50 protein-coding genes, 1 tRNA gene, 2 pseudogenes and 1 riboswitch (1 of these 54 only partly in view) are annotated in these 57,183 nt (G+C 59.3%); of the genes and pseudogenes, 24 read left to right on the top strand and 29 right to left on the bottom strand.

Features of this window, described 5'->3' with window-relative positions; translation table 11 throughout:
• The 3 genes in view from NOM67_RS21225 to NOM67_RS21215 are tightly spaced (at most 7 nt apart) and all read left to right on the top strand, a layout consistent with a single transcriptional unit that may run on beyond the window.
• Positions 1-585: the 3' portion of a response regulator gene (locus tag NOM67_RS21225; protein ID WP_033112852.1), read on the top strand. It extends 138 nt beyond the left edge of the window; only the last 585 of its 723 coding nucleotides appear in the window; the start codon falls outside the window, past its left edge; the stop codon is at positions 583-585.
• Positions 582-2,024, top strand: a complete 1,443-nt coding sequence (locus NOM67_RS21220; RefSeq protein ID WP_041210601.1) for an ATP-binding protein — start codon at positions 582-584, stop codon at positions 2,022-2,024. Before NOM67_RS21225 ends, NOM67_RS21220 begins: the two co-directional genes overlap by 4 nt.
• Before the next feature lie 7 nt (positions 2,025-2,031).
• Complete coding sequence (locus NOM67_RS21215; protein ID WP_156854754.1) at positions 2,032-3,270, top strand: ABC transporter substrate-binding protein; 1,239 nt, start codon at positions 2,032-2,034, stop codon at positions 3,268-3,270.
• 73 nt (positions 3,271-3,343) lie between these two features.
• Here NOM67_RS21215 and NOM67_RS21210 read toward each other — a convergent pair whose 3' ends face one another.
• On the bottom strand, positions 3,344-3,535 hold the full coding sequence (locus tag NOM67_RS21210) for a hypothetical protein (protein ID WP_005339471.1): 192 nt from the start codon (positions 3,533-3,535) through the stop codon (positions 3,344-3,346).
• A 169-nt stretch (positions 3,536-3,704) separates the two neighbouring features.
• Here NOM67_RS21210 and tusA point away from each other — a divergent pair, with 169 nt between their 5' ends.
• Positions 3,705-3,950 (top strand): sulfurtransferase TusA, encoded by a 246-nt coding sequence (tusA, locus tag NOM67_RS21205; protein WP_005342448.1) that lies wholly within the window; start codon positions 3,705-3,707, stop codon positions 3,948-3,950.
• A gap of 22 nt (positions 3,951-3,972) precedes the next feature.
• Positions 3,973-4,320 (top strand): RidA family protein, encoded by a 348-nt coding sequence (locus NOM67_RS21200; RefSeq protein WP_156854756.1) that lies wholly within the window; start codon positions 3,973-3,975, stop codon positions 4,318-4,320.
• Positions 4,321-4,453: 133 nt separating this feature from the next.
• On the opposite strand, the gene NOM67_RS21195 is transcribed toward NOM67_RS21200, so the two are convergent.
• The gene (locus NOM67_RS21195; protein ID WP_043850520.1) at positions 4,454-5,110 is read right to left on the bottom strand and encodes an OmpA family lipoprotein; all 657 of its coding nucleotides are present in this window, start codon (positions 5,108-5,110) and stop codon (positions 4,454-4,456) included.
• A 252-nt stretch (positions 5,111-5,362) separates the two neighbouring features.
• Here NOM67_RS21195 and NOM67_RS21190 point away from each other — a divergent pair, with 252 nt between their 5' ends.
• Positions 5,363-7,399, top strand: coding sequence for a bacteriohemerythrin (locus NOM67_RS21190; protein ID WP_255940019.1), 2,037 nt, complete (start codon positions 5,363-5,365; stop codon positions 7,397-7,399).
• An 81-nt stretch (positions 7,400-7,480) separates the two neighbouring features.
• On the opposite strand, the gene NOM67_RS21185 is transcribed toward NOM67_RS21190, so the two are convergent.
• Positions 7,481-8,068 carry a DNA-3-methyladenine glycosylase I gene (locus NOM67_RS21185; RefSeq protein ID WP_255940017.1) on the bottom strand — a complete coding sequence of 196 codons (588 nt, stop codon included), beginning with the start codon at positions 8,066-8,068 and terminating at the stop codon, positions 7,481-7,483.
• Positions 8,069-8,290: 222 nt separating this feature from the next.
• On the opposite strand from NOM67_RS21185, the gene glyQ reads away from it, so the two are divergent.
• Positions 8,291-9,214 (top strand): glycine--tRNA ligase subunit alpha, encoded by a 924-nt coding sequence (gene glyQ / locus NOM67_RS21180; protein ID WP_005339464.1) that lies wholly within the window; start codon positions 8,291-8,293, stop codon positions 9,212-9,214.
• Positions 9,215-9,223: 9 nt separating this feature from the next.
• Positions 9,224-11,293, top strand: a complete 2,070-nt coding sequence (gene glyS, locus NOM67_RS21175) for a glycine--tRNA ligase subunit beta (RefSeq protein WP_255940015.1) — start codon at positions 9,224-9,226, stop codon at positions 11,291-11,293.
• A gap of 60 nt (positions 11,294-11,353) precedes the next feature.
• Here glyS and NOM67_RS21170 read toward each other — a convergent pair whose 3' ends face one another.
• Positions 11,354-12,592: a hypothetical protein gene (locus NOM67_RS21170; protein WP_255940013.1), complete on the bottom strand. Its 1,239-nt coding sequence runs from the start codon at positions 12,590-12,592 to the stop codon at positions 11,354-11,356.
• 543 nt (positions 12,593-13,135) lie between these two features.
• Positions 13,136-13,555 (bottom strand): DUF5991 domain-containing protein, encoded by a 420-nt coding sequence (locus tag NOM67_RS21165; protein ID WP_255940011.1) that lies wholly within the window; start codon positions 13,553-13,555, stop codon positions 13,136-13,138.
• A 654-nt stretch (positions 13,556-14,209) separates the two neighbouring features.
• Between NOM67_RS21165 and NOM67_RS21160 the strand changes: the two genes are divergently transcribed.
• A complete protein-coding gene (locus NOM67_RS21160) occupies positions 14,210-14,974 on the top strand; it encodes an EAL domain-containing protein (RefSeq protein WP_255940009.1) in 765 nt (254 codons plus the stop codon).
• Between the two features lie 101 nt (positions 14,975-15,075).
• On the opposite strand, the gene NOM67_RS21155 is transcribed toward NOM67_RS21160, so the two are convergent.
• Positions 15,076-17,115: a bacteriohemerythrin gene (locus tag NOM67_RS21155; RefSeq protein ID WP_255940007.1), complete on the bottom strand. Its 2,040-nt coding sequence runs from the start codon at positions 17,113-17,115 to the stop codon at positions 15,076-15,078.
• A 320-nt stretch (positions 17,116-17,435) separates the two neighbouring features.
• Between NOM67_RS21155 and NOM67_RS21150 the strand changes: the two genes are divergently transcribed.
• A complete protein-coding gene (locus NOM67_RS21150) occupies positions 17,436-17,840 on the top strand; it encodes a g-type lysozyme inhibitor (RefSeq protein WP_255940005.1) in 405 nt (134 codons plus the stop codon).
• A gap of 85 nt (positions 17,841-17,925) precedes the next feature.
• On the opposite strand, the gene NOM67_RS21770 is transcribed toward NOM67_RS21150, so the two are convergent.
• Entirely contained in the window at positions 17,926-18,996 is a 1,071-nt protein-coding gene (locus NOM67_RS21770; protein WP_370689190.1) for a methyl-accepting chemotaxis protein, read from the bottom strand.
• On the opposite strand from NOM67_RS21770, the pseudogene NOM67_RS21765 reads away from it, so the two are divergent.
• Positions 18,979-19,125: pseudogene (locus NOM67_RS21765) on the top strand (hypothetical protein); the annotation flags it as partial. The gene NOM67_RS21770 and the pseudogene NOM67_RS21765 overlap by 18 nt on opposite strands.
• A 21-nt stretch (positions 19,126-19,146) precedes the next feature.
• Here NOM67_RS21765 and NOM67_RS21760 read toward each other — a convergent pair.
• Positions 19,147-20,190, bottom strand: a pseudogene (locus tag NOM67_RS21760) (cache domain-containing protein); the annotation flags it as partial.
• A gap of 239 nt (positions 20,191-20,429) precedes the next feature.
• Positions 20,430-21,434 carry a substrate-binding domain-containing protein gene (locus NOM67_RS21140; RefSeq protein WP_033112863.1) on the bottom strand — a complete coding sequence of 335 codons (1,005 nt, stop codon included), beginning with the start codon at positions 21,432-21,434 and terminating at the stop codon, positions 20,430-20,432.
• A 434-nt stretch (positions 21,435-21,868) separates the two neighbouring features.
• On the opposite strand from NOM67_RS21140, the gene NOM67_RS21135 reads away from it, so the two are divergent.
• The 8 genes from NOM67_RS21135 (at position 21,869) to NOM67_RS21100 (ending at position 28,459) form a co-directional block, all read left to right on the top strand.
• Positions 21,869-22,990 (top strand): branched-chain amino acid ABC transporter substrate-binding protein, encoded by a 1,122-nt coding sequence (locus NOM67_RS21135; RefSeq protein ID WP_033112864.1) that lies wholly within the window; start codon positions 21,869-21,871, stop codon positions 22,988-22,990.
• Positions 22,991-23,056: 66 nt separating this feature from the next.
• Positions 23,057-23,983 (top strand): high-affinity branched-chain amino acid ABC transporter permease LivH, encoded by a 927-nt coding sequence (gene livH / locus NOM67_RS21130; RefSeq protein WP_033112865.1) that lies wholly within the window; start codon positions 23,057-23,059, stop codon positions 23,981-23,983.
• Complete coding sequence (locus NOM67_RS21125) at positions 23,983-25,251, top strand: high-affinity branched-chain amino acid ABC transporter permease LivM (RefSeq protein ID WP_033112866.1); 1,269 nt, start codon at positions 23,983-23,985, stop codon at positions 25,249-25,251. Before livH ends, NOM67_RS21125 begins: the two co-directional genes overlap by 1 nt.
• Positions 25,248-26,021: a high-affinity branched-chain amino acid ABC transporter ATP-binding protein LivG gene (gene livG / locus NOM67_RS21120; protein WP_041210591.1), complete on the top strand. Its 774-nt coding sequence runs from the start codon at positions 25,248-25,250 to the stop codon at positions 26,019-26,021. Before NOM67_RS21125 ends, livG begins: the two co-directional genes overlap by 4 nt.
• Before the next feature lie 10 nt (positions 26,022-26,031).
• Positions 26,032-26,733, top strand: coding sequence for an ABC transporter ATP-binding protein (locus NOM67_RS21115; protein WP_041210590.1), 702 nt, complete (start codon positions 26,032-26,034; stop codon positions 26,731-26,733).
• Between the two features lie 122 nt (positions 26,734-26,855).
• Entirely contained in the window at positions 26,856-27,179 is a 324-nt protein-coding gene (gene glpE, locus NOM67_RS21110) for a thiosulfate sulfurtransferase GlpE (RefSeq protein ID WP_043850512.1), read from the top strand.
• Entirely contained in the window at positions 27,176-28,009 is an 834-nt protein-coding gene (gene glpG / locus NOM67_RS21105) for a rhomboid family intramembrane serine protease GlpG (protein ID WP_156854774.1), read from the top strand. Before glpE ends, glpG begins: the two co-directional genes overlap by 4 nt.
• Positions 28,010-28,201: 192 nt before the next feature.
• Entirely contained in the window at positions 28,202-28,459 is a 258-nt protein-coding gene (locus tag NOM67_RS21100) for an accessory factor UbiK family protein (protein ID WP_033112871.1), read from the top strand.
• 51 nt (positions 28,460-28,510) lie between these two features.
• Here the strand turns inward: NOM67_RS21100 and NOM67_RS21095 are convergent, their stop codons facing one another.
• The 6 genes from NOM67_RS21095 to trxA form a co-directional block, all read right to left on the bottom strand.
• Positions 28,511-29,524, bottom strand: coding sequence for a GGDEF domain-containing protein (locus NOM67_RS21095; RefSeq protein ID WP_255939996.1), 1,014 nt, complete (start codon positions 29,522-29,524; stop codon positions 28,511-28,513).
• A 214-nt stretch (positions 29,525-29,738) separates the two neighbouring features.
• A complete protein-coding gene (gene fre, locus NOM67_RS21090) occupies positions 29,739-30,437 on the bottom strand; it encodes an NAD(P)H-flavin reductase (RefSeq protein WP_041210586.1) in 699 nt (232 codons plus the stop codon).
• Between the two features lie 146 nt (positions 30,438-30,583).
• Complete coding sequence (gene ubiD, locus NOM67_RS21085) at positions 30,584-32,053, bottom strand: 4-hydroxy-3-polyprenylbenzoate decarboxylase (protein ID WP_255939993.1); 1,470 nt, start codon at positions 32,051-32,053, stop codon at positions 30,584-30,586.
• 33 nt (positions 32,054-32,086) lie between these two features.
• The gene (locus tag NOM67_RS21080; protein ID WP_255939991.1) at positions 32,087-33,085 is read right to left on the bottom strand and encodes a hypothetical protein; all 999 of its coding nucleotides are present in this window, start codon (positions 33,083-33,085) and stop codon (positions 32,087-32,089) included.
• A 108-nt stretch (positions 33,086-33,193) separates the two neighbouring features.
• Positions 33,194-34,459, bottom strand: a complete 1,266-nt coding sequence (gene rho / locus NOM67_RS21075) for a transcription termination factor Rho (protein WP_005339417.1) — start codon at positions 34,457-34,459, stop codon at positions 33,194-33,196.
• Between the two features lie 200 nt (positions 34,460-34,659).
• Entirely contained in the window at positions 34,660-34,986 is a 327-nt protein-coding gene (trxA, locus tag NOM67_RS21070; protein ID WP_005339416.1) for a thioredoxin TrxA, read from the bottom strand.
• 113 nt (positions 34,987-35,099) lie between these two features.
• On the opposite strand from trxA, the gene rhlB reads away from it, so the two are divergent.
• From rhlB to NOM67_RS21055, 3 genes are read left to right on the top strand one after another with little or no spacing between them, the layout of a single operon-like run.
• Positions 35,100-36,389: an ATP-dependent RNA helicase RhlB gene (rhlB, locus tag NOM67_RS21065; protein ID WP_041210583.1), complete on the top strand. Its 1,290-nt coding sequence runs from the start codon at positions 35,100-35,102 to the stop codon at positions 36,387-36,389.
• A gap of 12 nt (positions 36,390-36,401) precedes the next feature.
• Positions 36,402-37,892 carry a guanosine-5'-triphosphate,3'-diphosphate diphosphatase gene (gene gppA / locus NOM67_RS21060; protein WP_042032744.1) on the top strand — a complete coding sequence of 497 codons (1,491 nt, stop codon included), beginning with the start codon at positions 36,402-36,404 and terminating at the stop codon, positions 37,890-37,892.
• Positions 37,893-37,919: 27 nt separating this feature from the next.
• The gene (locus tag NOM67_RS21055; protein WP_193861390.1) at positions 37,920-38,189 is read left to right on the top strand and encodes a Rho-binding antiterminator; all 270 of its coding nucleotides are present in this window, start codon (positions 37,920-37,922) and stop codon (positions 38,187-38,189) included.
• Between the two features lie 70 nt (positions 38,190-38,259).
• Here the strand turns inward: NOM67_RS21055 and NOM67_RS21050 are convergent, their stop codons facing one another.
• Positions 38,260-39,006, bottom strand: a complete 747-nt coding sequence (locus NOM67_RS21050) for a class I SAM-dependent methyltransferase (protein ID WP_255939986.1) — start codon at positions 39,004-39,006, stop codon at positions 38,260-38,262.
• A 76-nt stretch (positions 39,007-39,082) separates the two neighbouring features.
• Between NOM67_RS21050 and NOM67_RS21045 the strand changes: the two genes are divergently transcribed.
• Positions 39,083-39,823 (top strand): ABC transporter substrate-binding protein, encoded by a 741-nt coding sequence (locus NOM67_RS21045; protein ID WP_203974055.1) that lies wholly within the window; start codon positions 39,083-39,085, stop codon positions 39,821-39,823.
• A 3-nt stretch (positions 39,824-39,826) separates the two neighbouring features.
• On the opposite strand, the gene NOM67_RS21040 is transcribed toward NOM67_RS21045, so the two are convergent.
• Together NOM67_RS21040 and prlC are read right to left on the bottom strand one after the other, a co-directional pair.
• The gene (locus tag NOM67_RS21040; RefSeq protein ID WP_041210578.1) at positions 39,827-42,376 is read right to left on the bottom strand and encodes a bifunctional diguanylate cyclase/phosphodiesterase; all 2,550 of its coding nucleotides are present in this window, start codon (positions 42,374-42,376) and stop codon (positions 39,827-39,829) included.
• Positions 42,377-42,581: 205 nt separating this feature from the next.
• Complete coding sequence (prlC, locus tag NOM67_RS21035) at positions 42,582-44,624, bottom strand: oligopeptidase A (protein ID WP_255939983.1); 2,043 nt, start codon at positions 44,622-44,624, stop codon at positions 42,582-42,584.
• A 424-nt stretch (positions 44,625-45,048) separates the two neighbouring features.
• Positions 45,049-45,134, top strand: a riboswitch (cyclic di-GMP riboswitch).
• A gap of 54 nt (positions 45,135-45,188) precedes the next feature.
• Here prlC and NOM67_RS21715 point away from each other — a divergent pair.
• Positions 45,189-47,381, top strand: a complete 2,193-nt coding sequence (locus NOM67_RS21715; protein ID WP_305121715.1) for an immunoglobulin-like domain-containing protein — start codon at positions 45,189-45,191, stop codon at positions 47,379-47,381.
• A 75-nt stretch (positions 47,382-47,456) separates the two neighbouring features.
• On the opposite strand, the gene hemB is transcribed toward NOM67_RS21715, so the two are convergent.
• From hemB to NOM67_RS20970, 11 genes are all read right to left on the bottom strand, one after another.
• Positions 47,457-48,473, bottom strand: a complete 1,017-nt coding sequence (gene hemB / locus NOM67_RS21020; protein WP_198505576.1) for a porphobilinogen synthase — start codon at positions 48,471-48,473, stop codon at positions 47,457-47,459.
• 3 nt (positions 48,474-48,476) lie between these two features.
• Entirely contained in the window at positions 48,477-49,262 is a 786-nt protein-coding gene (locus NOM67_RS21015; RefSeq protein WP_255939980.1) for a TatD family hydrolase, read from the bottom strand.
• Between the two features lie 111 nt (positions 49,263-49,373).
• A complete protein-coding gene (gene tatC, locus NOM67_RS21010) occupies positions 49,374-50,129 on the bottom strand; it encodes a twin-arginine translocase subunit TatC (RefSeq protein WP_033112884.1) in 756 nt (251 codons plus the stop codon).
• Positions 50,126-50,575 carry a Sec-independent protein translocase protein TatB gene (gene tatB / locus NOM67_RS21005; RefSeq protein ID WP_255939978.1) on the bottom strand — a complete coding sequence of 150 codons (450 nt, stop codon included), beginning with the start codon at positions 50,573-50,575 and terminating at the stop codon, positions 50,126-50,128. Before tatB ends, tatC begins: the two co-directional genes overlap by 4 nt.
• 3 nt (positions 50,576-50,578) lie before the next feature.
• Positions 50,579-50,827, bottom strand: coding sequence for a Sec-independent protein translocase subunit TatA (gene tatA / locus NOM67_RS21000; protein ID WP_041210572.1), 249 nt, complete (start codon positions 50,825-50,827; stop codon positions 50,579-50,581).
• A 42-nt stretch (positions 50,828-50,869) separates the two neighbouring features.
• A complete protein-coding gene (gene ubiB / locus NOM67_RS20995; protein ID WP_255939976.1) occupies positions 50,870-52,510 on the bottom strand; it encodes a ubiquinone biosynthesis regulatory protein kinase UbiB in 1,641 nt (546 codons plus the stop codon).
• Positions 52,510-53,118: an SCP2 domain-containing protein gene (locus NOM67_RS20990; RefSeq protein ID WP_255939974.1), complete on the bottom strand. Its 609-nt coding sequence runs from the start codon at positions 53,116-53,118 to the stop codon at positions 52,510-52,512. The genes ubiB and NOM67_RS20990 overlap by 1 nt, the downstream gene beginning before the upstream one ends.
• Before the next feature lie 8 nt (positions 53,119-53,126).
• Positions 53,127-53,879, bottom strand: a complete 753-nt coding sequence (gene ubiE, locus NOM67_RS20985) for a bifunctional demethylmenaquinone methyltransferase/2-methoxy-6-polyprenyl-1,4-benzoquinol methylase UbiE (RefSeq protein WP_043850499.1) — start codon at positions 53,877-53,879, stop codon at positions 53,127-53,129.
• Between the two features lie 355 nt (positions 53,880-54,234).
• Positions 54,235-55,500, bottom strand: coding sequence for a cytosine deaminase (locus tag NOM67_RS20980; protein ID WP_255939972.1), 1,266 nt, complete (start codon positions 55,498-55,500; stop codon positions 54,235-54,237).
• Positions 55,494-56,738 (bottom strand): cytosine permease, encoded by a 1,245-nt coding sequence (gene codB / locus NOM67_RS20975; RefSeq protein ID WP_201910647.1) that lies wholly within the window; start codon positions 56,736-56,738, stop codon positions 55,494-55,496. The genes NOM67_RS20980 and codB overlap by 7 nt, the downstream gene beginning before the upstream one ends.
• Positions 56,739-56,992: 254 nt before the next feature.
• A tRNA-Thr gene (locus tag NOM67_RS20970) sits at positions 56,993-57,068 on the bottom strand.
• Between the last annotated feature and the right edge of the window lie 115 nt (positions 57,069-57,183).

Below are 57,183 nucleotides of genomic sequence, written 5' to 3'. Positions count from 1 at the left end.
CACAGCCCGGACCTGATCATTCTGGACATCATGATGCCCGGCGAGGATGGCTTTACCCTCTGCCAGCAGATCCGTCGCACATCCCAGGTGCCCATCATCATGCTGACTGCGGCTTCCGACGAGGCGGATCGGGTGATCGGCCTCGAACTCGGCGCCGATGACTACATCGCCAAGCCCTTCAGCCCGCGCGAACTGCAGGCCCGCATCAAGGCCTTGCTGCGCCGCGCCGAATTTCGCCAGCCGGAAAAAGAGAAAGAGCCGAGCCGTCGCCTGCGCTTCGCCGAGTGGACCCTCGACACCCTGAGCCACCAGCTGACCCACGAAGATGGCAGCCTGCTGGATCTCTCTGGCAGCGATGCCATGCTGCTCGGCATGTTCCTGCAACAGCCCGGTGTGGTGCTGGATCGCGACACCATCTCAGATGCCACCCGCGGCCGCGAAAGCCTGCCGATGGAGCGCGGCATCGACGTGCAGATCAGCCGCCTGCGCCAGAAGCTGGGCGACAATGGCAAGAGCCCGCGCATCATCAAAACCATCCGCGGTAGCGGCTACATGCTGATCGCCGAGGTGCACGAACTGCCATGAGCAACAAATGGTCCTGGGGGGCACTGGTGCCCCGCTCTCTGCTGTCGCGGATGATCCTGCTGCTGCTGCTGGCCATCCTGCTCTCCCAGACCATTCTGACCGGCATCTGGATGCAGCAGATCCAGAAGCGGGAGCTGGAGGGGATGCTCAGCACCACCCGCAACCTCGCCATGTCTGCCGCCTCCACCGTCAACTTCTTCAAATCCCTGCCGCTGCAATATCGCCACATCGCCCTCGACCAGCTGCGCAACATGGGCGGCAGCCGCTTCTTCGTCTCGCTGAACGAAGAGGAGATCCACATCAACGCCATTCCCGACAGCGAACGCAAGACGCAGGTGCTGGAGGAGGTGCAGGGAGTGTTGACCCGCAAGCTCTCCGATGCCATGGCGATCAAGGTGGATTTCTCGCGGCCCGAAGACCTCCACGTATTCAACAACGACACCCTGCTGGCGGATCTCCCCTCCTCCTGGGCGCGCTACACCCTGTCGCTCGAGCCCATCAACCCGCCGGTGCTGGTGACCCAGATCGAGATCGAAAAGGGGGAGTGGCTCTATCTGGCGGCCCTGCTGCCCGCCCCCTACATGACGCTGGATGACACCGTCATGCCGAGCAACCAGGTGCGCTTCATCGCCCTGATGACGGTGTTCCTCTGCTTCTTCACCTTTATGCTGGTGCGCTGGCAGACCCGGCCGCTGCGCCGGCTGGCCAAGGCGGCGGTCAACCTCGGCAAGGATATCGACCAGCCTTCGCTCAAGGAGGAGGGCGCCTCCGAGATCGTGGCGGCGACCCGCGCCTTCAACATCATGCAGCACCGCATCCGCCGCTATATCGATGATAGAGAGCGGCTGTTCAGCTCGATTTCCCACGACCTCAAGACCCCCATCACCCGGCTGCGGCTGCGGGTCGAACTGCTCGATGACGAGGTACAGATCGCCAAGTTCAACAAGGATCTCGACGAGCTGGAGCTGATGGTGAAAGGAGCACTGCAGACGGTCAAAGAGACCGACATCCACGAGAACATCGAGGAGATCGACATCAACGCCCTGCTGGAACAGATGGCCGAGTCGCTCAACCTCCACGACGAACGTCTCACCATCGAGGGGCACTGCAAGTGGCCCTACCGTGGCAAGCTGCTGGCGCTCAAGCGCTGTATCGGCAATCTGGTGGACAACGGCATCAAATATGGCCAGCGGGTGCGCATCATCATCATGGATGACGAGGAGATGCTGATCCTGTTCATCATGGATGAGGGCCCCGGCCTGCCGGATGACCAGTTCGAGCGCATCTTCGAGCCCTATTACCGGCTCAGCACGGATCAGGCTGGCACCGGTCTCGGGCTCGGCATCGCCCGCAACATCGCCCACGCCCACGGCGGCGATCTGGTGCTGGAAAATCGTCCGCAAGGTGGTCTGCAGGCCACCCTCTCACTGCCAAGGTAGTCTTCTCATGAAGTGGTTCCCTCTCCCCCTGCTCGCCCTGCTCTCCGGTTCTGTCTGTGCCTCCCAGGTGGAGGTGCTGCACTGGTGGACCTCCGGCGGCGAAGCGCAGGCGGTCGAAGTGCTCAAATCGGAGTGGATCGCCAAGGGCAATCAGTGGAATGACTTCGCGGTACAGGGCGGCGGTGGCAAGAGCGCCATGACGGTGCTGAAAAGCCGGGCACTGGCCGCCAACCCGCCGGAGGCCGCCCACCTCAAGGGGTATGAGCTCAAGGAGTGGGCCGGACTGGGCTTTCTGCGCGATCTCACCCCCATGGCGGAGCACCTCGGTTGGTACAGCCAGATGCCGCCCATGGTGCGGGCCACCCTCAGCCAGAACGGCGCACTGATGGCGGTGCCTACCGGTATCCACCGGGTCAACTGGCTCTGGCTCAACCGCAAGGTGTTCGAACAACAGAAACTCACCCCTCCCACCGACTGGGCCCGGTTCGTGACGGTCGCCGACCAGCTTAAAAAACGGGGCATCACTCCGCTCGCCATCGGCAACGAGCCCTGGCAGCTGGCCGTCCTGTTTGAAACGGTGGCACTCGGTGAAGGGGGCAAGCAGTTCTATCGCAAAGCCTTTGTGGAACAGGACAGCGCCACCCTGACCGGCCCCGATATGGTACGGGTCCTGACCCGCTTCCAGCAGCTGCGCGCCTACGTCCCGCAAAAGTACGCCGGACTGAAATGGCATCAGGCCACCAATCTGCTGGAGAGTGGCGGGGCAGCCATGCAGGTGATGGGCGACTGGGTGAAGGGGGAGCTGCTCGCCGGCAACTACCGGCCGGGCGAGGATATCGAATGCCTGCCGAGCCCCGGCAGCACCGGGCTATTCAGCTACAACCTCGATTCCATCGCCATGTTCAAACAGCGGGATCCGGCCCAGCTGCAGGCGCAGGGGGAGCTGGCCCAGCTGCTGATGACGCCGAAGTTTCAGGAGGAGTTCAACCGGGTGAAGGGGTCGATCCCGGCGCTGACCAAACCCAACATGAGCAAGTTTGATCGCTGCGCCATCCGCTCCTATCAGGATTTCCTCCATGCCGAGCAGCAGGACAATCTGCTGCCCAGCATGGCAGAGGGGATGGCCACTCCCACCAATATGCGTCAGGCGATTCTGGATGTGCTGAGCAACTTCTTCAACGACCCCAAAGCCAATCCGCAGCAGACGGCACTGCATCTGGAGCGGGCGATGCGCTCGACCCGCTGATCCGGGCTACTGGCCAATCGGCAGAAATGACAAAGGCGGATTGCTCCGCCTTTGTTGTTGAATCGTCATCAAGTCAGGATTGATCGTTTTCGTCCTCATCCTCGTCATAGTAATCGCTGAGCTCGATCCAAAGCCCCAGCCCGACCATCACCATGGAACCGAACCAGGTACCGGTATTCCCGATCGGGCTGCCCATCACTATCATTGCGAAGGACAAGAACCCCATGCCTGCATAGGCCTGCAATCTGCCGTAGGAGACCTGCATATTCACCTCCTTGTTGAATATGGTTCAATTTTTATATTACTCGTCCGGCAGGCGCTGGATAGTCCGCAATAACATTTTGGTTACATATGCTGTTAGACAGGCCAATGGTTTGCTTATTTTTTAGCCCTGAGTATCATTGGCAGCCGAATAGGTTGAAGGTTGATGATAGATGAGTGATTTATTCTGCGATGCAACTCACGAGTTGGACGCAATCGGGCTTCGTTGCCCGGAGCCTGTGATGATGGTGCGTAAAAAAGTGCGGCTGATGGCTGATGGGGAGACCCTGCTGGTCAGTGCCGACGATCCCTCAACCACCCGCGACATCCCCAGTTTCTGCCGCTTTATGGATCACACTCTGGTCGCCAGCGAGACAGAGCAGGCCCCCTACCGTTATCTGATCCGCAAGGGTCAATAATTCCCCGTTTCCGGAGCACGCCATGACAACCATTACCCGAATCGGCACCACACAGCGTTGGTCTGACGTCGTCATTCACAACGGCACCCTTTATGTGGTGGAAGTCCCCGTCAGCGAAGAGGCCGACATCCACCAGCAGACCCGCGAAGTGCTGACCAGTCTGCAACGCCTGCTGGAAGCCAACGGCTCCGGCGTCGACAAGATCCTGATGGCCAACATCTATCTGAAAGACATTGGCGACATCGCCGCTTTCAACGAGCAGTGGGATGCCTGGATCCCGGCAGGTTCCGCACCGGTACGCGCCTGCGTACAAGCCCGTCTGGCCCACGAAGGCTACAAGGTGGAAGTGCAGCTGACTGCGGCTGTCTAAGAGGCGGTTCTTCCCCTCATCCCCGGCCCTTCTCCCACAAGGGGAACAGGGAGGAGCCATTGCTCGCAACGGCTCCAATAGAAAGGCCCCGCCATCACTGGCGGGGCCTTTTCGTTACCGAAACCTGAACGACTTAGGCAGTCGGGGTCAGGGTAATGGTGACGCGGCGGTTCTGGGCTTTGCCGGCAGCGGTGCTGTTGGTGGCAATCGGCTGATCCGGGCCAACGCCGGTAGTGGAGATACGGCTGCCAGCAACACCCTGACCGATCAGTTGAGCGGCAACGGCATCGGCGCGCTCGCGGGAGAGCTTCATGTTCAGATCGCGGGAACCAGTGCTGTCGGTGTGACCGACTACGTTCAGGCGAGTCTTGTCGAACTCGGCAACCACCATGGCCACACCGGACAGGGTGTTGGCACCGGCCGCTTTCAGCTGGGAGCTGGAGCTGTCGAAGGTGACGTTGTTCGGCATGTTGAGGATCAGATCGTTGCCATTACGGGTAACGCTGACGCCAGTGCCCTGCAGCTTCTCGCGCAGCTTGGCCTCCTGCACATCCATGTAGTAACCGATACCGCCGCCCAGCGCGGCACCGGCGGCCACGCCAGTCAGGATACCCTTCTTGCGGTCACCTTTGCTGGAGGAGAGCGCGCCTACTGCGGCACCGGCAGCGGCACCGGCCAGCGCGCCCCAGGCGCCCTTGGAGGTCTGGGATTCGCCAGTGTAGGGGTTGGTGGTACAGCCACTCAGGGCAACGGCGAGTGCAACAGCGGGAACCAGAGTCTTGAAATGCATGAAAAAACCTCAAAGAAACAACTCGATAAACTGAAGGGCGGCATTCTACCCCAGAGGTGTGCCAAGGTGTGACGTCAGCAGAAAGAGAGTCACACCGGGCAGAAAAGGGCAGTATCGGTCATTGAACTTGATCTTCCCTGAACCAGAGGGGAAAACCTGACGAAGAGAATGGATATGTGATTAAAGGCAGGCCGTTGGGTGGCTCTATTGACTACTATTGAAGGTACTGTCAATAGGGCATCCGAGGGTTCCATGTCTTCACTGCTTCGCAATATATCGATCCGGCGCCTGCTGCTGGGGGCAAGCCTCATCATCTTGCTGACCATGGTACTGAGCAACATCTGGCGCAGCACATTGACCAGCCAGCTCGGACTGCTACCGGGCGAAGTGATCAAGATCACCAACGCCCAGATAGCGCTGCAGGAGCTGCGTTACCACACTACCCAGGTACAACAATTCCTCACCGATGCCGCCGTATCGGGGGAGCAGGACTCCATCGGCGAGGCGGAGCAGCATGCTCAGGCGGCTCGTCAGCTACTCGACACCCTGCCCCGGTTGCAGAGTGCCCTCACCCCCCTGCTGACCCGTCAGCTGGATGTGGGCAAGCGGATGGTCGATGCCTATCTCAAAGAGGGACGTGAGGCGGGCAACCGCCTGATGAAGGAGCCGGATCAGGGCTTCGATGCGCTGACCGACAGCATCTCCAGCGCCGTCGAACAGGCGCTCGAACAGCAGCGGCAGCAACTGCAGCAGCAGGAGCGAGCCATTGAAAATCAGAACCAGACCCTGCAGAGCCAGGATATGATCCTGCTGGTCGTCAGCCTGGCCGTTATCATGCTGATGCTGCTGCTGATCCACTTCAAAACCGTCAAACCGTTGCAGCAGCTGATGGCCCAGCTGGTCGAGCTGGCCAATCACAGCCACAATCTCACCTTCCGGCTGCGCATTGAGGGGCAGGACGAATTCGCCTATCTGGCCAAGGTGTTCAACCGCTTCCTCGACAATATCGACAGCCTGATCGGCTCGGTGCAGCAGGTTTCCCACAAGACTCATGACAAGATGGCACTGCTGATGAACCACTCCGGCAGCACCTTCAACAGCATGCAGCAGGCCCAGCAAAACACCGACATGCTGGCGGCCGCCATCAACGAAATGACCGCCACCGTCCACAACATCGAGCACAATACCGAGCAGGCCAGTCAGGATACCCTGCTCACCCAGCAGCAGGCCCACGATGGCCAGCAGCAGGTGAGCCAGACCATCGCCCTGATACGTCAGGTCGCTGACCACATCGAGCAATCCGCCGGTGAAGTAACCCAGCTGGATCAGGAGAGCACCCAGATCGGCAACATCTTGCAGGTGATCCGCACCATCTCGGAACAGACCAACCTGCTGGCCCTCAATGCCGCCATCGAGGCGGCCCGGGCCGGCGAACAGGGGCGTGGCTTTGCGGTGGTGGCCGACGAGGTGCGCCAGCTGGCCATCCGTACCCAGGCGGCCACCGTCGATATCCAGCAGCGGATCGAGGCGCTGCAGAACAACACCCGCCATGCGGTCAACACCATGCACACTACCCGCAATGTCAGCGAGCAGGCGGTCAATCAGGCAGCCGGTACCGGCGAGACCCTGAACGCCATCGTCGAGGCGATCACCCGGGTTGCCGACATGAACGGTCAGATCGCCACCGCGGCGGAGCAGCAGGCCAAGGTGACCGAAGAGACCAACCGCAACGTCATGCTGGTCGCCAACATCGCCCGCGAATGTCTGGACCTTTCGCGCGAGAGCCGCACCCACACCCGGGATCTCAATCAGGCCAATGAGGAGATCCGTCTGGTCAGCGATCAGTTCGAGGTCAACTCAAACCCCCACTATGGTAACGAGCAAGATCTGCTGCACTGGAACGAATCCTTTATGGTCAACGTACCGAGCGTGGACCGTCAGCATCAGGGGTTGTTCGAGGCAATGAACCGCTTCTACCATGCCGTCCGTGACAACAGCTCGCCCCAGCAGCGCAAACAGCGGCTGGACGAGCTGCTCAAGCTGGCGACCCAGCACTTTGCCGATGAAGAGAAGAGCATGGAGCAGGCCTGCTACCCCGACCTGCAACGCCACAAGCAGGAGCATGCCAAGCTGCTGGCCGAGCTGGGCGCCCTGATCCGCCGCGAAGGGGGCGACGAGCAGGAGCGCAATATGGAGATGATCATCTTCCTCAAGAACTGGCTGCTCAACCACATCTTCCGGGTGGACAAGCAGTACAGCGACTGCATGATCAAGGCGGGGGTGAAGTAACCCTCCTTCACCTTGCCAGCAACCGGACAATGCCAGTCAGCCATGACTGGCATTGTTGTTTTCGGGGCCGGTTTGACAGAACTATGTGCGGGGCTGACGGGTGGCCTGCTGGCATTCGGCGTGGCAGGGGCAGCTGACCAGATGATCGTTCACCATCCCCACCGCCTGCATAAAGGCGTAGCAAATAGTGCTGCCGACGAAGGTAAAGCCCCGCTTCTTGAGCGCTTTCGACATGGCATCCGACTCCGGCGAGGTCGCCGGAATGTCGCCATTGCCCTGGCGCTGGTGGACGATGGGGACGCCGCCGACAAAGCTCCACAGATAATCCACGAAGTCGATGCCCTCGGCCTCCAGCGCCAGATAGGCGCGGGCGTTTTTGATGATCGACTGCACCTTGAGCCGGTTGCGGATAATGCCGCTGTCCTGCATCAGCCGCTCCACATCCTGCTCGTCGAACTGCACGATACGCTGCGGATCAAAGTCGGCATAGGCGCGGTAATAGCTCTCGGTGCGCCTGAGGATGGTGATCCACGACAGTCCCGCCTGCTGGCCGTCGAGGCAGAGCTTGGCAAACAGCTCGCGGGCGTCATAGACCGGCCTGCCCCACTGTTTGTCATGGTATTCAATGTATTCCGGGTCCTTGGTCACCCAGGCGCAGCGCAGTTCCATTTCCTCTCCCTCGTTATTTCAGCGGTTTCCCCGACCCTGCCCACTCTACAGGCGGCACTGCTCACATCATATACCGGACAGCCCGCCCGACCAGCCAGAGCGCAGCACCATCCCGCGAATCCGCTGCAATTTCGCCTATTATCCGACCATGCCAGACGGTATACTCCCTCGGTTCACATTCAGCAAATCTTGCTCTGATTTTCACTTCGCGCGAAAAAAATTATGCAAAAATTCGATGTCAAAACCTTTCAGGGCCTGATCCTGCAGCTGCAGGACTATTGGTCCCGCCAGGGCTGTACCATCATTCAGCCGCTGGATATGGAAGTGGGTGCCGGTACATCCCACCCCATGACCTGTCTGCGTGCCCTGGGCCCGGAGCCCATCGCCTGCGCTTACGTGCAACCGTCCCGCCGTCCGACTGACGGCCGCTACGGTGAAAACCCCAACCGCCTGCAGCACTACTACCAGTTCCAGGTGATCATCAAGCCTTCCCCCGACAACATTCAGGAACTCTATCTGGGCTCCCTGAAAGAGCTGGGCATGGATCCCGAGATCCACGACATCCGCTTCGTGGAAGACAACTGGGAAAACCCGACTCTGGGTGCCTGGGGTCTGGGTTGGGAAGTGTGGCTGAACGGCATGGAAGTGACCCAGTTCACCTACTTCCAGCAGGTTGGCGGCCTCGAGTGCAAGCCGGTCACCGGCGAGATCACCTACGGTCTCGAGCGTCTGGCCATGTACATTCAGGGCGTGGACAGCGTCTACGATCTGGTCTGGTCTGACGGCCCGCTGGGCAAGACCACCTACGGCGACGTGTTCCACCAGAACGAAGTGGAGCAATCCACCTACAACTTCGAACACGCCGATGTGGAGTTCCTGTTCCACTGCTTCGAGCAGTACGAGAAGGAAGCCCAGAATCTGCTGGCACTGGAAAAACCGCTGCCGCTGCCTGCCTACGAGCGCATCCTCAAAGCCGCTCACTCCTTCAACCTGCTGGATGCCCGCAAGGCCATCTCGGTCACCGAGCGTCAGCGCTACATCCTGCGCATTCGCACCCTGACCAAGGCCGTGGCAGAGGCATACTACGCCTCCCGCGAAGCGCTGGGCTTCCCTATGTGTCAGCGCAGTGAGAACAAGCAAGGTTAAGGAACGGACATGGCACAACATACATTTCTGGTAGAGATCGGTACTGCTGAGCTGCCGCCCAAAGCCCTGCGCTCCCTGGCCGAAGCCTTTGCCGACAACTTCAAAGCCGAACTGACCAAGGCCGATCTGGCCTTCGGCGACGTCGAGTGGTTTGCCTCACCGCGCCGTCTGGCGCTGAAGGTAAGCGAGCTGGCTGGCGAACAGCCGAGCAAGAGCGTCGAGAAGCGCGGCCCGGCCGTAGCGCAGGCGTTCGATGCCGAAGGCAAGCCGACCAAGGCTGCTGAAGGCTGGGCCCGTGGCAACGGCATCACCGTTGAGCAGGCCGAGCGTCTGGTCACCGACAAGGGCGAGTGGCTGGTTCACACCGCCAAGGTTGAAGGCCGTCCGGCCAAAGAATTGCTGGGCGAACTGGTCGCCTCCGCACTGGCCAAGCTGCCGATCCCGAAAATGATGCGCTGGGGCGACAAGACCATCCAGTTCGTGCGTCCGGTCTTCACCGTGACCCTGCTGCTGGATGGCGAGCTGGTTCCTGCCCACATTCTGGGTATCGACTCTGCCCGCACCCTTCGCGGTCACCGCTTTATGGGCGAGAGCGAGTTCACCATCGACAACGCCAGCCAGTACCCGCAGATCCTGCAGGAGCGCGGCATGGTGATTGCCGACTTTATGGCGCGCAAGGCCAAGATCAAGGCTGACGTCGAAGCGGCCGCTGCCGCCTTCGGTGGCGTTGCCGATCTGGACGACGCCCTGCTGGAAGAAGTGACCGCACTGGTCGAGTGGCCGGTGGTGCTGACCGCCAACTTCGAAGAGAAGTTCCTGGCCGTTCCGGCTGAAGCGCTGGTGCACACCATGAAGGGTGACCAGAAGTACTTCCCGGTCTACGACAAGAACGGCAAGCTGCTGCCGAAGTTCATCTTCGTCACCAACATCGAGTCCAAAGACCCGAGCCAGATCATCAGCGGCAACGAGAAGGTGGTTCGCCCCCGTCTCTCTGACGCCGAGTTCTTCTTCAAGACCGACCTCAAGCAGACTCTGGCCTCTCGCCTGCCGCGCCTTGAAACCGTGCTGTTCCAGCAGCAGCTGGGCACCGTCAAGGCCAAGGTCGAGCGCATCGAGACCGTCGCCGGCTTTATCGCCGAGCGCATCGGCGCCGACGTGGCTCAGGCCAAGCGTGCCGGTCTGCTCTCCAAGTGTGACCTGATGACCAACATGGTCGGCGAGTTCACCGACACCCAGGGTGTCATGGGGATGCACTACGCCCGTCACGATGGCGAAGACGAAGCGGTCGCCGTGGCCCTCAACGAGCAGTACATGCCGCGCTTTGCCGGCGATGCCCTGCCGTCCGGTCTGGTTGCCTGCGCCGTCGCGCTGGCCGACAAGTTCGACACCCTGGCCGGTATCTTCGGCATCGGCATGCTGCCGAAGGGTGACAAGGACCCGTTCGCCCTGCGTCGCGCCGCCATCGGTGCCCTGCGCATCATGACCGAGAAGCAGCTGGATCTGGATCTGGTTGAACTGGTTGAAGAAGCGGTACGCGTCTACGGCGACAAGCTGACCAACAAAACCGTCGTTACCGACGTGGTCGACTTTATGCTGGGCCGCTTCCGCGCCGCCTATCAGGACGAAGGCATCAGTGCCGACGTGGTGCTGGCCGTACTGGCCCGCCGCCCGACCCGTCCGCTCGACTTCGATCGTCGCGTCAAGGCCGTCAGCCACTTCCGCACGCTGGATGCCGCACTGGCACTGGCTGCCGCCAACAAGCGCGTGAGCAACATTCTGGCCAAGGTCGAAGGCGAACTGCCGACTGCCGTCAAACCGGAACTGCTGGTCGATGCCGCCGAGAAGGCGCTGGCCACTCAGGTTGCCGAACTGCAAGCCGAACTGGCCCCGCTGTTCGCCGCCGGTGACTATCAGGCTGCCCTCACCCGTCTGGCCGCCCTGCGCGAGCCGGTCGACACCTTCTTCAACGAAGTGATGGTGATGGCCGATGACGAGGCCCTCAAGGCCAACCGTCTGGCACTGCTGAACAACCTGCGCAACCTGTTCCTGCAAGTCGCGGATATCTCGCTGCTGCAGTGATCTTGGTTGAGTTGAGTGATATTAAAAACGGCGCCTTTATGGCGCCGTTTTTATTGCCAACTAAGAATGCAATGAATCTCCAACTGAGCTTGTTAAATATAAAGTCTTGGAGAGATATTGAAGCGCGGAAATAAACCTTCCCTGTTCTTTTAAATCAGGCCCTATATTATATTTTCCATCTTCACAAACTACGTTGATATCGTATTTTTCATTTCTCCACTCAGCTGAAATGACCCCAATAACAGATTCATCATCGAGCTTAGTAAAAAACACCTTTATAGAATCTGAAGGGTCATTGTGATAGATCTTCAATGCAAGATATTCTTCATCACTCTGAACAATATTTAAATGGCTAGAAGCCTCTCTAACAAAATCTATAACCTTATCCATAACTGAGGATATGAATCGACGCAAGTCAGAACCTGCAAAATGCTTTATTAATACTTTCAGATGTGTAGACTCAACAACCTTACTAATAGTCAACTCTGCTGGCGTACCACCATGATATTCAGCAGTCACAACCATTATTGCATTAAATAACTCATAGTCATCCTCAGTGAGAAATGAATCTTCAATGTCATCTGTTATAAAATTCTTTATTTCAGAAACCAGATGTTCAATCTCAACAAATGCAGAACATAACGTTTCGAGACTCGTGTCATTTTCCCTGATCATTCTGCAACCAACATGACCTGCGAGCACCATTAAGTTATTCGCTAACATTTCTATATAGCTACAAGTCAAATTCTGCATTTTAATAGAGTCATTTCCTCCATTCTTTTCTTCCATAAAAGCTTCATAGAAAAAAAGACTATTCCCTCTATTTATCTCTGTAACCTCTCTGATTTTATCACTTAGGTCTGACTTTATTTTTAAAAAACCATTTTTATGAAGATTTTTATAGTCAAAAATTGTTGCATGAATAACAGGCAAATCCTCAGCCGTTATGTACCTGAAGTTCAAATGCTTAATTTTCCTAATTAAAATACGCTCAAATAACTTCTCTTGCTCAAAATAAATATCTGATAATTGCTTTCGGTCTTGATTGGCTAACGTTTCTGTTACTCTTGCTGAACTATGATTTGCGATAACCCACGTTGCTAATGGAATAGATAAAGAAGCTATAGCTATTGGCAATTTCATTGTTGCCCACATGTCCGATAAAAACACACCGAATGCGGCAAATTGTGATATACCAAACCCAAATAAAGCTGACAATACAATCGGGACTAAAATGGCAAGCCATAGTGCTGTCGTTTGAAATACATCTTTTCTTGCGCCTACTATTTTTTTATACACAAGACACCATATCTAATTAGATCACCAAATGAGATTAAACATTTTAACGCTGCACATTTCAATCGCCCATCAACATATCACAGGGATCAAATGGCTCGTAGGTTCCATTAGCCGTCAGGCGTAATCGGACGTTCGCGTAAATTGACTCTCCCGCCATAACCGACAGCCGAGCTTCCCCTCCCGGCTGGCACGTTTTCTCAACGGAACACTGTAAATTAATTCTCAGCCCATCAAGGCATCACTAATCAAGATTTTTATTTTTAGAGCTGGCACATTTAATTATGCGTACAATATACTAAAAACAATGAAAGCAACCCCAATCACAGACTGTATGATAATAATCGTCCAGAATAATTTAGGCTCAGCAGACCTGTAAACATTAATGGGCATTTTAAAGAGAAGCCTTGCTTGGGTTTCTCCATTGTAATACTCCCAAAACGTAAACCATAAATATATCACACCAACAGCAGTCAACAAATTCATCAAAGCAAACCTTTTATATTACCACAGCAGCCATGCACATTAGCATTCAGATTATGAAATCTACATTTCATCTTTTATTCTGAAATAATAACCACTATTTTCATTACTTTGCAAAACAGGCTGAAACATTTTCCAATGAGTAAGCAAAACATTCCCTTTCCGCTCTAATACAAATAACTTATCACCAGGATGGAGACCTCTGGATAAATTAACACCGGTATATCTCAGAAAGGTAAAAGTGGCTTGGTTCCCATCAGTCGTAACCTTTCCATCCAATGAAATCGCCGTCATATGACCATTGACCTCCAGATGGGAAATTAATTTATCACCACTACCTTTATTTACTGTCAGACTGTAATCCCATGCCTGTATATGTTCTGGATCTGCACTTTCATAAAATGAATAATGACCAATCCAATCTTGATTGGCATGAACAGAGAACACAACCAAACCACTTAACAGCCATATGAAAAATTTCATACATCCCTCCAAAGAGCGGTCAAGTTACTATCTACCGCCCGCTATAACAAGAGCCATATGAACATTGGCGTAGCCTTGCAATAGCAATCTCTGTTGATGCAGCTTGCAGTCAGGCGTAATGGTGCATTCGCATAAATGGATTCTCCCACCATAACGGGCCAGCCGTGTTTCCTCCTCCGGTTGGCCGCCTCTGTTGCATGGCAACAACCAAAACCTCTCGTTCGTCCGATTACGCTGCGCTAATCGAACCTACAGGGCATTGGCTGGTGCTCTATGCCGGTTGCTCAAGCTCGGCCATTGCCCCTTGCGGGTGGTGGACGGGCCAATCAGCGGCATCAGGGCACACTGCAAGCATGTATAAGTAAAAACTTGGTCATTATCCGAAAACCCATAAATTCTGTTTATACCGACTGCCTTGGCTGAGTTGGCGGCCACCAGCGGCGATAGCGGGTGCCTGCGGGGCATCGGCCGATCTCTGGCAAACAAGCGGAACAACCCTCACCCACCCTTGCCGCATATCTTGCAGAAAACGGGGTAACGTTTGGTACCTCAGGAGGAGTCGCAGCGTATTACCGGGAAATTACCCTGCTGGCGGAGCCAAGCTGTTATCATTTGAGTCAGTCCCCAGCGCCGCCACGCCCCGAGAGGAGAGTCATGGATATACCTGCCGCCCCGTCCCCCGCCATCTGCCAGCTGTGTCAGGAGAAAGCAGATCTCGACTTCGACTTCACCATGGCTTTTCAGCCCATCGTCGATTGCAGCAAGCGCACCATCTTCGGCTACGAGGCGCTGGTGCGGGGGCTCAACAACGAGCCAGCGCAGAGCGTGATTGCCCGGGTCAACGACGGCAATCGCTACCGCTTCGACCAGCTGTGCCGGATCAAGGCCATCGCACTGGCCGCCCGGCTCGATATGCGGGGCATGCTGAGCATCAACTTTCTGCCCAATGCGGTCTACCGCCCGGAGCGCTGCATCCGCACCACCCTGCAGGCGGCCCGCGAGCATCTCTTTCCCATCGAGCAGATAATGTTCGAGTTCACCGAGGTGGAGCAGGTGCTGGATAACCGCCATATTCGCGGCATCGTCGATCACTATCAGGCGCTCGGCTTCAAGACGGCGATCGATGACTTTGGCGCCGGTTACTCGGGCCTCAGCCTGCTGGCCGATTTTCGCCCCGATATCGTCAAGCTCGACATGCACCTGCTGCGCGGTATCGACCATGACCCGACCCGGCAAGCCATAGTGCGCCACAGTCTGGCCCTGCTTGCCGAGTTGCAGATCACCCCGCTGGCGGAGGGGGTCGAGACCCGCGAAGAGATGGCCTGCCTGCGAGGGATGGGCGTCAGCCTGATGCAGGGCTATCTGTTTGCCCGCCCCGGCTTTGAAACCCTGCCCGAGGTGGATTTCACCAACCTGTAAGCGGCTATCGCGATTCCTGCTTTGCTATCAGGGGTAAGCGATATGAATCGAGGCGCCATGGGCGCCTCGATTCGTTTGGTTGCGTTGGGCCAGCGGCGGGATCAGTGGATCCCGGCGGCGTTGAGCTCGGTGACGTACTGCTTGTCGACCCGGAAGATATGGTCGATCAGCCAGCTCTTGAGGAACATGACGATATTGAGGTCGGCATCGGGCTCGCCGCGGGCAAAGCTGCCGAGGTGGCGCTCCAGATCCTGCAGCAACTTGACGTGAACCCCCTTGTGGGGAGTGAGCTGGCTGTAACCGGCCCGCTCCATCAGCTTCTCTTCGTCCAGCAGGTGCTGTTTGGCCAGATCCACCAGCCGATCGAGCCGCTGTTTTACCTGATCGCTGCCGCTGCCATCCTGAATGGCGCGGTAGAGCTGGTTCATGGCATCGAACAGGCCGATATGCTGTCGATCTATCTCGGCCACCTGCACGCTGAAGGCCTCGCTCCAGTGGACGATATCCTCGTTATTGGCGTGCTCGGTGCGGTGGCTGACCTGGAACTGGCTGCCGAGCAGGCGGATCTCTTCGCTGCCAAAGCCAACCTCCTTAGTGCTGCGGGAACTTTGCAGGGTGAGCGCCAACGTCTGGTGGGCGATGTCGGCCACCTGTACCACGCTGCGATTGGTCTCTTCGGCCACCTGTGACTGCTGCTCGGCGGCGGTGGCAATCTGGGTGTTGAGCCCGGTGATGCGCTCGACCGCCGAGACGATGGCATGCAGGGTCTGCCCCGCTTCGCCCGCCTGCACCACCGCCTGTTCGCTCTGACGGGTGGTCTCGTGCATGGTGCTGACCGCTTCGCTGGTGCGCCGCTGCAGCTGCTCAATCTTCTGCTGGATCTCGACGGTGGCGTTCTGGGTACGGCTCGCCAGGGTGCGTACCTCGTCGGCCACCACCGCAAAGCCGCGTCCCTGCTCGCCAGCGCGGGCCGCTTCGATGGCGGCGTTGAGGGCCAGCAGGTTGGTCTGCTCGGAGATGGCGCGGATGGCGTTGACGATCTCGCCGATCTGGTTGCTCTCCTGCTCCAGCCGGTTGATGGTGCCAGCCGCCTGCTCCATACCGCTGGCGACCTTGTGGATCATCTCCATCGCCTCTTCGACCCGACCCTGCCCGGTCAGCGCCTCGCGCTGGGTCTGCTCGGTCTCCAGCCGCGCCTCTTCGGTGTTGCGGGCGATCTCCTGCACCGTGCTGGCCATCTCGTTGATGGCGGTGGCCAGCATGTCGGTATTGGTCTGCACCTGAACCATCCCCTGTCGGGTGCGATCGGTCTGCTCTTTCAGGCCACCTATCCTGTGGTTGTTCTGCTCCGCCACACCCTGCACCGTGGCAATGATGTGGTCCACATCGCCAATAAAGTGGTTGAACGTAAGCGCCAGCTTGGCAAATTCATCCCGCCCGATCACCGGCAGGCGAAAGGTGAGGTTCTTGCTGCCGTGAGCCAGGTTCTCGAGGTTGCGATCCAGCTGCTTGAGCGGCACCAGTACCTTGAGCAGCAGAACGCCCAGAATGGCGAGCACCAGCAGGCAGGTGAGCAGCCTCAGCGCCACCATCTGGGTCTCGAAACTCTCTTGCAGCGCGAGGTTGGATTCGCGATTGTCGGCCAGCTCCTGCCCGTGGCGCTGCAACGCCCCGCCAACCTGGTCGGCGATGGAGGCGGAAACTGCATCAAAGCCACTACCATCGGCTTTCATCACCCGGTTGCCCGCCTCGGCCCCCTGCTGCTGATAGGCAGTGACCATCTGCTGGCCCACCGCCATCTGCTGTTGTAGCAGTTGCTGCAGATCAAGCTTGTCCTCCGTCAGTGAAGGCAACAGAGCCTGCGCAGCGTCAGAGTGGCTGCGTGCCTCGGACATCGAGCCGGCATCGCCGGTCAGGGAGGCATCGGTCAGAAACTGCTGGATCTGGGTGGTGTGGTAGCGCAGCTCCTGCAACAGGTTCTGGGTGCTATTGAGGTGGGCGGTCTCTTCATCCATGGCGGCCAGCTGTCGGCTCAAGCGCTGATCCAGCGCGCTGGTCGCAAACAGGGTGAGCACTATCAGGGCAACGCACCACAGGGTGAAGGTTCGCAGGGAGTAGAGGGCAAGCCAGCGATACAGCATACAACGTCCTCGTCAGGTTGAGTCCATGTCCATGTTCGGTGTCAGTGTTGAGTTTAGAGGGTTAATTTCCCATTTTTCCTCTTCATCTCATCTTAGCGGCCAAACGACCTCTTTGCGGATCGGCCTGTATCAGGAGCACGGCCCTGATCACATATCCGTTTGCCTCCATGGGATAACTGGCTGCATAAAGATCGCGACCCGTTGACCATAAACGACCACACTTGGTGATGTTGCCGGGTCATGACGCAGCATCTGGTAAGCTGCTGGCGTAAAATCGCAGGCTTTGTTGATTAAAAAGTTAATAAACAGGGAGTTGAGAGATGAAGAGATCCATAATGGCTGCCTTGCTGACTCTGGCCATGGCAACCGGTGCTCAGGCGGCCGACAAGGTGACGACCGTGCCAGTGCAGTTCGCCAAGGGTGCCCACAGTGCCCAGCTCAAGGGCACCTTCGCAGGCTATGACACCATCAACTACACGCTGGTCGCCAAAGCGGGCCAGACCATGACGGTCGGCATCTCCGGCAGCAGCAATGCCAACTTCAACATCTTTGCCCCCGGCGCGGTGCCCGGTCAGGCCGAAGCGCTCAGCTCGGGCGCAGTCGGCGAGCAGTGGCAGGGCAAGCTGCCTGCCTCCGGCAAGTATCTGATCCAGGTCTATCAGATGCGCGCCTCCGCCCGCCGTGGCGAGCAGGCGCCCCATACTCTGTCGGTCTCTATCCAGTAATTCTTTCCGGCTCAGCTATGGCCGAGTAACCACGCAATGAAAAAGGGCTGACATCGCGGTCAGCCCTTTTCTATCTGCGCCGTCGCTAGCGCTCCGCCTTGGTCATCTCCAGCAACAACTGATCGATATAACCCACCACCTGTTCGGAGTTATGTTCGATCTCGCGGTAAAGCGCCTCCGCCTCCGCGTGCTTGTGCTGGTTTTTCAGCTCGATAACCTGCTGGATTACCTGATGCAATCTGGCGTGAGGCGTGGCGATCGCCTTGAAGGCTGGCTGATTGCAACAACATGCCGCCCCTTCACTGAAATACCAGCGACCAAGACGGCACTCCTTGTCACTCACCGCCTCGCTGCGTGACAACCCCTCCTGCCCATCCAGATAGGCCCGCACCCGGGTCTTCCAGCCCATGTGGGCGGCACGGGCCCGACTCAATACCATCCGCACGTTAGAGCCATCCTGGAACTGACCGGCCAGATCCCCCAGTTTGTCCACCAGCGTCGCCACGTGAGTAGCAATCTGGGCAGTGTCCCGCGCCACCAGCGTGGTCGCCTGCGAGATCTCGTGAACGCTGACAATATTGCGGGTGATCTCGTCGCTCACCGAGGATTGCTCCTCCGAGGCGGCGGCGATCTGGGTGTTCATGTCGCGAATGCTATTTACAGCTCCCTTGATATTGCCGAGCGCATCGCCCGCCCGGTTGGCTCGCTCTACCGTCTCACCCGCCCGCTGCACGCTGTGCTCTATCATTCCCACGGTCGCACCGACCGCCCGTTGCAGCTGATCGATGGTGCTGTTGATTTCGGCGGTGGAGTGCTGGGTGCGCCCTGCCAGCGAGCGAACCTCGTCCGCCACCACGGCAAAACCGCGTCCCTGCTCACCGGCCCGTGCCGCCTCGATGGCGGCATTGAGCGCCAGCAGGTTGGTCTGCTCGGCAATGGACTGGATCACCGCCAGCACCGAGCCGATCTGCTCGCTCGCCCGCGCGACCTCCTTGACGGTCTGGCCAGCGCTCGCTATCTCGTCGGCAAGCTGCTCAATCATGGTGACGCTTTCTTGCACCACCGCATCACCGGTGATCGCCTGATTATCCGCCTCGTTGGCCGCTTCGGCAGCCTGCGCCGTGTTGTTGGCCACTTCATGCACCGTGCTGGTCATCTCGGTCATGGCGGTGGCGAGCTGAGTGGTCTGCTCCTGCTGGCGCGTCATGCTGCCGAGGTTGCCAGCCGCGCTGCGCGACAACCGCTCACTCTCGCCAGCCAGCTCGCCGAGGGTAGCGGTCAGCTGGCTGATGGTGTCGCGGATCTTGCCGACAAAAGCATTGAACGCCGCGCCGAGGCGGCGGGTCTCCTCCGGCCCGGCAACCGGCAGCTTGCTCCCCAGATCGCCGGAACCGTTGGCCAGCGCCTCCAACGCCCTGACACTCTCCTGCAGCGGACGGTTGAGACGGCCCAGCAACCACACCAGCGCCAGCGCAATCAGGACGGTGCCGAGCAGGGCGATCATCACCATCTGCCAGCTCTGGCGCGCCAATGCAGCGGCGACCACGCTGTGATCCCGCGCCAGCTCAATGATGCCGACCGCCTTGCCGGAGAAGTCGCGCAGCGGCGCCGCCATCACCAGAAAATCGCGCCCCTGCTGTCTGATGGTGGTGAAGCGGCTCTCGCCTGCCAGCACTCCCTGATACCACTCCGCCGACTCGCCGAGCATGGATGTGCCGGTCAGCATTACCGGCTTGCCCTGATCAAACAGATAGATGGCGAGCCGACTCCCCTGCCCCAGCAGATCAGCAAACAGCGAATCATCGAGGGCACGGCCAAACTCCACCGAGCCGACCGGCTGACCGTTGAAAGTAACCGGCACCACACCACGAATCCCGGTGCCGCCCTGACCGGTCTCCAGCCCGCCCACCGGTTGATGGTTGCGGTTTACCTCGACGACTGCCAACCGGGTGGTCGAGAGGTCGTCGCCATGGTTGGCAGGCTTGTGCACCCGATAAAGGGAAGTGGCCGGGGGAATGTGAAAGTGGAACTGCTGGATCCCCTGCGCCTTAAGGGCTGGCCAAATCGGGTCGAACAGACTGGCAAGGGTCTGCCAGTCCTGGTCTGCCACCGCCTTGGCGGCGTCGGGCCGCTGCGCAATCAGGGTTGCCGCCAGCATGGTTTCATGGCTGGCATTGCGGATCACCGATTCGATATTTTGCAGCTCGGTTTGCAGTGCGCCCTGTTCGGCCGTCAGTGCTCGCTGGCGATTTTCAAACAGGTTGAAGGTGAGCAGCACCACGGCCAACAATACGATTCCACTGATCGCCAGCAGCGTGATCTGGTGGCCCAATTTGCGAGGGGGGAACATAAGACACCATCCTTGACAGTCATACCCAACTTACAGGATGGAGCGGTTAAGGAGGGAGTCCATCAGAACTTAACCCTTTGTTGATAGTGATCAAACCATCAATAAAGAAACTGCGAGCCGGGTCAAACTGTTGCAAAAAACAGCTGATACCCCGCGTCCCCGCTCCCGTTTAGCCCAAACAGGCCATAAACAAAAACCCCCTCGCGATGGAGGGGGTTCTCGTTGCAAACAGGGCAGGATCAGCGCAGCGGCTTGACCGAGCGACGGACGATCAGCTCTGGCTGTACCGTCATCGACTCCACTTCCAGCTCCTTGTTGCGGATCCGGCTGACCAGATGCTTCACCGCCAGCTGGCCCAGTTCGGCCTTCGGATGGCGGATGGTGGTCAGCGGCGGGCTGGAGAAGCGCGCCATCTCCACATCGTCGTAACCGATGATGGAGATATCGTCCGGCACCTTGATCCCGGCTTCCCAGGCAGCGCAGATGGCGCCGATCGCCATGGGATCGTCGAAGGCAAAGACCGCAGTCGGGCGAGGCTGCAGGGTCAGGATGCGCTGCATGGCATCGAAACCGCTCTGGCTCTCGTAATCCCCTTCAAAGATCTGCTCCTCTTTCAGGGTCAGACCGTGTTCGCCCAGCGCGTCGCGCACCCCGTCCAGTCGCTGCTGGGTGGTCGGCTTGGAGAGCTGACCCGTGATGCAGACGATGTCGCGGTGGCCCTGCTCCATCAGATAGCGCATGGCCATGCGCGCGCCGGTGCGGGCGTTGTCATTGATAACGTTGGCGAAATCGCACTCGGTTCCCCAATCCAGCACCACCTGCGGCACATTCTTGTGGATGCGCAGCATGTCGCGCAGCTGAGCGTCGATATCGGTACCAAGCACCAGCAGGCCATCCACCCGCTTCTCCATCAGCATGCGCAGATAGTGCTGCTGACGGGGCGGCTGGTTTTCGGTGTTGCAGAGGATCAGGCTGTAGCCCTGCTCGAAGCAGTAGGCTTCCACCCCTTGCACCACTTCCGCAAAGAAGGGGTTCACGCTGGTGGTGACCAGCATGCCGATGGTTTTGGTCGAATTTATTTTAAGACTGCGCGCTACCGAGTTGGGCGCGTAGTTGAGTTCTGCCACCGCCTCAATCACTTTCTGGGTCGCGTCTTCGCTGACCCGGCGAGTGTGGTTGAGCACATGTGAGACGGTGGAGATGGATACGCCTGCACGGGAGGCGACATCCTTGATTGTTGCCATCTCTGTCTCCTGACTTTCAAAGGCGGAACATTAGCAGATTTCCCGAATAAAGGCTTGGTTTTAACGAGCTCTGCCACGGAATTGTCAATGCTGGCTAATTTAGGCGCTCATTTTTGTTTGCGCAAACGGATTGTGGTCAAAATGGGAGCAGCATCAGGGTAAAATATCGTCAGATTAATCCTCTGGCGTTTATCCAGACCGCCTCTGGTTATCGAGATGTTAACATCAACTTTCAAAATTAAACTCTAAATACCATTTTAAAACAGGTCATTTCTTTCAAAATACCCGCTCACCACCCCCTCTGGTTAGTATCTTTAACATCTTGTTATTGCCCCGTGAGGAATGATAGAACCTTATCTACTGCCGGACATGCAGGATCTGGATCCGGAAAGGCACACGGGAATGAAACAATCCACTGATTAAAGGATGAATCAATGAATAATTTTGGAAGAATGGCAGTAAAGGCAGCGGTTTCTTTGGCTCTGTTTGGATCAGTTTCCATGGCCCATGCCGCCGATACCATCAAGATCGGCATCGCCGGTCCGGTCACCGGCCCGGTCGCCCAATACGGTGACATGCAGTTCACCGGCGGCAAGATGGCGGTCGAGCAGATCAACAAGGCAGGCGGCATCAAGGGCAAGCAGATAGAAGCGATCGTCTATGACGATGCCTGCGATCCCAAGCAGGCCGTCGCGGTCGCCAACAAGGTAGTGAACGACGGCGTCAAATTCGTGGTCGGCCACCTCTGCTCCGACAACACCCTGCCCGCCTCCGACATCTATGAAGACGAGGGGATCCTGATGATCACCCCCGCCTCTACCAACCCCAAGATCACCGAGCGCGGCTACCAGCTGACCCTGCGCACCATCGGTCTGGATAGCGATCAGGGCCCGACTGCCGCCAAATACATCATCGAGCAGGTCAAACCCAAGCGCGTCGCCGTTATCCACGACAAGAAGCAGTATGGCGAAGGCATCGCCTCCAGCGTGAAAGCGGCGCTGGACAAGGCTGGCGTCAAGGTCGTCGCGTTTGAAGGCATCACTGCCGGTGACAAGGACTTCTCCGCCCTGATCGCCAAGCTGCAAAAAGAGAACGTCGATTTCGTCTATTACGGCGGCTATCACCCGGAGCTGGGTCTGATCCTGCGTCAGGCTGGCGAGAAGGGTCTGAAGGCCAAGTTCATGGGCCCGGAAGGGGTAGGCAACAAGGACATATCCGCCATCGGTGGCCCGGCTTCCGAAGGTCTGCTGGTAACCCTGCCGAACAAGTATGATCTGGTACCGGCCAACGCCCCGCTGGTTGCAGCGTTCAAGGCCAAGGGTCAGGACTCCTCCGGCCCGTTCGTCTGGACTACCTATGCCGCGGTGCAAACCCTGGCTGCCGGTATCGCCAAGGCGGGTGACGAGGATCCGGCTGCCGTTGCTGCCGCCATCAAGGCTGCGCCGGTCGATACCGTGATGGGCCAGCTCAACTGGGCACCTAACGGCGACCTGAAAGGCTTCGAATTCGGTGTGTTCCAGTGGCACGCTGACGGTACCTCTACCCAACTCAAATAATCTGCCGATCGGGGGCGAGCCGACTCGCCCCCTCCTCTCTTTGCGGGCAAGTACAGGGAACGCAGTATGTCCGAACACCTCCTTTATCTCGTTCAGCAGTTGCTGAACGGATTAACCATAGGCAGCACCTATGCGTTGATCGCCATCGGCTACACCATGGTCTATGGCATCATCGGCATGATCAACTTCGCCCACGGCGAGGTTTACATGATCGGCTCCTATGTCGCCTTCATGGTGATGGCGGGGCTCATGATGATGGGCATCGACAGCACCGTTTTGCTGCTGGGCGGCGCCTTTCTGGTCAGCATCGTCATCACCGGCACCTATGGCTGGACCATAGAGCGGGTCGCCTACCGGCCGCTGCGTGGTGGCAACCGGCTGATCCCCCTCATCTCCGCCATCGGCATGTCGATCTTCCTGCAGAACATGATGCGAATGGCGCAGGGCTCGCGGGATATCGCCATGCCCAGCCTCATCTCTGGTGGCTGGACTCTGGGCGAGGCTGACGGCTTTCAGGCCAGCCTCTCCTATATGCAGCTCATCATCTTCGTGATCACTTTCGTCACCATGCTGGCGCTGACCCAGTTCATCGGCCGCTCCCGCATGGGCCGCGCCTGTCGCGCCTGCTCGGAAGATATCAAGATGGCCAACCTGTTAGGGATAGACACCCACGTGGTCATCTCCATCACCTTCGTGCTGGGGGCCGCGCTGGCCGCCGTCGCCGGGGTGCTGCTCGGCATGTACTACGGCGTCATCAACCCCTATCTCGGCTTTATGGCCGGGCTGAAAGCCTTCACCGCCGCGGTATTGGGCGGTATCGGCAGCATTCCCGGCGCAGTGCTGGGCGGTCTGCTGCTCGGCGTGGTGGAAGCGCTCACTGCCGGCTATCTCAGCACCGAATACAAGGATGTGATGGCGTTCGCCCTGCTCATCTTTGTGCTGCTCTTTATGCCTACTGGCATTCTGGGCCGCCCGGAAGTGGAGAAAGTATGATGAAACGCCAATTCATCCATGCCTGCATCGCCAGCCTGGTGCTGCTGGTGCTCTCCTTCTGGCTGCTCGGCTTCAAGCTGGAGACCGATGGCTCCCGCCTGCTGGTAGTGAGTCGCCTCGATGTGTCGCTGGCCTGGCTGCTGGGCGGCGCCACCCTCGTATTCTGGTTCCAGCTGCTGCGCGGCCAGATTGCCAAGCTGTTTCAGGCATCCATCAGCGGCTTCTCGGTCGGCTTCGGCAAGCTGGTGCTGCCGAGTCAGGAGGAGGCACCGCGTCTCTACAACACCACCGCCATTCTGGTGCTGCTGTTTGCGGTGAGCTGGCCCTTCATGGCCTCTCGCGGTGCCATCGATCTGGCCACTCTCACCCTGATTTACATCATGCTGGGGCTGGGTCTGAACGTGGTGGTCGGCCTCGCCGGTCTGCTCGATCTCGGCTATGTCGGCTTCTATGCGGTCGGCGCCTACAGCTACGCCCTGCTCAACAACTACTTCGGACTGAGCTTCTGGGAGTGTCTGCCCATTGCCGGTGGTCTGGCGGCCCTGTTCGGCTTCCTGCTCGGCTTCCCGGTGCTGCGGCTGCGGGGGGACTATCTGGCCATCGTCACCCTCGGCTTTGGCGAGATCATCCGGATTCTGCTCAACAACATGACCAGCCTGACCGGCGGCCCCAACGGTATCTCCGGCATTCCCAAACCGACCCTGGGTGGTCTGGAGTTCAACCGCACCGTCAAGGATGGCGGCTTCGAGACCTTCCACGAGTTCTTCGGCATCGCCTACAACGCCAACCACAAGGTGATCTTCCTCTACCTGATGGCGCTGGTGCTGGTGATCGCCACCCTGTTCGTCATCAACCGCCTGCTGCGCATGCCCCTTGGCCGCGCCTGGGAAGCGCTGCGGGAAGACGAGATCGCCTGCAAATCGCTGGGGCTCAACCCCACCATCATCAAGCTGACCGCCTTCACCATAGGCGCTACCTTCGCCGGTTTTGCGGGGAGTTTCTTTGCCTCCCGGCAGGGCTTTATCAGCCCGGAATCCTTCGTCTTTATCGAGTCGGCCATCGTGCTCGCCATCGTGGTGCTGGGCGGCATGGGCTCGCAAATCGGGGTGGTGCTGGCTGCCATCGTGATGACTGTGTTGCCGGAGCTGGCTCGCGAGTTCAACGAGTACCGCATGCTGATGTTCGGCCTCTTGATGGTGTTCATGATGATCTGGCGGCCACAGGGATTGCTGCCGATGACCCGTCCGCATCTGGAGTTGAAGAAATGAGTACTCATCAGAAGTTAATGGAAGTCTCTGATCTGTCGATGCGTTTCGGAGGGTTGCTGGCAGTCAACGGGGTCAAGCTGGATATCGACAAGGGCGAGGTGATCTCCATCATCGGCCCCAACGGCGCAGGCAAGACCACCATTTTCAACTGCCTGACCGGCTTCTACCGCCCGAGCGGCGGCACCATCCGCTATAAGGGTGAGGAGATTCAGGGGCTGCCCGGTCACCTCATCGCCCGCAAGGGAATCGTGCGTACCTTCCAGCACGTGCGGCTATTCAAGGAGATGACGGCGGTGGAGAACCTGCTGGTTGCCCAGCACAGGCACCTCAACACCGGCTTTCTGGCCGGACTGTTCAAGACCCCCTCGTTCCGCCGTGCCGAAGAGGAGGGGCTGGAGCAGGCAGCCTTCTGGCTGGATAAGGTAGGGCTCAAGGATCTCTCCAACCGCGCCGCCGGCAACCTGGCCTACGGTCAGCAGCGCCGGCTCGAGATCGCCCGCTGCATGGCAACCCGCCCCGAACTGCTGATGCTGGACGAACCGGCTGCCGGCCTCAACCCGAAGGAGACCGACGAGCTGGATGAGCTGATCATGAGCCTGCGGGATGAATTCGGGGTCTCGGTGCTGCTGATCGAACACGATATGAAGCTGGTGATGGGTATCTCCAACCGCATCTTCGTGGTCAGTCAGGGCACCCCGCTGGCCCATGGCAAGCCGGACGAAATCCGTAACAATCCGGCAGTGATCAAGGCCTATCTGGGCGAGTCGTAAGGACAAAAAGATGTTAGAACTTCGCAACGTATCGACCCACTACGGCAAAATTCAGGCACTGCACGACGTCAGCGTCGAGGTGAAAGAGGGGGAAATCGTCACCCTGATCGGTGCCAACGGCGCCGGCAAGACTACCCTGCTGATGACCCTCTGCGGCGAGCCCAAGCCCAGCAGCGGCTCCATCTGGTTCGAGGGGGAGCAGATCAGCGACCTCTCCACCGCCCGCATCATGCGCAAGGATATCGCCGTGGTGCCGGAGGGGCGCCGCATCTTTGCCCGCCTGACAGTGGAAGAGAACCTGCTGATGGGCGCCTTCTTTGTCGACAAGGCCGAGCAGCATGGCCTGCTGGATCAGGTGTTTACCCTGTTCCCGCGCCTGCATGAGCGACTGGAGCAGCGCGCCGGCACCATGTCCGGCGGCGAGCAGCAGATGCTGGCCATCGGCCGCGCCCTGATGAGCAAGCCGCGCCTGCTGCTGCTGGACGAGCCTTCGCTGGGGCTGGCCCCCATCGTCATCCAGCAGATCTTCGACACCATAGAGCAGCTGCGCCAGAAGGGGATGACCATCTTTTTGGTGGAACAGAACGCCAACCAGGCGCTCAAGCTGGCCGATCGCGGCTATGTGCTGGAGAACGGCCGCGTGGTGCTGCAGGACACGGGAGCAGCACTGCTGGCCAACCCGGCGGTGCGACAGGCTTATCTCGGCGGTTAACCCACTGAGCCGCATGCCATATCGACAAGGGAGCCACAGGCTCCCTTATCTTTTGTGGGGTTAGTTTGCGCCCAAGCTTGCGGTACACTGACCGGCAATCAACCTATTCTCAGGACATCCAGATGGACCAGTTTGCCCATATCAATGCCCATGATGCCCACCAGAAACTGAGTGCAGGCGAAGCCCGCCTGGTGGACATTCGCGACCCGCAATCCTTCGCGGCAGCCCACGCGGTCGGCGCCTTCCACCTTACCAACGGCACTCTGGTGCGCTTTATGAACGAGGTGGAGTTCGACACCCCTGTCATCGTGATGTGCTACCACGGCAACAGCAGTCAGGGCGCCGCCCAGTATCTGCTGCAACAGGGGTACGACGAGGTCTACAGTCTGGATGGCGGCTTCGAGGCGTGGCGCCGGGAATTTCCCATCGAGGCAGGCGAAGCATGATCCAGCTGCTGGTGCTCGACAACGCCCGCATGGCGCAGGCGCTGGTGGACTATCTGGCGACGCTGGGCATCTCCTGCGAGCTGACCCAGTCCGAGCTGGGGGTCACCATCTGGCTGGCTGACGAGCAGCGCCTTGCTCAGGCCCAGCTGGAGGTGAAACGCTTCCTCGCCGAGCCGAACCACCCTCGCTATATGGAAGCCTCCTGGCAGTCCGGCCGGGCCGATGCCCGCATCGACTACAGCAAGGGGATGACGGATCCCGTCACTGATTTCCTCCATCAGGCGGGGCCGCTGACGCTGGTGGTCATCATCGCCTGTCTCGCTGTCTACGGGATCGATGCCATCGGCCTGCCCATCTACGACGAACTGGCCTTCCACCCGACGCTGGCCCAGTTCACCGACTGGCAGGCGTGGCGCTACTTTACCCCGGCCTTCATCCACTTCTCGGTGCTCCATCTGGTGTTCAACTTGCTCTGGTGGTGGTACCTCGGCGGCCAGATCGAGCAGCGTCTTGGCAGCGGCAAGCTGCTGATCCTGCTGCTGGTGGGCGCCGCCCTGCCCAATATCGCCGAGTTCTTCGCCAGTGGCCCGCTGTTTGGCGGCCTCTCCGGCGTGGTCTATGCCCTGCTCGGCTACTGCTGGCTGCGCAGCAAGCTGCAACCAGCCTGTGGCCTGACTCTGCCGCCGGCGCTGATGGGCTTTATGCTGTTCTGGATGGTGCTCGGCTTCTTCGACATGCTCGGCACCAGCACAGCCAATATCGCCCACCTGACCGGTCTGCTGGTCGGCCTGCTGCAAGGCTGGCTGGATCGCAACCACCAACCGGGCTGATTTTCAGCTATCGCAGAAACAACAACGCCGCCCCGAAGGGCGGTGTTTTTTATGGTCTGCACAGTTACTGCTTGAGCAGGGAGCTGTTGGCCACTTATGAAGTTCGCTGGCTCAACGGTAAAAAGCTGCCGCGATCTCGGCAAAATGAGGGAATTGTCGGTAGAATGTCCACCAACGCTTAAGGAGGACATCATGATCGACCCGAAGAAACTGGAAGAGATCGCCAAACAGGTACACAACTCCCTGCCGCCCGGCATCCGCAGCATGGGCGAAGAGGCCGAGAAGAAGATCCGTCAGGTGTTGCAGGCACAGCTCAACAAGCTGGATCTGGTAAGCCGTGAAGAGTTCGACGTGCAGACCAAGGTTCTGCTGCGTACCCGGGAAAAACTGGCCGCCCTCGAAAGCAAGCTGGCTCAACTCGAAGAGCAGCTCGGCGCCAAAGGCGAATAACGGAAACCCCAGCATGGCTGGGGTTTCTGCTTTACGGGGCTCGGGTTATCGTCACACCCGCAACAAGTGCCAGGCCCGTTTGCCACGCGCCTTCGCCTCATACATCGCCTGATCGGCCACCTCCAGCGCCTGCCGAAACGACAGCGATGCCCCCTCCCACAAAGCGATGCCGATACTGAGCCCGACCCTTTGTGAACAACCGGGTCTGGGCACATAGCTTTGCATCCGGCCAATCAGGGCATCGGCCAGCTCGGCCAGGGCATGGCTTGAGACCCCCCGGCTGAGGTGCACCACAAATTCGTCGCCACCGTAGCGACCGCACAGGGCCGAGCCCGGCATGATGAGACGCAGCCACTCCGCCATCTGCTGCAAAACCTGATCGCCACAGGCATGACCTAGCTGGTCATTGATCCCCTTGAAATCGTCCAGATCGATAAAGAGCAGCGCTCCTGCTCCGTCATGTTGCTGCTGAGCAAACGCCTTGCCAAACCCCTGCCGGTTGAGCAGACCGGTCAGGGCATCGCTGTTGGCACGCTCGGCCAGCCTCTGCTCATAAGCTTTGCGCTGGGTGATATCGATATGGGAACCCATGATCCGCAGCGGCTTGCCATCGGCGTCCCGATCGACCACCCGCCCCCGATCCCAGAGCCAGGTGACCTCCCCTTGCGGGTTGATAGTGCGGTATTCGACTTCGTAGAAGGGGGTTTTCCCCTCGAGATGATCGAAATAGCTACCCATGGCGTGGGCGCGATCGTCGGGGTGGAGCTTGGCGCTCCACTGGTCGAAGTGGGGAGCCATGTCGCCAACCTGAAAGTTCTGCAGGTTGAACACCCGCAGTTCGCCAGTCGGAATAATCCCCTGCCAGAGGCAGATGCCGGTACCATCGAGGGCGGCGTTGAGCTTCTCCTGCAGCAAGCTGTTTTCATGCTTCAGAGCGGCAATTTCTGCCTGCAGCCGGGTCAGTTCACCAATACGGGAGGAGGAGATCAGGGTCGCCGCTGGCTCCGCAGAACCCAGCTCTCCCCTTGCATCTTCTGTCGATGATCTTCCCTCTTCGCTCAACACAGCGCCTCCTCGCCCCATCCCGGAATATCCTTATCCTGCCGCCGACAATCACGCACAAAGATGCCACCAGCTGCAGGGAATTAGTAGCCATTCATACCTGAAATTGCGAAAAAAACTGGACTTGAATGACGAACTCCACACTATCCCGATCTGGTCGCGCCACCATAGCAAAACCCCCGGCTTGACCGGGGGTTTTGGCAGCACAAACGGCTTGTCAGATGAACTCGTAAGCGTCGCCGAAGATGCGTTCCGGCTCGGCACCGAGGATCTTGAACTCCTCACGGGCCGCCCCCGCCATCTCGAAGCGACCGGCGACATAGATGTCGTACTCATGGAGGCTGACGAAATCATCCATGATCGCCTTGTGTACCAGACCGGTACGGCCACTCCAGTCGCTCTCAGGCTCCTGCACCACCGGGATGAAGGTGAGCGGCGCGTAGTCACGCTCCCACTGCTGCATCTGCTCCAGCTCGTAGAGCCAGTGCGCCTGACGCACCCCCCAGTAGAAGAAGACCGGACGCTTGCTGCCGCTGTCGATCAGGTATTCCAGAATCGATTTGGCGTAGGAGAAACCGGTGCCGCCAGCCATCAGGATCAACGGGCGGGGGGATTCGTTGCGCAGGAAGGCTTTGCCAGCGGGCAGCTCAACCTCGATCTCCCCCTGTTCGCGCATGCGGGCCAGTACCTGACCGGCATAGGCGTTTTCGGGAGTAGCGCCGATTTGCAGCTCCAGCACGCCCGGGCGGGTCGGCGAGTTGGCGATGGAGAAGGGACGCTTGTCCGAATCGCTCATCACCACCAGCAGATACTGGCCCGGCTTGAAGCTGACCTCTTGCTGCGGCGTCAGGGCCACATGCCAGATGGTGTCGACATATTCGCGCAGTTCCTCTACGCGGCATTTGATACGTTGCATTCTTGTCCTTGTGGCGGGTTCGCTCGACCCGCTTCGCTCATTGTTTCACTGTCAGGTGATGACCAGCACTGCTGGCCCCATTCGTCGAGGATACCCAAATCGCTGCGGATCTCATCCATTTTTGCAGCAAACGGGCCATTTTCGCCTCAACCGAGGATATTCAACTCATCCCAGATGGCATCGATCTTCTGCTTCACCGCCTCATCCTGCACGATGGGCTGACCCCACTCGCGATTGGTCTCCCCCGGCCACTTGTTGGTGGCATCCAGCCCCATCTTGGAACCAAGGCCGGAGATGGGCGAGGCGAAATCCAGATAGTCGATCGGGGTGTGTTCGATCAGGGTGGTATCACGGGCTGGATCCATCCGGGTGGTAATGGCCCAGATCACATCCTTCCAGTCGCGGGCGTTGACGTCGTCATCACACACCACCACGAACTTGGTATACATGAACTGGCGCAGGAAAGACCAGACCCCCAGCATCACCCGCTTGGCGTGGCCCGGGTAGCGCTTCTTGATGGTGACCACCGCCATCCGGTAGGAGCACCCCTCCGGCGGCAGATAGAAGTCGACGATCTCGGGGAACTGCTTCTGCAGCAGCGGCACGAACACCTCGTTCAGCGCCAGACCCAGCACCGCCGGCTCATCGGGCGGACGGCCGGTGTAGGTGCTGTGATAGATGGCATCCTTGCGCATCGTCATGTGGGTGATGGTAAAGACCGGGAATTCGTCCACCTCGTTGTAGTAGCCGGTGTGGTCGCCATAAGGGCCTTCCGGCGCCATCTCGCCCGGCTCCAGATAGCCTTCCAGCACGATCTCGGCGCTGGCGGGCACCTCCAGGTCACAGCTGATGGCTTTTACCACCTCGGTGCGGCTGCCACGCAGCAGGCCGGCAAAGGCATATTCGGAGAGGGTATCCGGCACCGGCGTCACGGCGCCGAGAATGGTTGCCGGATCGGCACCAAGCGCCACCACCACCGGGAAGCGCTCGCCCGGATGAGCCTCCTGCCACTCGCGAAAATCGATGGCTCCGCCGCGATGATCCAGCCAGCGCATGATCAGCTTGTTCTTGCCGATCTTCTGCTGCCGGTAGATGCCGAGGTTCTGCCGCTTCTTGTAGGGGCCGCAGGTGATGGTGAGACCCCAGGTAACCAGCGGCGCCACATCGCCTGGCCAGCAGTGCTGGATCGGGATCTGGTCGAGATCGACAGCCTCCCCCTCCTGCACCACCTGTTGGCAGGGGGCGGAAGAGAGGCGCTTGGTCGGCATGTTGAGCACCTGCTTGAAGATCGGCAGCTTCTCCATCAGCTCCTTGAAGCCACGGGGCGGTTCCGGCTCCTTCAGATAGGAGAGCCATACCCCGACCTGACGCAAGGCGCTCACATCGGGCTGGCCCATCCCCATGGCGACCCGATCCGGGGTACCAAACAGGTTGGTCAACACCGGCATGGTGTAGCCTTTGGGATTTTCAAACAGCAGAGCCGGGCCGCCCGCACGCAGGGTGCGGTCGCTGATTTCGGTCATCTCCAGATAGGGGTCTATCTCGCGGGTAATCCGCTTGAGTTGTCCGTTTTGTTCCAGCTGCGCGACGAAATCACGCAAGTCCTTGTATTTCATGCAGGTTCCCAACCAGATTCAGGAGGTGAGGCATTATAACCCTGGCCGCCTCTCCGGTGTACCCGAATCGGGGAAGAGAGTCGGAGTCATGGGATTCTGATCATGCTGACCAAGGCGTTTGGCCAGCGCCGACAACAGCAATGGCTCATCCACCTCCATCAACAGATCGGCTACCAGAGATCCATACTGCCGGTTGGCCAGCTCACCAAGCAGATAGCTTCTTGCCTGTTGCGGCAGGGGGGATAGCGCGCTCAGCTGGCGCAGGGCCGGCTCTTTCAGATGGGGATTGGTGCTCGCGGCAATCAGCAACTCGCTGGCCTCATTACCCTGATGAAAGCGGTTGATGGTGGCCAGCGCTGCCAGAGCATCCTGATCCACCGGTTGGCGCCAGAGGCGGCTGTAGAGTGCCGGCTCGCCGGTACGCTGCAGCAGGTAGCTCAGTAGACGGTTGTCAGGCAGATAGATGTTCTGGGCAGCCAGCGTCCGGCTCTCGCGCTGCAGCAGGGAAACCGGCAGCTGCTCGAGGGCCTGCAGCAGCGCTTCTTGCTGACGAGCCAGCTCGGGGTTGCCGCGGTAGTAGATCGACTTGAAACCGAAAGTACCCTGCTCCAGTTGCTGGCGATAATCAGCCTGCCACGCCAGTTGTTGCCACTGACCCAGCAGCAGCCGGGCCTGAGCGGCAAAATCGTAGGCGGGTTGCTGCACCAGAAAGCCGTCCACCCGCTGCTCGACCAGCCACCGGGGGGCCTTGTCTGCCTGGGCTGCCACCCAGGCGTGCAATTCGGGTGACGCCGGCCGGGTCACGTTGATATTGCGCAACAGTTGCAGCAACAGATACTCGCGCTGCTCGCGGCTCTGGGTCGCCAGCAAGGAATCGACAGCGGCAAACTGCCCCTGTTGCAGGCAATTCGACAGATAGCGCAAATCAGTGCCCAGCTCGGCGGCCTCCACCGAAGGAGGCTCTGGCACGCTCTGCGCAAAGGCCGGGATACCGAACAGCAATCCCGGCAGTAACCAGTAAACGGGTTTCATGACGTCTCTATCCTTGTGACATCGAAGCTTCATACTACCCAGTCGGCCGAAATTTAGATAAACAAAAACCGCGACCCTGGCCGCGGTTTTGTCATTTTCTGACCTGACTTACTTCTGCTGGCGCCGCATGGCGTCGAAGAACTCGTCGTTGGTCTTGGTCATCGCCAGTTTGTCGATGAGGAATTCGATACCGTCAATCTCGCCCATCGGGTGGACAATCTTGCGCAGGATCCACATCTTCTGCAGCTCGTCACCGGAAGTGAGCAGCTCTTCTTTACGAGTACCAGAACGGGTGATGTCGATAGCCGGGTAGACGCGCTTCTCGGCAATCTTGCGCGAGAGGTGCAGTTCCATGTTGCCGGTACCCTTGAACTCTTCGTAGATAACCTCGTCCATCTTGGAACCGGTATCGATCAGCGCGGTGGCGATGATGGTCAGGCTGCCGCCCTCTTCAACATTACGCGCGGCGCCGAAGAAGCGCTTGGGACGGTGCAGGGCATTAGCGTCCACACCACCGGTCAGTACCTTGCCGGATGATGGGATAACGGTGTTGTAGGCACGAGCCAGACGAGTGATGGAGTCCAGCAGGATCACCACGTCTTTCTTGTGCTCGACCAGACGCTTGGCCTTCTCGATCACCATTTCGGCAACCTGAACGTGACGGGATGCCGGCTCGTCGAAGGTGGAAGCGATCACTTCACCTTTAACCATGCGCTGCATCTCGGTCACTTCTTCCGGACGCTCGTCGATCAGCAGAACGATCAGTTCACAGTCGGGATGGTTGTAGGCGATGCTCTGGGCGATGTTCTGCAGCAGCATGGTCTTACCGGCCTTGGGCGGTGCGACGATGAGGCCACGCTGACCTTTACCGATCGGGGAGGCCAGATCCAGCACGCGAGCAGTGATGTCTTCGGTAGAACCGTTGCCACGCTCCATGCGCAGACGCTCGTTGGCGTGCAGCGGAGTGAGGTTTTCAAACAGGATCTTGTTGCGGGAGTTTTCCGGACGGTCGTAGTTGACCTCGTTGACCTTGAGCAGCGCGAAGTAGCGTTCGCCCTCTTTCGGCGGCCGGATCTTGCCGGAGATGGTATCGCCGGTACGCAGGTTGAAGCGGCGGATCTGGCTCGGGGAGACGTAGATATCGTCAGGGCCTGCCAGGTAAGAACCGTCAGCACTGCGCAGGAACCCGAAACCGTCGGTCAGGATTTCCAGCACACCGTCGCCAAAGATATCCTCGCCACCCTTGGCGTGCGCCTTGAGGATCGCGAAAATAATGTCTTTCTTGTGCGCCCGAGCCAGATTTTCCAACCCCATGGATTCGCCGAGCTTGACCAGCTCAGACACAGGAGTGTTCTTTAATTCAGTCAGATTCATAGTGGTGAAAGTCTGTAAGCAAGGATTGAAATGAGGAGACAGTCTGCTGGATTGATGCTGATCGGATTTGACTTGCCAGGCTAGCAATGGAGTCAGGCAAAAAGGTTAGCAAACGAGCGATAAACTAGCACCAATCGGGATGAGCGTCTAGGTGATAAAACAGAAGGAGCGCATTATTGCAATGCGCTCCTCTTCGATTATTACAGGTTGCCGTCCAAGAACTCTTTCAGCTGAGTCTTGGACAGTGCACCGACCTTGGTCGCTGCCACTTCGCCATTCTTGAACAGCAAGAGGGTCGGGATACCACGAATGCCGTACTTGGGCGGAGTATCAGAGTTATGGTCGATGTTCAGTTTGGCTACGGTCACGCGACCTTCGTACTCTTGGGCAACTTCTTCCAGGATCGGGGCAATCATCTTGCACGGACCACACCACTCGGCCCAGAAGTCGACCAGAACGGCGCCATCGGCTTTGATTACATCTGCCTCGAAGCTGGCATCGCTCAGCTGAACAATCTTGTCACTCATCTCCAACTCCAGTCAGTAAATAAGGCTTTATTGACACGTCAATAAAGGCAATAGTTGCCCTATTTGAAATGATCCTGTTTATTATTGCAAGCCTAACCTGATAACCTACCGCCATGAGCAAAACACACTTAACGACCGACAAATTCGCCCAAATGGGCCTCGAACCCGAAGTTCTGGCTGGTCTGGAAGCAAAGGGATTTCACTATTGTACGCCCATCCAGGCACTGTCCCTGCCACTACTGGTAGAGGGCCATGACCTCGCCGGGCAAGCACAGACAGGCACCGGCAAAACCATCGCCTTTCTGGCCGCCACCTTCAACTATCTTCTTACCCACCCGCTGACCAAGCCCCGTCTGGTAAATCAACCCAGAGCCATCATCATGGCACCCACCCGGGAGCTGGCAGTACAGATCTATAACGATGCCGACAGCATCGCCGCCTCTACCGGCCTGAAACTCGGCCTCGCCTACGGTGGCGAAGGTTACGACAAGCAGCTGGCCGTGCTGGAGCAGGGCGTCGACATCCTGATCGGCACCACTGGCCGCATCATCGACTACTTCAAGTCCAAGGTGATCGATCTGAGCAACATTCAGGTCGTGGTACTGGACGAAGCGGATCGCATGTTCGATCTGGGCTTCATCAAGGACATCCGCTTCCTGTTCCGCCGCATGCCGCCCGCCACCGAGCGTCTGAGCATGCTGTTCTCCGCCACCCTCTCCCTGCGCGTGCAGGAGCTGGCCTACGAACACATGAACCACCCGGAACATGTGCAGGTCGAGCCTGAGCAGATGACCGGCGTGCGGATCAAGGAGGAGCTGTTCTACCCCTCCAACGAAGACAAGATGTTGCTGCTGCTCTCCCTGATGGAAGAGGAGTGGCCGGAGAAAGCCATCGTCTTCGCCAACACCAAGCATGTCTGTGAAGACGTTCATGCCTGGCTGGAGAACGACGGCCACCGCGTTGGTCTGCTGACCGGCGACGTGCCGCAGAAGAAGCGGATGAAGATCCTGGAAGAGTTCACCAAGGGTTCGCTGGACATTCTGGTCGCCACCGACGTGGCCGCCCGTGGTCTGCACATCCCCGACGTGACCCACGTCTTCAACTATGACCTGCCCGACGATGCCGAAGACTATGTACACCGTATCGGTCGTACCGGCCGTGCCGGCAAGAGCGGTCACTCCATCAGCCTGGCCTGTGAAGACTATGCCTTCAACCTGCCGGCCATCGAGGAGTACATCCACCACCCGATCCCGGTCAGCAAGTATGATCGCGAAGCACTTCTGGATGATGTCACCGCGCCGAAACGGGTGTTCCGCAACCGCCAGCCGGTGAACCGCAACATGCGGGATCGCCAGGGCGGTGGCAACAGCAACAACCGCCGTCGTCCGCCGCGCAAAAGCTAAAGGATAGGCCCGTTGCACAACTCGCCTCTCTATGCCGCCATCGACCTCGGCTCCAACAGCTTTCACATGCTGGTGGTGCGCGAGGTCGCCGGTGCCCTGCGCACCGTTGCCAAGGTCAAACGCAAGGTTCGCCTCGCCGCCGGGCTTGATGCCGATTTCCGTCTCAGCCGTACCGCCATGGAGCGGGGCTGGGACTGTCTGCGCCTGTTCGCCGAACAGCTGCAGGACATTCCGGCCGACAACATCCGGGTAGTGGGTACCGCCACCCTGCGGCTGGCTACCAACGTCGACGAGTTCATCAGCGAAGCGGAACGGGTGCTCAACCACAGCATCGAGATCATCTCGGGCGAGGAAGAGGCCAAGACCATCTATGAGGGGGTCTCCTGGACCTCTGCCGGTGAAGGCAACCGACTGGTTATCGACATCGGCGGTGCCAGTACCGAGCTGGTGATCGGCGAGCATAGCGAAGCGAAACTGCTCAACAGCCTGCACATGGGCTGCGTCACCTGGCTCAACAATCACTTCGGTGATGGCGAGCTCTCCGAAGCCCGTTTCGAGCAGGCGATTGCTGCTGCGAAGGCGGTGCTGGAGAAGGTGGCGGATGATTACCGAGCCCTTGGCTGGCGCACCTGCGTCGGTGCCTCCGGTACGGTACAGGCGCTGCAGGAGATCATGCTGGCGCAGGGGAAGAGCGAGCGGGTCACCCTGCCGAAACTGCAGGAGCTGATGGGTCAGGCCATCGCCTGCGGCAAACTCGACCAGCTGCAACTGGAAGGGCTGGCGGCCGAACGGCTGACCGTGTTCCCCTCCGGCCTCGCCATCCTGATCGCCATCTTCGAAACCCTGAACATCGAGAGCATGACGCTGGCGGGTGGTGCCCTGCGCGAAGGATTGATCTACGGCCTGCTCGGCAACAATCACGACTGCGACGCCCGTGACCGTACCGCCGACAGCCTGATCAACCGCTACCAGCTGGACAAGGAGCATGCCGAGCGGGTGCGTGACACCGCCATCGAGGCGTTCACCCAGTTGCAGCCGGCCTGGCGCCTCTCCAAGCGCTATGGTCGCCCGATCCTGCGCTACGCAGCTCTGCTGCACGAAATCGGTCTCTGTATCGAGTACAAGAAGGCGCCGCAACACGCCGCCTACATCATCGACAACATCGATATGCCGGGCTTTACCCCTGCGCAGAAGAAGCTGTTGTCGGCCCTGCTGTTCAACCAGCGGGATGAATTCAAGCTGGAGCCGCTGGAGAAGCAGGGGGCGGTAACCGCTCGTCAGGCGATCCGGTTGGCCCGCATCCTGCGTATCGCCCTGATCCTCTGCATGCGCCGCACCCAGGGAACCGTGCCCGGCTTCACGCTGGAAGCGGACGAGGATGCGCTCACCCTGACCCTGCCCAAAGGATGGCTCGAAGAGCACTACCTGCGCGCCAGCGAATTGCGCTTTGAAGTGGATCGCCAGCAGAAGATGGGCTGGCCGACCCGTCTGCAGGAAGCCTGATCCCTCTGCCTTCTCAAGGAGCAGACCATGCCGGATTACCAACCCATCAGCTGTGACCTCTACGACTGGCTGGAGATTGCCGCCAGCTGGCAGTTGCCGGTCGCGCTGACCAGTCGGGACGGACGTGAGTGGGCGGATCGGATCCGCACCATAGAGGCCCGCGATGGGGTGGAGTATCTCCAGCTGCACAGCGGCGAGCAGCTCAGTCTGGCAGATCTGGCGACTATGACGCTCAGCTGGCAGGGAGAGGAGAAGCTGATCCACTTCGCTCCACCAGCCCAGTCAGACAGCCAATAAATAGCAAGAGGGCCAACCCGATCGGGTTGGCCCTCTTTTTTGGTCGCCCGGACGATATGCCAGTCGCCGCTTAACTCGCCAGTGCCGCCATTACGTAGACATCGAAGCGGTTGCTCTTGGTTTCGATGGCCATGCTCGGCTTCTGTTCGTTGAGCCAGCCAGCGTAGTCGGGGCGCTTCACCACCACCCGCTTCTCTGCCATCTGGAGCGCAGCTGGCAGCAGAGCATCCGCATCGAGATCCGGCCCCACCAGCGACTGGAACACTCGCATCTCTTTTTTCACCAGCGCCGACTTCTGCTTGTGCGGGAACATGGGGTCTAGGTAGATCACCTCGGGCCGTTTGGTCAGCCCCAGCAGGGTATCCACCGCAGGGCCATGCAGCAGCTGCATCCGCTCGCGTACCCATGGGCCGATCTCGGAGTCTTCTGCGGCGCGTGCCAGACCATCCTGCAGCAGGGCGGCCACCACGGGACTGCGCTCAATCATGGTCACCCGGCAACCGAGAGAGGCCAGTACGAAGGCATCGCGTCCCAGCCCGGCCGTGGCATCGACCACGGTCGGAGTCGCCCCCGACTTGAGCCCCACCGCCTTGGCAATGGACTGACCGCGACCGCCGCCAAACTTGCGGCGATGGGCGACGGCTCCTTCGACGAAATCCACGTAGACAGCCCCCAGCTTGGGCTCATCCAGCTTGCGCAGCTCCAGCCGCTCCGGGGTAAATACCAAAGCAAACTGGGGAAGGTCTATCTGGGCAAGCTGGCTGGCCAGCGCGTCTGCCAGCGCGGCCTTGGCGGGGTCTTCGAGGAGGATTTGCATGGTCTCTGGATGCGTTCTAAGTTCAGTGAACCGAGTGTACCACAGCCCCTTCGCGTCGCTGTAGGGAGGAAACCCCATGAACCTGCTCATCGCCTTGCTGCTCGCCGCCCAGAGCAGCCCCCATCTCAAGGTCTGTGGCGTGGACTGGCCCCCCTTCTCCTATGCCGAACAGGGCAACCTGAAAGAGGGGATATCGGTCGAGATCCATCAGGAGGTGGCGCACCGCCTCGGCATGAGCCTCACCCTGCTCGAACTGCCGTGGGGACGCTGCGAACAGTACGTCAACACCGAGCTGGCGGACGGTATTCTCGACAATGCTCCCCTGCCCGGCTGCTACCACTCTGACCTTGCCACCGCCTTCTACCCGCTGGCCGCCTATGTACGCACCGACAGCCCGCTGCAGACTTTCTCGTGGGAGATGGCCAAGGGATTGAAAGTGGGGATGGTCAGGGGCTATGACTACACGGACAAGATCAAGAACTTCACCGGCTGGGAACCCATCAAGGCCCACTCCGACAAACAGTTGCTGCTGATGCTGGAGAAGAGCCGGGTCGACATGATAGTGCTGGATTACTTCTCGGCCCCCATCCTCTCCAAGGAGCAGGACGTCAAGATCCGCGCCCTCACCCCCTTTATCGATTCAACCCCGCTCTATCTCTGCTTTGGCAAACAGAGAGCAGAGCTGCTGCCCGCCTACAACAAGGCGCTGCAGCAGATGCTGGATGAGGGGGTGCTGGATCGCATCTATATGCGCTATCTCGGAGAGGATTACCGAACGCTGCGGGGCAAGCAGGAGAAATTGAAACCGGCGCCGTGACGGTCAGCTGGAACGGGCCTGCAAAAACATGTTCTTGTCGTTGAGCTGCAGATATTCGGTGAGATCGTCGTAGGCGAGCGGACGACTGAGCAGATAACCCTGAGTAAAGGCACACCCCTTCTGGCAGAGGAAGTTGAGCTGCTCGCGAGTCTCCACCCCTTCTATCACCACCTGCATCCCGAGGTTGTGCACTATGTTGATGATGCCGTCGAGCAGCATCCGATCCTGTTCGTTGAAGGGGATATGGCGCACGAAAGATCGGTCGATCTTGACCAGATCGACCGGGAATGTGCGCAGATAGTTGAGCGCCGAGTAACCGGTGCCGAAGTCATCGATGGCCAGCTTGCAGCCCGCCTCGCGCAAGGCATCGATCCGCACCCTGTGCTGATCGCTGCTCTCCATCAGCAGAGATTCGGTAATTTCGATGACGATGTCGGCAGGATCGAGCTCAAAATGGTGGATCACCTTGAGCCACTCGCTCGCTTCCGGATCTATAGTCTGGAACTCCATGGTGGAGCGGTTGATCGACATCTGCAGATCCGGAAAACCGGAGCGCTGCAAACGCGCCAGATCCCGACACGACTGCCACAGCACCAATGACCCCAGCCCCTGGATCAGCCCCGCCTCCTCCGCCAGTGGGATGAACTCGGCCGGTGAAACCTGTCCCCACTGGGGGTGATACCAGCGTACCAGCGCCTCCAGCTTGGCCACCCGCCCGCTGCGGTTGTCCCAGATGGGCTGGTAGGCCATGGTCAGCTGCTCCTGCTTGATCGCTTCCGCCAGATCCTGCTGCATCTGATGGCGCTGACGCACCTCTTCGCGCATGGAGGAGCAGTAGGTGCCGATCAGCCGTCCCTGCCGTTTGGCCGCAAACAGCGCCTGCTCGGCGTTGCGCAGCAGCTCGTCGCTCTCACTGCCATCGATGGGGCAGAGGGTCATCCCCACGGTCGCTGTCACATAGAGGTGCTGGTTCGCCAGCATGAAGGGGCGGGCAAAGCTGCCGATCACCTGCTTGGCAAACACCTCTGCCTGACGGCGGGTCACTATGCCTGGCACCAGAAAGGCGAACTCGTCACCACCGATGCGGGCCACCAGATCCTCGGTGCGCACCCGGCTCACCAATCGATCCGACACCTCCCGCAGCAGGGCGTCACCGGCATGGTGATCCATGCTGTTGTTGACCGCCTTGAAGTTGTTGAGGTCGAGCACCATCAGGGCGAAGCGTTCGCCCCGCTCGCAGAAACGACCGAGACAGCGGCCAAACAGCCAGCGGTTGGGCAGGCTGGTGAGGTTGTCATAGTTGGCCTGTGCCGCGATCTTCTGTTCGGCGAGCTTGGTCTGGGAAAGATCGCTGAAAATGGCGATATATTGCTGGATCTTGCCCCCTTCGCGCAGGGTGCTGATCATCAGCTGCTGTGGATAGAGCTTGCCGTTCTTGCGCTTGTTCCACACCTCACCACGCCACACCCCCACCCGCTCCAGCGCGTGGTACATGTCGGCATAGAAGGTCTGATCGTGCAGACCGGACTTGAGGATGCTGGGGCGCTGGCCACACACCTCCTCGCTGCTGTAGCCGGTGATCTGCTCGAACGCCGGGTTGACCGAGATGATGCGACTGTCGTCATCACACACCAGGATCGCCTCGGAGAGGTTGTCATAGACCCGGTGGGATAGCTTGAGCTGCTCGGCGTGGCGCTTGAGGGGATCGATATTCTCCAGCAGCACCATCAGATAATCCGGCTGCTGCAGAGCATCGCGAATAAGGGTCACCGTTACCCGCCCCCACAGCACTTCCCCGCCCTTGCAGAAGTAGCGCTTCTCCTGAGTGAAGCTGCTGCGCTCGCCACGATAGAGCTGCTCGTAGTATTCGGCGCTGCGCATCCAGTCTTCGGGATGGTTGATGTCGGAGATGGTGCGATGGAGCAGCTCGTCGAGCGGGTATCCCAGCATCTTCTCGATGGCCGGGTTGGCCCAGAGGATGCGGCCGGCAAGGTCCAGCTTGCCGATCCCGACCGGCGCATGGGAGAGCATGCTCTGCAGCATATGAGGCGAATCGGGCAGCGGCTGCTGCGCGCGCTGCAGCAGGAGGGCCAGCTCGCGGCCAGCCAGCGGCCCCAGCAGCTTGAGCAACCCCATTACCTTGCCCATGTTGGCCTGTGGCTGGCGATAGAGCAGGCTGCAGATACCGATGGGTTCGCCATCGGCGTTCTTGAGCACAATGCCGGCATAAGCCTGCGGCTGCCACTCCTGCGCAAGGGGCACATGGGGGAAGAGCTGGAGCAAACGGTCGCTGAACCAGGCTTCCCCCTCATGCCAGGTGATGGCATCGGGCGAGCCGGTTAGCGGCAGTTGCAGGGATTCGGGTTCAAGGCAGGAAGGATAAGCGGCCTGCGCCCTGAATTGGGCAGCGTTTGGTTCCCATGTTGTGATCAGGACGACATCAGCCATCACAACCGCGGCGATTTCACTCACAAAGGTATCGAAATATCCCTGACCACTCGAATGAGCCAGACTGGAGATGATTTGATAGACGGAATCGAGTGCTCGCCTCATGGCAAGGGGCTTTCTCTCCTTGAAGATGTAGAACACGACTCTACTTAAGAGGCGCGGGCAGTGCAAACATGCATTCAGCAAGATATTAAAAAGGCATGAGAAAAGGGACCAAAAGGTCCCTTTTTATGGCAAAAATCACGCCTTGATCCCACTATGCCGCAAAAGCGTATCTGCTTGAAGCTCACCGCTACGGCGGGGATAAAGGTTATGCAGCAATCCCGCTATGGCGCAGCAGCGCATCGACCTTTGGCTCCCGGCCGCGGAAGGCACGGAACAGCTCCATCGGCTCCTTCGAGCCCCCTTTCTCCAGAATGTTCTGCAGGAAGGATTGGCCGGTCGCCGGGTTGAAGATCCCCTCCTCCTCAAAGCGGGAGAAGGCATCGGCAGAGAGCACTTCCGCCCACTTGTAGCTGTAGTAGCCCGCCGCATAACCGCCGGCAAAGATGTGGGAGAAGCTGTGCTGGAAGCGGTTGAATGCTGGCGGCATCATCACGGCTACCTGACTGCGCACCTCGCCCAGCAGCGCCGGGATCTGATCCGGTTTGGCCGGGTCAAACTCCTGATGCAGACGGAAGTCGAACAGAGCGAACTCCAGCTGGCGCAGCATCTGCATCGCCGCCTGGAAGTTACGGGCGGTCAGCATCTTCTCCAGCAGATCGGCAGGCAGCGGCTCACCAGTCTCGTAATGGCCGGAGATAAAGGCCAGCGCCTCCGACTCCCAGCACCAGTTCTCGAGGAACTGGCTCGGCAGCTCCACCGCATCCCAGGCCACGCCGTTGATACCGGCCACGCCAGCCACATCGATCCGAGTCAGCATATGGTGAATGCCGTGACCAAATTCGTGGAACAGGGTGACCACTTCGTCATGGGTGAAGAGCGCAGGCTTGCCATCCACCGGGCCGTTGAAGTTGCAGGTCAGGTAGGCGACCGGCTTTTGCAGCGACCCATCCTGACGGTAGCGACGACCCAGACACACATCCATCCAAGCTCCGCCCCGCTTGTGCTCGCGAGCGTAGAGGTCGAGATAGAAGCTGCCGCGCAGCTCATCCTCGCTATCGAAGATGTCGTAGAAGCGCACATCCGGATGCCAGGTGTCGATGCCGAGGCGCTCGCGCACCTTCATGCCGAACACCCGCTTGACCACTTCGAACAACCCTTTCACCACCTTGTTGGCAGGGAAGTAGGGGCGCAGCTGCTCGTCGGAGATGGAGAATTTGTGCTGCTTGAGCTTCTCGGCGTAGTAGGCAATATCCCAGGCCGCCAGCTCGCTCTGGCCATGTTGTTCGGCGGCGAAGGTGCGGATCTCTTCCAGCTCTGCTTTGCCTTGCGGCAGGGATTTGGCCGCCAGGTCGGTGAGGAAATCCACCACCTGACTGGTCTTGTCGGCCATCTTGGTCGCCAGCGACAGCTCGGCATAGTTGGCAAAGCCCAGCAACCTGGCGAGCTCGCTGCGCAGGGTGAGCAGCTCGGTCATGATGGCGGAGTTGTCCCACTTGCCGCCATTGGGCCCCTGATCGGAAGCGCGAGTGGTGAAGGCCTCATACATCTCGGCGCGCAGTTCGCGGTTGTCGGCATACATCATCACTGGCAGGTAGGAGGGAATATCCAGCGTGAACAGCCACCCCTCCTTGCCCTTGAGTTCGGCCATCTGACGAGCCGCCGCCAGCACGCTCTCCGGCAGACCGGCCAGCTCGGCTTCATCGGCCACCAGCTTGTGCCAGCCTTGGGTCGCATCCAGCACGTTATTGCTGAAGCGGGAAGCCAGCTCGGAGAGGCGAGCCTGAATTTCGCCGTAGCGCTGCTGCGCTTCAGCTGGCAGACCGATACCGGAGAGACGGAAATCGCGCAGGGTGTTCTGAATCTCCTTGCGCTGGGCGCCGCCAAGCCGCGGGAAATCATCGCTCTCGGAGAGCGCCAGATAGGCTTGATAGAGCCCTTCATGTTGACCGACATAGGTCTGGAATTCGGAGAGCAGCGGCAGACAGGCATCGTGGGCCGCGCGCAGTGGTTCGCTGTTGAGCACGGAGTTGAGGTGGCTGACCGGTGACCAGATCCGCGCCAGACGGTCGTTGACCTCTTCCAGCGGGGCGATCAGGCTGTCCCAGGTGTGGGGCTCGGTGTGCGCCAGCACATCCTTGATCTTCTGTTTGCAATCGGCGATGGCCTGCGTCACGGCGGGCTGTACATGATCAGGCTGGATCTGGCTGAAAGGGGGCAGCGAATCCATTGACAGCAAAGGGTTATTCATCCCGGTTACCTCTTGTTTGGTCTTGAACAGACCGCTTTAGCAGCTCTTCATGGTTCTCTAACATGTGGCCAAGTCACGCAATAATCAAGCTTCAATCCGCCTGTCAGCACTGTTTTCCCCTCTTTGTGAGCTCAAACACCTCTCTGCCAGATACTGGACGGCAACAGCATGAATAATCGGTACTTTTTTGCTCTTTTTGCGGCTTTTTCAACTCTCGAACCACAAGGAAGCAGAGCAAATCCAATCGACAAAAGAGTAGGTCACAGCAGCGTATCACCGGCCCTTTCCATGCTTGGAAAATAACTAATCAACAAGTTAATAACCAAAACAAATCATGCACATACGTTGATTAATTTATTTTTAAGTGCATATCATAAGCAGCCTGTTACTCAGGTCACTTGATTCTCCGTGCCACACGGAGAACGGGTGAAAAAGGCAAAGTGACCCGAAAGGGCACGACGCAAAGCCACCGGTCTAAGGGAGATTTCCTATGACAGCGGGGCTGCCCCCGGGAGCGTTCGGCCATAGCTGGACGCTCCGTTTGTACTGTATGGAGATATCAAGATGAACAAATTGAAGTTATCCCTGCTGGGCTGCCTGCTCGGCATGGGCGCCCCCATGGTGCAGGCCGCCTCGGCCGGTCAGGCCATGGTCAATCCCCAATCCGGTGTCGTCGTGGGTTACTGGCACAACTGGTGTGGCGGCGCTGGCTATCAGGGCGGTACCGCTCCCTGCGTCAAGCTCGATCAGGTCAACCCGCAATACAACGTGGTCGATGTCTCTTTCATGAAGGTATATAGCGGCAGCTCGATCCCGACCTTCAAGCTCGACCCGGCTACCGGCATGAGCGAGAGCCAATTTATCGAGCAGATCGCAGAGCTCAACCGCCAGGGCCGCTCCGTGCTGCTGGCGCTGGGCGGTGCCGATGCGCATATCGAGCTGCGTACCGGTCAGGAGCAGGCCTTCGCCGACGAGATCATCCGTCTGGTGGAGACCTATGGCTTCGACGGTCTGGACATCGATCTGGAACAGTCCGCCATCACTGCCGCCAACAACCAGACCGTGATCCCGGCCGCCCTGCGGCTGGTCAAGGATCACTATCGCGCCCAGGGGAAAAACTTCCTCATCACCATGGCGCCCGAGTTCCCCTACCTGACAGCCAGCGGTCTCTATACCCCCTATCTGCGGGTGCTGGAAGGCTACTACGACTGGATCAACCCCCAGTTCTACAACCAGGGTGGCGACGGTATCTGGATCGATGGCATTGGCTGGATTGCCCAGAACAACGATGCCCTGAAAGAAGAGTTCATCTACTACATGGCTGACTCGCTGATCAACGGCACCCGCGGCTATTACAAGATCCCCCACGACAAGCTGGTATTCGGTATCCCGACCAATATCGATGCGGCCGCCACCGGTTACGTCAAGAATCCGCAGGATCTGTTCGATGCTTTCAACAAGCTGAAGAGCCAGGGTCAGCCCCTGCGCGGCGTGATGACCTGGTCCATCAACTGGGACATGGGTCGCAACGCGGCCGGTCAGGCCTACAACGAAGCCTTCATCAAGAGCTACGGCCCCTTCATCCACGACCAGAACATCACCCCGCCGGACGAGAACGGCAAGCCGGTGTTCAGCGGCCTGAGCGATACCCGCGTCAAGCACGGCACCCGCTTTGACCCGCTGGCCGGTGTCAGCGCCAGTGACAAGGAAGATGGCGATCTGACCGGTCAGATCCAGGTGGAAGGGAGCGTTGATACCCAGCGCATCGGCCTCTATCCCCTCACCTACAAGGTGAGTGACAGCGACAACCAGACTACCGAGCAGGTACGCACCGTCGATGTCTACAGCATGAAGCCGGTCTTTACCGGTATTGCGGACACCACTATCGAACTCGGCACCCCGTTTGATCCGATGGCCGGCGTCAGCGCCCACGACGACGAGGATGGCGATCTGACCGCCAACATTCAGGTCAGCGGCAAGGTCGACAGCAGCAAGGTCGGCCGCTACACCCTCACCTATCAGGTGAGCGACAGTGCCAACCAGCAGGTGACCCAACAGCGCAACGTGACCGTCAGGGAGCAGGGCGCCATCTGTGAAAACAGTTGGGATGCCAAAAAAGTCTACGTAAGTGGCGACATCGTCAATCACACTGGCAAGCGCTGGCGCGCCGAGTGGTGGACCCAGAACGAAGAGCCAGGTACCACTGGTCAGTGGGGCGTCTGGCGCGCACAGGGTGACAGCGACTGTGATGGTGGCGAGAAGCCGCCGGTGATCGGCAGCAGCGACTTCACTGTCGGCGCCATGGGTTCCGACTACACCATAGTTAACGGTCAGGTCTCCATCCGCTTCAACATCACCACCGCCAACCCGGTGCAGATCTCTGCCACGCTGGAGCAGAACGGCCACAGCTATGGCAACACAACCAGTCTGGTGAACGGCACCAGCGCGCTGGTTTTGCAGGGCAGCAATGTGACCGATGGCAGCTATGAAGTGGTGATCAACGGTCTGGCTGATGGCCAGCAGCCGGTGGTACAGCGCTTCCCGGTTGCACTGACCGAGCAGAGCAGCGGCGGTGGTGAGGGTGACTACCCGGCCTACGCCCCCAACACCAGCTATCAGGCCGGTGATCGGGTCAGCAATGCCGGTGGCAACTATGAGTGCAAACCCTGGCCCTACAGCGGCTGGTGTGGCGGCTCGACCAGCCACTATGCACCGGGTACCGGCACTGCCTGGAGCGATGCCTGGATAAAGCTGTAATTAGCTATCAGTAACGAAAGAGGGGAGCCATCGGCTCCCCTCTTTTCTATCCGTTACACGCTCGGTCACGTCAGCTTAACGGGCATCTTCCTTCAGCCACTGCGCCACGCGCTTGGCGAAGTAGGTAAGGATGCCGTCGGCCCCGGCCCGCTTGAAGCAGAGCAGGGACTCCATGATGCACTCCTTCTCTTTCAGCCAGCCGTTCTGGATCGCCGCCATGTGCATGGCGTACTCGCCACTCACCTGATAGGCAAAGGTCGGCACGCCGAACTGATCCTTCACCTGACGGATCACGTCCAGATAGGGCATGCCCGGCTTGACCATCACGCTGTCGGCCCCTTCCTGAATATCCAGCGCCACTTCGTGCAGGGCTTCGTTACTGTTGGCCGGATCCATCTGGTAGGTGGCCTTGTTGCTCTTGCCGAGGTTGCCGGCAGAACCGACCGCATCGCGAAACGGGCCGTAGTAGCAGGAGGCGTACTTGGCGGAGTAGGCCATGATCTGGGTGTTGATGAAGCCGTTCTCTTCCAGCGCGGCACGGATGGCACCGATGCGGCCATCCATCATGTCGGACGGCGCCACGATATCGACCCCGGCCTCGGCATGGGAGAGCGCCTGCTTGATCAGGATCTCGGTGGTGATGTCGTTCAGCACATAGCCTTCGTCATCGATGATGCCGTCCTGACCGTGGGTGGTGAACGGATCGAGCGCCACGTCGGTGATGACCCCCAGCTCCGGGAAGCGGGCCTTGAGGGCACGCACGGTGCGCTGGGCCAGCCCGTTCGGGTTGTAGGCCTCTTCCGCCATCAGGCTCTTGCTCTCCAGCGGGGTCACCGGGAACAGGGCGATGGCGGGCACGCCCAGCGCCACCAGCTCGGCAGCCTCGATCAGCAGCAGATCGATGGAGAGACGCTCCACCCCCGGCATGGAGGGAACGGCTTCCCGACGGTTCTCCCCCTCCAGCACGAACACCGGATAGATGAGATCGTTGACGGTCAGTACGTTCTCGCGCACCAGACGACGGCTGAAATCATGTTTGCGCAGACGGCGCAGGCGGCGGCCCGGAAAGGCGCCCGGAAGAGTTGTAGCCATGAATCACTCCTGGAGAGGAAGTTGGAAGAACGCGGCGGAGGTGGCCCGGGTGTGGGCCAGCAAGGCCTCGGGCGCTTCACCACGACAGGCCGCCACCACCTGGGCGATGTGCGGCAAAAAAGCGGGTTCGTTGCGTTTCGGGCGCGGTTTCAGATCCCGTGGCACCAGATAGGGTGCGTCGGTCTCGATCATCAGGCGGCCGACTGGAATGCGGGCCACCTGCTCGCGCAGCAGCTGGCCGCGGCGCTCGTCGCAGAGCCAGCCGGTCACCCCGATATGCAGCCCCAGCGCCAGACACTCGTCCAGCTCCTCGTCGGAGCCGGTGAAGCAGTGCAGCACGGCTCCCGGTAGTTTCGGCAACCAGGGACGGAGGATCTCGATGAAACGGGCGTGGGCATCGCGGCAGTGGAGAAACACCGGCATCCCGAGCTCGGCTGCCAGCGCCAGCTGGGCGTCGAATACCGCATCCTGCACCGGACGGGGGGAGAAGTCGCGGTTGTAGTCGAGGCCACACTCGCCGATGGCCACCACCTGCGGCAGCGCCGCCAGCTCACGCAGGGCGGGCAGGGTCGCCTCATCGACACTCTTGGCATCGTGGGGATGGACCCCGGCGGTGGAGAAGCAGTAGCCCGGCCAGCGGGCGGCCAACCCGGCGCTCTCGCGGCTGCCGTCCAGATCGGTACCGGTCAGGATCAGCGCTGCCACTCCGGCGGCACGAGCGCGGGCCACCAGCTCAGCCTGCTCGCCGGCAAACTGGCTGCTGGTCAGGTTTAAACCGATATCGATCATGAGATGAGGAGTTCCAGACAAAAGGAATACATATCAGGTATTTGAAAACCATCTACCGGATGGGGCCTTACCATACGCCTCGAACGGGAGCATGAAAAGAGGAAGGGAGCCTTAGCTCCCCTCTTCAGTCTGTTCCTGCTTCTCTTCGCTCTCTTCTTTCACGTAGAAACGGGCGAAGAAGAGACCCAGCTCCCACAAGCCCCACATGGGGATCGCGAGCAGCGTCTGGGAGAAGACATCGGGCGGCGTCAGCAGCATGCCGACCACAAACACCCCGACGATAACGTAGGGACGCTTCTCCCGCAGGCTCTTGGGACTGGTTACCCCGGTCCAGCAGAGCAGGATGGTGGCCACCGGAATTTCGAACGCCACCCCGAACGCGAAGAACAGGGTCAGTACGAAATCCAGATAGCTGGCGATGTCGGTCGCCACCGTCACCCCGGCAGGGGCAGTACTGGTGAAGAAGCCGAATACCAGCGGGAACACCACGTAGTAGGCAAACGCCATCCCCGCGTAGAACAGCAGGGCACTGGAGACCACCAGCGGCATGATCAGGCGCCGCTCATGCTGGTACAGACCGGGGGCGATAAAGGCCCAGGCCTGATAGAGCAGATAGGGGATCGCCACGAAGAAGGAGACCACCAGCGTCAGCTTGATCGGCGTCAGGAAGGGGGTCGCCACATCCGTCGCTATCATGCTGGTGCCTGCCGGCAGCTGGCTCAGCAGCGGCTGCGCCACGAAGTCGTAGATGTTGTTGGAGAAGTAGATCAGCGCCAGAAAGACCAGCAGGATGGCCGTCACCGACCGCAACAGGCGGGTTCTCAGCTCCACCAGATGGCTGATCAGGGGTTGTTCTGCCTGACTCATGGCTTGACCTCCCCTTTGCTGACCGGCTCGTTCACGACTTCATGCTCCTGCTGACTGTTGACCGGCGGCACCTCGTCATTCACCTGGGCAACCTGAGCCACTGGCTCGACGGGCGCCACAGGCTCTGCGACGGGGGGACGGCTCTCGTTCTCGACCTGATAGGGGCGGTTGACCGACTGGGCCGCCGCCTTGAGCTGTTCGATGGACTCCTGCAGCTCGGGGCTCAGGTTGTTCATCTGCAGCTGTTCGGCCTTCTTCAGGTCGTTGTGCAGCTCTTGCAGCTTGAGCTCCTGCTCCAGCTCGGCCTTGACCGAGTTGGCGGTGGAGCGGATGAGGCGGATCCAGTGCGTCGTCGTGCGGATAGCGCTGGGCAGCCGTTCCGGCCCCAGCACCACCAACGCTACAACGGCGATAACCACCAGCTCCCAAAAACCGATATCGAACATGGCTTAGGCCTGATCTTTGTCTTTCTGCTTGGCGGTCTCGGCGTTCTGGTTAGCCGTTTCGTTCAGCTGCTTCGGCGGAAACTCGGCATCGTTCTGCTGCTTGGTATCGTTTGGTTCATCGGCCAGCGCCTTTTTGAACCCCTTGACCGCCGCACCCAGATCGCCGCCGATCCCGCGCAGTTTCTTGGTACCGAACAGCAGCACGACGATGACTGCGATGATCAACAATTGCCAAATACTGATACCACCCATGACTTTCTCTCCAGAGCAGGCGCCTGATGGCGCGGTTTTTGTTTAATGGGAACGGGTTCGCAGCCAGCCAAGCAGCCAGCAGATCCCGGCACCGGTGAGGCTGATTTGTCCCCACTCGATGTGTTGTTTTTGGGTCAGCAAGAATACACCCGCCAATAGCAGGCTGGCTCCCACCCCTAAGAGGTAGCGTGCCTGCCCCTGGCGACGACTGTGGCGCCGAAACTCGGCAAACATCTGGTCGAAGTGGTGCTGCTGATGGCGGGTCTGACGCAGGGTCTCGTAGACCAGCTCGGGCAGTTCCGGCAGCTTCTCCGCCCAGAATGGCGCCTTCTCCTTGATGGCATTCAATACCGACTTGGGCCCCACCTGCTCGTGCATCCAGTTTTCGAGGAACGGCTTGGCGGTCTGCCACAAGTCCAGCTGGGGATAGAGCTGACGGCCCAGTCCCTCAACATAGAGCAGGGTCTTCTGCAGCAGCACCAGCTGCGGCTGCACCGCCATATGGAAGCGGCGCGCGGTGTTGAACAAATTGAGCAGCACGTGACCGAACGAGATCTCGGAGAGCGGCTTCTCGAAAATGGGCTCCAGCACTGTGCGGATGGCGAACTCGAACTCGTCCACCTTGGTATCTGCCGGCACCCAGCCCGACTCGACGTGCAGCTCCGCCACCCGGCGATAGTCACGGTTGAAGAAGGCGAGGAAGTTCTCCGCCAGATAGCGCTTGTCTTCCCGGTTGAGGGTACCAACGATGCCGCAGTCGATACCGATCCAGAGCGGGTTTTCCGGGTGTTCGTAAGAGACGAAGATGTTGCCCGGGTGCATGTCGGCGTGGAAGAAGCTGTCGCGGAACACCTGGGTGAAGAAGACCTCCACCCCACGCTCGGCCAGCAGCTTCATGTTGGTGCCGTTGGCTTCCAGCGCAGCGATATCGGAGACCGGTATGCCGTAGATGCGCTCCATCACCAGCACATGCTCGCGGCAGAGATCGGTGATGATTTCAGGCACATAGAGCGCCTCGGAGCCGGTGAAGTTGCGCCGCAGCTGGATGGCGTTGGCCGCTTCGCGCATCAGGTTGAGCTCGTCGAGGATGGTCTTGCGATACTCCTCCACAACCTCGATGGGGCGCAGTCGCGCACTCTGGGGCACAAAGCGCGCCACCAGACGGGCTAGCGCCCGCATCAGGCGCAGATCGGCGTCGATGACCGGCTCGATGTCGGGGCGGATCACCTTGATGACGATCTCGCGGCCACTCTCCTTCAGCCGTGCGGTATGCACCTGGGCGATGGAGGCAGAGGCCAGCGGCGTCTCGTCGAAGTCGTCGAACAGGGTCTCGATAGGGCAACCCAGACTGCGCTCAATCTGCTGACGCGCCGCCTGACCGCAGAAGGGGGGCACCCTGTCCTGCAGCAGGGCCAGCTCCTCGGCGATATCTGGCGGCAGCAAGTCACGCCGGGTCGAGAGCATCTGACCAAACTTGATGAAAATGGGGCCGAGCGCCTCAAAGGCGAGGCGGATACGGGCGCCACGGCTGAGATCGGGTTGCTTGTTCTTGAGCCAGAACAGGGAGCGACGAGCCAGACGGCCCGGCCAGGGTTGATAGCGAGCGGGCACCAACTCGTCGATGCCCCGCTCCAGCAGGATGGTGATGATGCGATAGAGGCGTTTGAACTCTTTCGGGGTCATCAGGCCACCTGCTGTTCGAGTCGAGCCAGCCGCATTTCAACGGCCTTGAGCTGCTGGGCCAGCACCTCGACATCATCGTTGAAGCTCGCCACTTCCAGCGGGCCGGGGGCGAGGCGGATCTCTTCGGTCAGATATTCCGCCAGCTGACGCTGGCTGCGGCACAGTTCGCGGCCGACCAGACGACGCGCCTGACGGGCACCACTGAACAGGGTGTGCGCCACGACATCGCCGGTATAGCGGGATAGCTCCTCCTCCCAGTCGATATCCAGCTCGCCCAGCAGCACGCTGAACGCCTGCACCAGCTGGGGGTCACCGCTCAGATCCAGCTTCTCCTCGCGGATATAGCGGGTCAGGGCGGAGGGCTCCTTGAGCAGACCCAGAGCGGTCAGGGAGAGGCTCAGTACTGCATCCGCCTCACCTTCATAGCTGGCCAGCACATCCAGCCGGCGCTCGGAGAAGACAAACCAGAGTGGCTTGAGTTCGCGCAGCTCCAGCTTGAGGACCTTGCCTGCCAGCTTGCGCAGCCGCTCCGGGCTATCTTTGTCCAGCCCCAGCAACTGGTTGAGGCTGGTTTCGATCACCGCGGTGACCATGGCATCCATCGGCATAGGCAACCTTAAAACTTGTAACCGCGGTGCAGGGCGACCACACCCTGAGTCAGGTTGAAGTACTCAACTTGTTCGAAACCGACATTCTCCATCATGCCGGCCAGGGTCTGCTGATCCGGGTGCATGCGAATAGATTCTGCCAGATACTGGTAGCTTTCGCCGTCATTCGCGACGATTTCGCCCATTTTCGGCAGCAGTTTGAAGGAGTAGAGATCGTACAGCTTGGCGATCACTTCGCTGACCGGCTTGGAGAACTCCAGCACCAGCAGACGACCGCCCGGCTTGAGCACCCGGAACATGGAGGCGAGCGCCTTGTCCTTGTCGGTGACGTTGCGCAGGCCAAAGCCGATGGTGATGATGTCGAAGTGGTTATCCGGGAACGGGAGCGCCTCGGCGTTGGCCTGGACGTAGGAGACGTTGTTGGCCACCCCCAGATTGCGCAGCTTGTCGCGGCCAACCTTGAGCATGGAATCGTTGATATCCGCCAACACCACCTGACCGGTTTCGCCAACGATGCGGGAGAACTTGGCGGTCAGATCGCCGGTACCACCGGCTAGATCCAGCACCTTCTGTCCCTTGCGCACGCCGGAGCAGTCGATGGTGAAGCGCTTCCACAGGCGGTGGATGCCGAACGACATCAGATCGTTCATCAGATCATACTTGGCTGCCACCGAATGGAAGACGCCTGCCACCAGAGTCTCTTTCTCGGTCGCGGCCACGGTTTTAAAGCCGAAATGCGTTGTCGTAGCTTGTTCTGACATCCCTTAAACACCCATAGAACAAAGAATGGCCGCCAGTTTACCAGAGCCAATGGCGTGCGGACACCTTAAACCCGGCTCGCAACCATCTGCATGCCGAGCATGACCATGGCCAGACAAAGGCACAGATTGAGACCGATATTGAGCTGCGACGTCAGAGAGGCATCGTGTCGGGCCAGCACCATTGGTATCGAGGGAAAAGGAGGAGAAGCCGGTCAAGACGCCGAAGCGCCCCCAATCGCAACATAGAACCAGGCTTGCATGGCATCACTCCCTCAGGCTAAGGCCGCCATTATGTCGTAATGGCGGCCCTTGTGCCCAGCGAGGGAACTAATCGCCATCCAGCCTGATTGAAAACTCAGCGGCGAAAATCGATGGGCTCAGGCTGACCCAACACGATCTCGGTCTGGGCCAGCCGGGTCTGGGCAATCACCTTGCCATGGCGGATCGAGTAACGCACCGGCACCTGACGACGCACCGCATCGAAGCCGTTCTCGGCGGGCAGGATCAACAGGTTGGCAGGTTTGCCCACCTCGATGCCATAGCGATCCTGCACATTCAGGGTGCGGGCGCTGTGGCTGCTGATCAGCTTCAGCCCATCGTTGATCTGCTCGTAACCCATGATCTGGCAGACATGCAGCCCCATGTGCAGCACCTGCAACATGTTGGCAGTGCCCATGGGATACCAGGGATCGAACACGTCATCGTGACCGAAGCAGACGTTGATGTTCGCCTCCAGCATCTCCTTCACCCGGGTAATGCCGCGGCGTTTGGGATAGGTATCGAACCGCCCCTGCAGGTGAATGTTCACCAGCGGATTGGCCACAAAGTTGATGCCTGCCATCTTGAGCAGACGGAACAGGCGGGAAGCATAAGCGCCGTTGTAGGAGTGCATGGCGGTGGTGTGACTGGCGGTGACCCGATGCCCGATACCGCGCTCGTAGGCCAGAGTTGCCAGCGTCTCGATGAAACGGGACTGCTCGTCATCGATTTCATCACAGTGCACATCGACCAGAACCTGATACTTCTCGGCAAGATCGAAGATGTAGTGCAGACTTTCGACGCCATATTCCCGGGTAAACTCGAAATGGGGAATAGCACCGATCACATCGGCCCCCAGCTTGAGCGCCTCCTCCAGCAATGCCTTGCCATTCGGGTAAGAGAGGATCCCCTCCTGCGGGAAGGCGACGATCTGCAGCTCCACCCACTCCTTCATCTCTTCCCGCACTTCCAGCATCGCCTTGAGCGCGACCAGATTGGGATCGGAGACATCGACGTGAGTACGCACAAACTGGATGCCGTTGGCGATCTGCCACTTCAGCGTCTGGATAGCACGCTGTTTCACATCCTCATGGGTCAGCAGTGCCTTGCGTTCGGCCCAGCGCTCGATCCCCTCGAACAGGGTGCCGGAGAGGTTCCAGCTCGGCTCGCCAGCCGTCTGGGTGGTATCGAGGTGAATATGGGGTTCGATAAAGGGGGCGATCGCCAGACCGCCCTCCCCGTCCAGCACCCGACCGGCGACGGCATGCTCGTCATGGGGTTCGATGGCGGTGATGACCCCATCCTGACAGCGGATCTGCCACAACCCTTCCCGATCGGCCAAACGAATATGTTGAATCAGCATTTGCTAGCTTCCTGTACCAGAACCGGCCGCTGGGTGAGGCGAACCAGAATGAAATAGGTGAAGGCGGCGCCCAATACCGCGTTGAGTGGCACTATGCCCGGCAGCCACTTGCCGACAGCCACCCCGACTGCCGTGGCGACCAACGCCTGCCAGCGCACCGTCTCGAACTGCTGATCGGCAAACTGACGGTAACGCTCACGATTGAGCAGGAAATCCATGATGATAATGCCACCAATCGGGGGAATTGCCGTACTCAAAAAGGCCAGCCAGCCGACAAAGTTGTTGTAAAGCCAGAGGGCACAGGCGGTACCGACGAGGCCGTTGATCACGCTGAGTGGCTTGCTCTTGAGACCGGTAATATTGGCAAAACCGAGGCCAGAGGCGTAGAGGGCGTTGTCGTTGGTGGTCCAGATATTGAGGCCCAGCACCAGAATGGCGGGGATCAACAGCCCCTGCATCAGCATCACTTCCGAGATATCGGCCTGCCCTGTCACGGCCGCGCCAGCTGCACCGAAGACGAACATCAGAGTGTTGCCCAAAAAAAACGCCACCATGGTAATCATGACGGCGCCCCAGGGTTTGCGACCAAATCGAACAAAGTCGGCGGTCAGGGTTCCTGCACTGATAAAGGAGCCGACCACCATGGTCAATGCCGTGGTGAACTCGATGGGATTGCTTGGTTGTACCTGCTGCAACGCAGCCATGCCACCGGTCGAGGTCACCGCCAGCCAGACCGAGTAGCCGCCAAGCAGTGCAATGGCCGGTACTGCCACAAAGCTCAGCACCATCAGAGCTGAAATACCGAAGTAGACGGTCACCGTCATCAAAATGCCCGAAATGGCGATGAGCCAGTTCACATCGATGCCGGTCGCCTTCTGCACAGGCAGCGCAAACATGGCGACGCCGACACCGAACCAGCCGACCTGAGTGCCGCCCAGCAACAGGGATGGCAGCCAGGAACCTTTCACCCCAAACGAGTAACGCGCCAGCAGATGGGTAGAGAGACCGGTTGAAGCACCGATATAGCCGAGACAGGCGGTGTAGATACCCAGCAGCAAGTTGCCGAGCAGTACCGCCTTGATGAAATCATCGAACACCAGACCTGTGCCCAGTGCACCGCCGGTCCACATGCTGGCAGAGAAGAAGGTCAGACCGAGCATCACCAGCATCAGCGACAGCACACCTTTGCGCCCTTTGGCGGGAACCGCCCCCAAACAGTATTCGTTATCCTGCGCCATGCTCTTTCTCCACGTAATAGGCAAAACGCGCCGGATTTTACATGTAAAACGTTTTACGTCAATCGATCATGGTTAAATATCTGGATAAAACCATCAATAGCAGTCAAATGAGTAACATACTGGGACTCAAATCAGCAGAAAAATAGGGCTGGCCACAAACAGAGGAAAGTATTGGCGGTAAGGAATATGAGGAGATTTTTTAGAAAGCGACAGATGCAAAAAAGCCTCCCTTTTCAGGGAGGCTTTCTCTTTAATGGTGCTGATACCCAGAATCGAACTGGGGACCTCATCCTTACCAAGGATGCGCTCTACCGACTGAGCCATATCAGCACACTAACCGGTAAAGACCACGCTATCCGCGTAATCTAAAATTGGGTGCCTGGCAGTGTCCTACTCTCGCATGGCGAATGCCACACTACCATCGGCGCTACCGCGTTTCACTTCT

The sequence above is a fragment of the Aeromonas sp. SG16 genome (genome assembly GCF_024436135.1).
GTDB lineage: Bacteria > Pseudomonadota > Gammaproteobacteria > Enterobacterales > Aeromonadaceae > Aeromonas > Aeromonas jandaei.
Note: the sequence above shows the minus strand (reverse complement) of the source record. Positions and strands in the feature narration are given on the sequence as shown.

What these genes read in the sequence shown, in the direction of transcription:
- NOM67_RS21220 (WP_041210601.1), top strand. Translation starts at nt 582, where the DNA reads ATGAGCAACAAATGGTCCTGGGGGGCACTGGTGCCCCGCTCTCTGCTG.
- NOM67_RS21215 (WP_156854754.1), top strand. Translation starts at nt 2,032, where the DNA reads ATGAAGTGGTTCCCTCTCCCCCTGCTCGCCCTGCTCTCCGGTTCTGTC.
- NOM67_RS21210 (WP_005339471.1), bottom strand. Translation starts at nt 3,535, where the DNA reads ATGCAGGTCTCCTACGGCAGATTGCAGGCCTATGCAGGCATGGGGTTC.
- tusA (WP_005342448.1), top strand. Translation starts at nt 3,705, where the DNA reads ATGAGTGATTTATTCTGCGATGCAACTCACGAGTTGGACGCAATCGGG.
- NOM67_RS21200 (WP_156854756.1), top strand. Translation starts at nt 3,973, where the DNA reads ATGACAACCATTACCCGAATCGGCACCACACAGCGTTGGTCTGACGTC.
- NOM67_RS21195 (WP_043850520.1), bottom strand. Translation starts at nt 5,110, where the DNA reads ATGCATTTCAAGACTCTGGTTCCCGCTGTTGCACTCGCCGTTGCCCTG.
- NOM67_RS21190 (WP_255940019.1), top strand. Translation starts at nt 5,363, where the DNA reads ATGTCTTCACTGCTTCGCAATATATCGATCCGGCGCCTGCTGCTGGGG.
- NOM67_RS21185 (WP_255940017.1), bottom strand. Translation starts at nt 8,068, where the DNA reads ATGGAACTGCGCTGCGCCTGGGTGACCAAGGACCCGGAATACATTGAA.
- glyQ (WP_005339464.1), top strand. Translation starts at nt 8,291, where the DNA reads ATGCAAAAATTCGATGTCAAAACCTTTCAGGGCCTGATCCTGCAGCTG.
- glyS (WP_255940015.1), top strand. Translation starts at nt 9,224, where the DNA reads ATGGCACAACATACATTTCTGGTAGAGATCGGTACTGCTGAGCTGCCG.
- NOM67_RS21165 (WP_255940011.1), bottom strand. Translation starts at nt 13,555, where the DNA reads ATGAAATTTTTCATATGGCTGTTAAGTGGTTTGGTTGTGTTCTCTGTT.
- NOM67_RS21160 (WP_255940009.1), top strand. Translation starts at nt 14,210, where the DNA reads ATGGATATACCTGCCGCCCCGTCCCCCGCCATCTGCCAGCTGTGTCAG.
- NOM67_RS21155 (WP_255940007.1), bottom strand. Translation starts at nt 17,115, where the DNA reads ATGCTGTATCGCTGGCTTGCCCTCTACTCCCTGCGAACCTTCACCCTG.
- NOM67_RS21150 (WP_255940005.1), top strand. Translation starts at nt 17,436, where the DNA reads ATGAAGAGATCCATAATGGCTGCCTTGCTGACTCTGGCCATGGCAACC.
- NOM67_RS21770 (WP_370689190.1), bottom strand. Translation starts at nt 18,996, where the DNA reads ATGACCAGCACGGTGCATGAAGTGGCCAACAACACGGCGCAGGCTGCC.
- NOM67_RS21140 (WP_033112863.1), bottom strand. Translation starts at nt 21,434, where the DNA reads ATGGCAACAATCAAGGATGTCGCCTCCCGTGCAGGCGTATCCATCTCC.
- NOM67_RS21135 (WP_033112864.1), top strand. Translation starts at nt 21,869, where the DNA reads ATGAATAATTTTGGAAGAATGGCAGTAAAGGCAGCGGTTTCTTTGGCT.
- livH (WP_033112865.1), top strand. Translation starts at nt 23,057, where the DNA reads ATGTCCGAACACCTCCTTTATCTCGTTCAGCAGTTGCTGAACGGATTA.
- NOM67_RS21125 (WP_033112866.1), top strand. Translation starts at nt 23,983, where the DNA reads ATGAAACGCCAATTCATCCATGCCTGCATCGCCAGCCTGGTGCTGCTG.
- livG (WP_041210591.1), top strand. Translation starts at nt 25,248, where the DNA reads ATGAGTACTCATCAGAAGTTAATGGAAGTCTCTGATCTGTCGATGCGT.
- NOM67_RS21115 (WP_041210590.1), top strand. Translation starts at nt 26,032, where the DNA reads ATGTTAGAACTTCGCAACGTATCGACCCACTACGGCAAAATTCAGGCA.
- glpE (WP_043850512.1), top strand. Translation starts at nt 26,856, where the DNA reads ATGGACCAGTTTGCCCATATCAATGCCCATGATGCCCACCAGAAACTG.
- glpG (WP_156854774.1), top strand. Translation starts at nt 27,176, where the DNA reads ATGATCCAGCTGCTGGTGCTCGACAACGCCCGCATGGCGCAGGCGCTG.
- NOM67_RS21100 (WP_033112871.1), top strand. Translation starts at nt 28,202, where the DNA reads ATGATCGACCCGAAGAAACTGGAAGAGATCGCCAAACAGGTACACAAC.
- fre (WP_041210586.1), bottom strand. Translation starts at nt 30,437, where the DNA reads ATGCAACGTATCAAATGCCGCGTAGAGGAACTGCGCGAATATGTCGAC.
- ubiD (WP_255939993.1), bottom strand. Translation starts at nt 32,053, where the DNA reads ATGAAATACAAGGACTTGCGTGATTTCGTCGCGCAGCTGGAACAAAAC.
- NOM67_RS21080 (WP_255939991.1), bottom strand. Translation starts at nt 33,085, where the DNA reads ATGAAACCCGTTTACTGGTTACTGCCGGGATTGCTGTTCGGTATCCCG.
- rho (WP_005339417.1), bottom strand. Translation starts at nt 34,459, where the DNA reads ATGAATCTGACTGAATTAAAGAACACTCCTGTGTCTGAGCTGGTCAAG.
- trxA (WP_005339416.1), bottom strand. Translation starts at nt 34,986, where the DNA reads ATGAGTGACAAGATTGTTCAGCTGAGCGATGCCAGCTTCGAGGCAGAT.
- rhlB (WP_041210583.1), top strand. Translation starts at nt 35,100, where the DNA reads ATGAGCAAAACACACTTAACGACCGACAAATTCGCCCAAATGGGCCTC.
- NOM67_RS21055 (WP_193861390.1), top strand. Translation starts at nt 37,920, where the DNA reads ATGCCGGATTACCAACCCATCAGCTGTGACCTCTACGACTGGCTGGAG.
- NOM67_RS21050 (WP_255939986.1), bottom strand. Translation starts at nt 39,006, where the DNA reads ATGCAAATCCTCCTCGAAGACCCCGCCAAGGCCGCGCTGGCAGACGCG.
- NOM67_RS21045 (WP_203974055.1), top strand. Translation starts at nt 39,083, where the DNA reads ATGAACCTGCTCATCGCCTTGCTGCTCGCCGCCCAGAGCAGCCCCCAT.
- NOM67_RS21040 (WP_041210578.1), bottom strand. Translation starts at nt 42,376, where the DNA reads ATGAGGCGAGCACTCGATTCCGTCTATCAAATCATCTCCAGTCTGGCT.
- prlC (WP_255939983.1), bottom strand. Translation starts at nt 44,624, where the DNA reads ATGAATAACCCTTTGCTGTCAATGGATTCGCTGCCCCCTTTCAGCCAG.
- NOM67_RS21715 (WP_305121715.1), top strand. Translation starts at nt 45,189, where the DNA reads ATGAACAAATTGAAGTTATCCCTGCTGGGCTGCCTGCTCGGCATGGGC.
- hemB (WP_198505576.1), bottom strand. Translation starts at nt 48,473, where the DNA reads ATGGCTACAACTCTTCCGGGCGCCTTTCCGGGCCGCCGCCTGCGCCGT.
- NOM67_RS21015 (WP_255939980.1), bottom strand. Translation starts at nt 49,262, where the DNA reads ATGATCGATATCGGTTTAAACCTGACCAGCAGCCAGTTTGCCGGCGAG.
- tatC (WP_033112884.1), bottom strand. Translation starts at nt 50,129, where the DNA reads ATGAGTCAGGCAGAACAACCCCTGATCAGCCATCTGGTGGAGCTGAGA.
- tatB (WP_255939978.1), bottom strand. Translation starts at nt 50,575, where the DNA reads ATGTTCGATATCGGTTTTTGGGAGCTGGTGGTTATCGCCGTTGTAGCG.
- tatA (WP_041210572.1), bottom strand. Translation starts at nt 50,827, where the DNA reads ATGGGTGGTATCAGTATTTGGCAATTGTTGATCATCGCAGTCATCGTC.
- ubiB (WP_255939976.1), bottom strand. Translation starts at nt 52,510, where the DNA reads ATGACCCCGAAAGAGTTCAAACGCCTCTATCGCATCATCACCATCCTG.
- NOM67_RS20990 (WP_255939974.1), bottom strand. Translation starts at nt 53,118, where the DNA reads ATGCCGATGGATGCCATGGTCACCGCGGTGATCGAAACCAGCCTCAAC.
- ubiE (WP_043850499.1), bottom strand. Translation starts at nt 53,879, where the DNA reads ATGTCAGAACAAGCTACGACAACGCATTTCGGCTTTAAAACCGTGGCC.
- NOM67_RS20980 (WP_255939972.1), bottom strand. Translation starts at nt 55,500, where the DNA reads ATGCTGATTCAACATATTCGTTTGGCCGATCGGGAAGGGTTGTGGCAG.
- codB (WP_201910647.1), bottom strand. Translation starts at nt 56,738, where the DNA reads ATGGCGCAGGATAACGAATACTGTTTGGGGGCGGTTCCCGCCAAAGGG.